General features: G+C 66.0%; 46 protein-coding genes and 1 pseudogene (2 of these 47 cut by a window edge). 21 read left to right on the top strand and 26 right to left on the bottom strand.

Annotated elements, in window-relative coordinates; translation table 11 throughout:
• From AC1RL5_RS03475 to AC1RL5_RS03465, 3 genes and pseudogenes are all read right to left on the bottom strand, one after another.
• Window positions 1-430 carry the beginning of a TonB-dependent receptor gene (locus AC1RL5_RS03475; RefSeq protein ID WP_015635717.1) on the bottom strand. The gene continues 2,048 nt to the left of window position 1, outside the view, so only the first 430 of its 2,478 coding nucleotides appear in the window; the start codon lies at window positions 428-430; its stop codon lies off the left edge, out of view.
• Window positions 431-552: 122 nt separating this feature from the next.
• Entirely contained in the window at window positions 553-1,512 is a 960-nt protein-coding gene (locus tag AC1RL5_RS03470) for a FecR family protein (protein ID WP_041118335.1), read from the bottom strand.
• A gap of 7 nt (window positions 1,513-1,519) precedes the next feature.
• Window positions 1,520-2,017, bottom strand: a pseudogene (locus tag AC1RL5_RS03465) (RNA polymerase sigma factor); the annotation flags it as partial.
• A 258-nt stretch (window positions 2,018-2,275) separates the two neighbouring features.
• Between AC1RL5_RS03465 and AC1RL5_RS03460 the strand changes: the two are divergent.
• Together AC1RL5_RS03460 and AC1RL5_RS03455 are read left to right on the top strand one after the other, a co-directional pair.
• Window positions 2,276-3,715 carry a nucleobase:cation symporter-2 family protein gene (locus AC1RL5_RS03460; RefSeq protein ID WP_011061444.1) on the top strand — a complete coding sequence of 480 codons (1,440 nt, stop codon included), beginning with the start codon at window positions 2,276-2,278 and terminating at the stop codon, window positions 3,713-3,715.
• A gap of 167 nt (window positions 3,716-3,882) precedes the next feature.
• A complete protein-coding gene (locus tag AC1RL5_RS03455) occupies window positions 3,883-4,344 on the top strand; it encodes an LEA/WHy family protein (protein ID WP_011061445.1) in 462 nt (153 codons plus the stop codon).
• On the opposite strand, the gene glsB is transcribed toward AC1RL5_RS03455, so the two are convergent.
• The 8 genes from glsB to AC1RL5_RS03415 form a co-directional block, all read right to left on the bottom strand.
• A complete protein-coding gene (gene glsB, locus AC1RL5_RS03450) occupies window positions 4,345-5,253 on the bottom strand; it encodes a glutaminase B (protein WP_011061446.1) in 909 nt (302 codons plus the stop codon).
• Between the two features lie 152 nt (window positions 5,254-5,405).
• Window positions 5,406-7,196: a dipeptide ABC transporter ATP-binding protein gene (locus AC1RL5_RS03445; protein ID WP_072450259.1), complete on the bottom strand. Its 1,791-nt coding sequence runs from the start codon at window positions 7,194-7,196 to the stop codon at window positions 5,406-5,408.
• Window positions 7,193-8,038, bottom strand: coding sequence for an ABC transporter permease (locus AC1RL5_RS03440; protein WP_072450258.1), 846 nt, complete (start codon window positions 8,036-8,038; stop codon window positions 7,193-7,195). Before AC1RL5_RS03440 ends, AC1RL5_RS03445 begins: the two co-directional genes overlap by 4 nt.
• 23 nt (window positions 8,039-8,061) lie before the next feature.
• The gene (locus AC1RL5_RS03435; protein ID WP_015635723.1) at window positions 8,062-9,123 is read right to left on the bottom strand and encodes an ABC transporter permease; all 1,062 of its coding nucleotides are present in this window, start codon (window positions 9,121-9,123) and stop codon (window positions 8,062-8,064) included.
• On the bottom strand, window positions 9,116-10,687 hold the full coding sequence (locus AC1RL5_RS03430) for an ABC transporter substrate-binding protein (RefSeq protein WP_072450256.1): 1,572 nt from the start codon (window positions 10,685-10,687) through the stop codon (window positions 9,116-9,118). The genes AC1RL5_RS03435 and AC1RL5_RS03430 overlap by 8 nt, the downstream gene beginning before the upstream one ends.
• Window positions 10,688-10,697: 10 nt before the next feature.
• Window positions 10,698-11,897 (bottom strand): LLM class flavin-dependent oxidoreductase, encoded by a 1,200-nt coding sequence (locus tag AC1RL5_RS03425; RefSeq protein ID WP_011061451.1) that lies wholly within the window; start codon window positions 11,895-11,897, stop codon window positions 10,698-10,700.
• 187 nt (window positions 11,898-12,084) lie between these two features.
• Entirely contained in the window at window positions 12,085-12,816 is a 732-nt protein-coding gene (locus AC1RL5_RS03420; RefSeq protein ID WP_103407265.1) for a class II aldolase/adducin family protein, read from the bottom strand.
• 15 nt (window positions 12,817-12,831) lie between these two features.
• Complete coding sequence (locus AC1RL5_RS03415) at window positions 12,832-13,887, bottom strand: ABC transporter substrate-binding protein (RefSeq protein ID WP_072450254.1); 1,056 nt, start codon at window positions 13,885-13,887, stop codon at window positions 12,832-12,834.
• Between the two features lie 572 nt (window positions 13,888-14,459).
• Here AC1RL5_RS03415 and AC1RL5_RS03410 point away from each other — a divergent pair.
• From AC1RL5_RS03410 to AC1RL5_RS03360, 11 genes are all read left to right on the top strand, one after another.
• A complete protein-coding gene (locus AC1RL5_RS03410; RefSeq protein ID WP_103291222.1) occupies window positions 14,460-15,707 on the top strand; it encodes an acyl-CoA dehydrogenase family protein in 1,248 nt (415 codons plus the stop codon).
• Between the two features lie 171 nt (window positions 15,708-15,878).
• Complete coding sequence (locus tag AC1RL5_RS03405; RefSeq protein WP_492588940.1) at window positions 15,879-17,660, top strand: ABC transporter ATP-binding protein; 1,782 nt, start codon at window positions 15,879-15,881, stop codon at window positions 17,658-17,660.
• Entirely contained in the window at window positions 17,653-19,560 is a 1,908-nt protein-coding gene (locus AC1RL5_RS03400) for an ABC transporter ATP-binding protein (RefSeq protein WP_492588941.1), read from the top strand. Before AC1RL5_RS03405 ends, AC1RL5_RS03400 begins: the two co-directional genes overlap by 8 nt.
• Window positions 19,561-19,831: 271 nt before the next feature.
• A complete protein-coding gene (locus AC1RL5_RS03395; RefSeq protein ID WP_041118346.1) occupies window positions 19,832-20,989 on the top strand; it encodes an LLM class flavin-dependent oxidoreductase in 1,158 nt (385 codons plus the stop codon).
• 19 nt (window positions 20,990-21,008) lie between these two features.
• Complete coding sequence (locus AC1RL5_RS03390) at window positions 21,009-22,061, top strand: ABC transporter substrate-binding protein (protein WP_103407269.1); 1,053 nt, start codon at window positions 21,009-21,011, stop codon at window positions 22,059-22,061.
• Window positions 22,062-22,098: 37 nt separating this feature from the next.
• Window positions 22,099-23,157, top strand: coding sequence for an ABC transporter substrate-binding protein (locus AC1RL5_RS03385; protein ID WP_011061460.1), 1,059 nt, complete (start codon window positions 22,099-22,101; stop codon window positions 23,155-23,157).
• A gap of 504 nt (window positions 23,158-23,661) precedes the next feature.
• Window positions 23,662-25,932, top strand: a complete 2,271-nt coding sequence (locus tag AC1RL5_RS03380) for a TonB-dependent receptor (RefSeq protein WP_072450563.1) — start codon at window positions 23,662-23,664, stop codon at window positions 25,930-25,932.
• A gap of 190 nt (window positions 25,933-26,122) precedes the next feature.
• On the top strand, window positions 26,123-28,594 hold the full coding sequence (locus tag AC1RL5_RS03375; protein WP_123577864.1) for a TonB-dependent receptor plug domain-containing protein: 2,472 nt from the start codon (window positions 26,123-26,125) through the stop codon (window positions 28,592-28,594).
• A 250-nt stretch (window positions 28,595-28,844) separates the two neighbouring features.
• Window positions 28,845-29,612, top strand: a complete 768-nt coding sequence (locus tag AC1RL5_RS03370) for an ABC transporter permease (protein ID WP_019094960.1) — start codon at window positions 28,845-28,847, stop codon at window positions 29,610-29,612.
• A gap of 10 nt (window positions 29,613-29,622) precedes the next feature.
• On the top strand, window positions 29,623-30,384 hold the full coding sequence (locus tag AC1RL5_RS03365) for an ABC transporter permease (protein WP_015635737.1): 762 nt from the start codon (window positions 29,623-29,625) through the stop codon (window positions 30,382-30,384).
• A 9-nt stretch (window positions 30,385-30,393) separates the two neighbouring features.
• Window positions 30,394-31,191, top strand: a complete 798-nt coding sequence (locus AC1RL5_RS03360; protein ID WP_011061466.1) for an ABC transporter ATP-binding protein — start codon at window positions 30,394-30,396, stop codon at window positions 31,189-31,191.
• A gap of 184 nt (window positions 31,192-31,375) precedes the next feature.
• Here AC1RL5_RS03360 and AC1RL5_RS03355 read toward each other — a convergent pair whose 3' ends face one another.
• From AC1RL5_RS03355 to AC1RL5_RS03335, 5 genes are read right to left on the bottom strand one after another with little or no spacing between them, the layout of a single operon-like run.
• Complete coding sequence (locus tag AC1RL5_RS03355; RefSeq protein WP_011061467.1) at window positions 31,376-32,140, bottom strand: ABC transporter permease; 765 nt, start codon at window positions 32,138-32,140, stop codon at window positions 31,376-31,378.
• Window positions 32,140-33,339 carry an ABC transporter substrate-binding protein gene (locus AC1RL5_RS03350; protein WP_072450248.1) on the bottom strand — a complete coding sequence of 400 codons (1,200 nt, stop codon included), beginning with the start codon at window positions 33,337-33,339 and terminating at the stop codon, window positions 32,140-32,142. Before AC1RL5_RS03350 ends, AC1RL5_RS03355 begins: the two co-directional genes overlap by 1 nt.
• Window positions 33,305-34,144 (bottom strand): ABC transporter ATP-binding protein, encoded by an 840-nt coding sequence (locus AC1RL5_RS03345; protein ID WP_258610798.1) that lies wholly within the window; start codon window positions 34,142-34,144, stop codon window positions 33,305-33,307. The genes AC1RL5_RS03350 and AC1RL5_RS03345 overlap by 35 nt, the downstream gene beginning before the upstream one ends.
• Window positions 34,141-35,211 (bottom strand): acyl-CoA dehydrogenase family protein, encoded by a 1,071-nt coding sequence (locus AC1RL5_RS03340; protein WP_011061470.1) that lies wholly within the window; start codon window positions 35,209-35,211, stop codon window positions 34,141-34,143. Before AC1RL5_RS03340 ends, AC1RL5_RS03345 begins: the two co-directional genes overlap by 4 nt.
• 49 nt (window positions 35,212-35,260) lie before the next feature.
• Complete coding sequence (locus AC1RL5_RS03335) at window positions 35,261-35,821, bottom strand: carboxymuconolactone decarboxylase family protein (RefSeq protein ID WP_015635738.1); 561 nt, start codon at window positions 35,819-35,821, stop codon at window positions 35,261-35,263.
• Between the two features lie 104 nt (window positions 35,822-35,925).
• On the opposite strand from AC1RL5_RS03335, the gene AC1RL5_RS03330 reads away from it, so the two are divergent.
• The gene (locus AC1RL5_RS03330) at window positions 35,926-36,837 is read left to right on the top strand and encodes an AraC family transcriptional regulator (protein ID WP_053151810.1); all 912 of its coding nucleotides are present in this window, start codon (window positions 35,926-35,928) and stop codon (window positions 36,835-36,837) included.
• Between the two features lie 18 nt (window positions 36,838-36,855).
• Here AC1RL5_RS03330 and AC1RL5_RS03325 read toward each other — a convergent pair whose 3' ends face one another.
• The 5 genes from AC1RL5_RS03325 to AC1RL5_RS03305 form a co-directional block, all read right to left on the bottom strand.
• The gene (locus AC1RL5_RS03325) at window positions 36,856-37,458 is read right to left on the bottom strand and encodes a methionine ABC transporter permease (RefSeq protein ID WP_169891845.1); all 603 of its coding nucleotides are present in this window, start codon (window positions 37,456-37,458) and stop codon (window positions 36,856-36,858) included.
• 65 nt (window positions 37,459-37,523) lie between these two features.
• A complete protein-coding gene (locus AC1RL5_RS03320) occupies window positions 37,524-38,501 on the bottom strand; it encodes a methionine ABC transporter ATP-binding protein (protein ID WP_011061473.1) in 978 nt (325 codons plus the stop codon).
• The gene (locus AC1RL5_RS03315; protein WP_072450244.1) at window positions 38,498-39,307 is read right to left on the bottom strand and encodes a MetQ/NlpA family ABC transporter substrate-binding protein; all 810 of its coding nucleotides are present in this window, start codon (window positions 39,305-39,307) and stop codon (window positions 38,498-38,500) included. Before AC1RL5_RS03315 ends, AC1RL5_RS03320 begins: the two co-directional genes overlap by 4 nt.
• 28 nt (window positions 39,308-39,335) lie before the next feature.
• Entirely contained in the window at window positions 39,336-40,373 is a 1,038-nt protein-coding gene (locus AC1RL5_RS03310; RefSeq protein WP_145711981.1) for an isopenicillin N synthase family dioxygenase, read from the bottom strand.
• A gap of 41 nt (window positions 40,374-40,414) precedes the next feature.
• Complete coding sequence (locus AC1RL5_RS03305) at window positions 40,415-40,630, bottom strand: TOBE domain-containing protein (RefSeq protein ID WP_011061476.1); 216 nt, start codon at window positions 40,628-40,630, stop codon at window positions 40,415-40,417.
• A gap of 222 nt (window positions 40,631-40,852) precedes the next feature.
• Here AC1RL5_RS03305 and AC1RL5_RS03300 point away from each other — a divergent pair, with 222 nt between their 5' ends.
• The 6 genes from AC1RL5_RS03300 (at window position 40,853) to AC1RL5_RS03275 (ending at window position 50,339) form a co-directional block, all read left to right on the top strand.
• Window positions 40,853-41,674 (top strand): aldo/keto reductase, encoded by an 822-nt coding sequence (locus AC1RL5_RS03300; RefSeq protein ID WP_011061477.1) that lies wholly within the window; start codon window positions 40,853-40,855, stop codon window positions 41,672-41,674.
• A gap of 202 nt (window positions 41,675-41,876) precedes the next feature.
• Window positions 41,877-44,714, top strand: a complete 2,838-nt coding sequence (locus AC1RL5_RS03295; RefSeq protein ID WP_103407272.1) for an ATP-binding protein — start codon at window positions 41,877-41,879, stop codon at window positions 44,712-44,714.
• Complete coding sequence (pvrR, locus tag AC1RL5_RS03290) at window positions 44,701-45,891, top strand: response regulator cyclic di-GMP phosphodiesterase PvrR (protein WP_072450241.1); 1,191 nt, start codon at window positions 44,701-44,703, stop codon at window positions 45,889-45,891. Before AC1RL5_RS03295 ends, pvrR begins: the two co-directional genes overlap by 14 nt.
• A gap of 106 nt (window positions 45,892-45,997) precedes the next feature.
• Window positions 45,998-49,183, top strand: a complete 3,186-nt coding sequence (locus tag AC1RL5_RS03285; RefSeq protein WP_492588942.1) for a hybrid sensor histidine kinase/response regulator — start codon at window positions 45,998-46,000, stop codon at window positions 49,181-49,183.
• Between the two features lie 74 nt (window positions 49,184-49,257).
• A complete protein-coding gene (locus tag AC1RL5_RS03280) occupies window positions 49,258-49,905 on the top strand; it encodes a response regulator (RefSeq protein WP_072450239.1) in 648 nt (215 codons plus the stop codon).
• A 26-nt stretch (window positions 49,906-49,931) separates the two neighbouring features.
• Window positions 49,932-50,339 carry a TIGR03067 domain-containing protein gene (locus tag AC1RL5_RS03275; RefSeq protein WP_072450238.1) on the top strand — a complete coding sequence of 136 codons (408 nt, stop codon included), beginning with the start codon at window positions 49,932-49,934 and terminating at the stop codon, window positions 50,337-50,339.
• A gap of 24 nt (window positions 50,340-50,363) precedes the next feature.
• On the opposite strand, the gene AC1RL5_RS03270 is transcribed toward AC1RL5_RS03275, so the two are convergent.
• Window positions 50,364-52,640, bottom strand: a complete 2,277-nt coding sequence (locus AC1RL5_RS03270) for an ATP-dependent DNA helicase (RefSeq protein ID WP_072450237.1) — start codon at window positions 52,638-52,640, stop codon at window positions 50,364-50,366.
• Complete coding sequence (locus AC1RL5_RS03265; RefSeq protein WP_093403371.1) at window positions 52,637-54,283, bottom strand: VRR-NUC domain-containing protein; 1,647 nt, start codon at window positions 54,281-54,283, stop codon at window positions 52,637-52,639. Before AC1RL5_RS03265 ends, AC1RL5_RS03270 begins: the two co-directional genes overlap by 4 nt.
• 206 nt (window positions 54,284-54,489) lie before the next feature.
• On the opposite strand from AC1RL5_RS03265, the gene AC1RL5_RS03260 reads away from it, so the two are divergent.
• Entirely contained in the window at window positions 54,490-54,714 is a 225-nt protein-coding gene (locus AC1RL5_RS03260) for a YgdI/YgdR family lipoprotein (protein ID WP_072450236.1), read from the top strand.
• A 16-nt stretch (window positions 54,715-54,730) separates the two neighbouring features.
• On the opposite strand, the gene AC1RL5_RS03255 is transcribed toward AC1RL5_RS03260, so the two are convergent.
• The 3 genes from AC1RL5_RS03255 to AC1RL5_RS03245 all read right to left on the bottom strand — a co-directional run.
• Window positions 54,731-55,111, bottom strand: a complete 381-nt coding sequence (locus tag AC1RL5_RS03255) for a hypothetical protein (protein ID WP_041118378.1) — start codon at window positions 55,109-55,111, stop codon at window positions 54,731-54,733.
• 163 nt (window positions 55,112-55,274) lie between these two features.
• Entirely contained in the window at window positions 55,275-57,128 is a 1,854-nt protein-coding gene (gene pueA, locus AC1RL5_RS03250) for a polyurethane esterase A (protein WP_041118380.1), read from the bottom strand.
• 113 nt (window positions 57,129-57,241) lie between these two features.
• On the bottom strand, window positions 57,242-57,469 hold the final stretch of the coding sequence (locus AC1RL5_RS03245) for an autotransporter domain-containing protein (protein WP_492588943.1). 2,889 nt of this gene lie beyond the right edge of the window; the window shows 228 of its 3,117 coding nt (coding positions 2,890-3,117); its start codon lies beyond the right edge, outside the window — the gene reads right to left on this strand; its stop codon occupies window positions 57,242-57,244.

Here is a 57,469-nt window from a genome sequence, read left to right as displayed (position 1 = left end):
GTGACGCCACGGTGACCTGGGTCGGCTTGAGGTTGAGGCTGGCGGCCGGCACGCCAGCCCGACGCAGGATCACCGTGTGCCCGTCGCTGAACGACCAGCTCATGCCACTGCCGGCCAGCAGGCTTTGCAGGGCCTGGGCCACCGTGACCTCGCCGTTGAGGGCGGTGGATTGCAGGCCCTCAACATCGCTGGTGGTGTACAGCAGGCGCAGGTCGGCCTGATCGGCGAAGCGGGTCAGCGCCTGGTCCAGGGGCTGGGCCGGCAGGTTCAACGAGACCCGGCGCTCCTGGGCGCTGCCGGCCTGGCTGACCGTGGCGGCCTCCTGGGCCTGGGCCAGGACCGGGCTCAAGGCCCCGGCGAACAGGGCCTGGGCCAGTAATGTGCGGCGCATGATGTGGTGACCGCGCCCCAGTGTCGACAGCTTGAACATTGCTTTCACGTGTTCCTTCCCAGCCGGTTGAAATGACGTCAATGAGAATGATTGTCTTCTCAGTCTCACTACGACGATTTCCCCCAGGGGAACTTGCAGTGCCCAGGCAAAAAAAATTCGACTCAGTGCAGGACCGCCAGCCATGGCAGATAGGTGACGTGCAGCGGGTAGCGCTGCTGCAGGGCCTTGAGCGAGCCTTGCGGATCATGCAGGTCGAACACGCCGCTGATGGCCAGGGCCGCCAACTGACCGTCGGAAATCAGGATGCGCCCGTGCTGGTAGCGCTCCAGTTCACCTATCACCTCCCCCAGCGGGCGGCCGTTGAAGATCAGCTTGCCGCGCTGCCAGGCGGTCAGGCTGGCGGCGTCCACGGTCTGCTGGGCCAGCAGCGGCTGGCCGGGCTGGTATTGCAGGCGCTGGTCGGCCTGGAGCAGCACTGGTGCGTGGTCACCGCTGAACTGCACCTGCCCTTCGCGCACCACCACCGTCAGTTGGTGGCCGTCGCGGCGCACGCTGAAGGCACTGGCAGCGCTTTGCAGTTGCTGGGCCTGGGCCTGGACCACGAAAGGCCGCTGCGGGTCGGCCAGCGGTTCGAACAGTGCTTCGCCGCTGCGCAGGATCACCCGGCGCTCATCCGCCGAGTAGGCCACCGACAGCGCACTGGCGCTGTTGAGGGTGACCCGCGAGCCGTCCGCCAGGGTGATGCTCTGTTGCTGGCCGACCCCGGTGTGGTAGTCCGAGGTCAAGGCCGGCCACTGCTGCCAGCCCAGGCCAGCCCCCAGCGCCAGCAGCAGCGAAGCAGCCAGCGCCGGCCAGAAGCGCCGTGGCCGGCGCACCATGACGGGCGGCGCCTGGTGTTGCCGCGCGGTCTCGGTCTGCCCCAGGTCCCCCCACAGTTGCTGGGCCTCGGCGGCCGCTGCGGCATGGGCCGGGCTGCGCTGGCGCCATTGCTGGAAGGCCATGCGCTGGGCCGGCGTGGCGTTGCCGGAGTGCAGCAGCACCAGCCAGTCGATGGCGGCGTCTTCGAGGCTTTCGGGGTGGTCGGTCATGGCATCGGCGGCAGGCAAGAAGGAATCATTCATGGTGGACTTTCAGCCAGTCGCGACAATGGCGCAGGGCCTGGCCGATGTATTTTGCCACCATGCTTTCGGAAACGCCCAGGCGCAATGCGATCTGTGCCTGGGTCAGGCCTTCCAGGCGATTGAGCAGCAAGGCCTGGCGGGCGTTGTCCGAGAGTTGCGCCAGGGCCTCGTCGAGCACCGCCAGGCGCTCCTTGGCCAGCAGCACGGCTTCCGGTGCCGGGGCCGGGTCCACCGCTTCGGTGTGCTCCTGGCCGTCGCTGAGGTTGGCCGCCAGGCGCTGCTCGCGGCGCAGGGTGTCGATGGCCAGGTTGCCGGCCACACGGAAAATGAAACCGCGGTCGTTGTGCACCTCTACCGTCTGCGGATCGACCTTGAGCAACTTGAGGTAGGTCTCCTGGGCCACGTCCGCCGCCCGTTGGCGATCGCTCATGCGCCGGGTGAGAAACTTCAGCAGGTCGTCGTAATGCTCTTGAAAGCTGCGCAGCAGGCTGGGGGTCGGCAGCATCGGGGGGCGGTCCGCAGATCGGGGAGGCGGATTATTCCATAAAGGCAAATGAGAAACAGTATCTTTCGTATCCTTTCCAACTTGGCTTTTTCCGCCTGTTTGCCCTTCTGGCTGCGGCGCCTTTCTGGCATCCTGCGCCTCCTTTTTTCTGACCGGGTGCGCACGTCTTGTCCATGACATGGCGTTGCGGCCCAAGTCCCGTCCACTTTCCGACGTGTGCCCCCGTAGTTTTCACACGTCACTGGCAGGCCTTTTCCCATGACCGCACCCGACCGCTCCCCTCCCCGCTACAAGTCAGACCTGATCTATGGCCTCAACGACCGTCCGCATTTCAGCGCGGCGATCTTCGCCGCCCTGCAGCATGTGCTGGCCAGTTTCGTCGGCATCATCAGCCCGACCCTGATCTTCGGCGGGGTCCTGGGGCTGGAAAGCGAGCTGCCGTACCTGATCAGCATGGCGCTGTTCGTCTCCGGCCTGGGCACCTTCGTCCAGGCCCGGCGCCTGGGGCCCATCGGTTCCGGCCTGCTGTGCGTGCAAGGCACCAGCTTTTCCTTTATCAGCGTGCTGCTCAGTGCCGGCTTCATGGTCAAGGGCCGGGGTGGCGACACCAACGAAATCCTCTCCACCATCTTCGGCATCTGCTTTGTCGCAGCCTTTATCGAGATGTTCCTCAGCCAGTTCATCGGCAAGTTGCGCAAGCTGATCACCCCGGTGGTGACCGGCACCATCATCACCCTGATGGGCCTGTCGCTGATCAAGGTGGCGGTCACCGACATGGCCGGCGGCTACGGTGCCAGTGACCTGGGCGCGGCGAGCAACCTGGGGCTGGCGGCGCTGGTGCTGCTGACCATCGTGGTACTCAACCGCTTCAACCACCCGATGCTGCGCCTGGGCTCCATCGTCATCGGCCTGACCCTGGGTTTCGTGGTGGCCTGGATGCTCGGCCGGGTGGACATGGCGGCCATGCCCGAGGTGCCCCTGGTGAGCGTGCCGGTGCCGTTCAAGTACGGTTTCTCCTTCGACCTGATCGCCTTCATTCCCCTGGCGGTGATCTTCCTGATTTCCCCCCTGGAAGCAGCCGGCGACCTGACCGCCAATTCGATGATTTCCCAGCAGCCGGTGAAAGGCCCGCTGTACATCAAGCGCATCAAGTCCGGGCTGCTGGCGGACGGTTTCAACTCGGCGGTGGCAGCGGTGTTCAACAGCCTGCCGATGGTCACCTTTGCCCAGAACAATGGGGTCATCCAACTGACCGGCGTGGCCAGCCGCTACGTGGCCTACTTCATTGCCGGGCTGCTGGTGCTGCTGGGCCTGTTCCCGGTGATCGGCGCGGTGCTGCAACTGATGCCCAAGCCGGTACTGGGCGGCGCCACCCTGATCATGTTCGGTACCGTGGCCGTGGCCGGGATCAAGATCCTCGCCGAGGCCGGGCTGCACCGGCGCAACGTGCTGATCGTGGCCATCTCCCTGGGCATGGGCCTGGGCGTGGCGGCGGTGCCGGAAGTGCTGCGCGAGCTGCCCAAGGCGCTGCACAACATCTTCGAGTCGCCGATTACCGTGGGCGCCTTCTGCGCGATCTTCCTGAACATCTTCCTGCCGGAGGAATTCCTTGAGCTGGAAGAAGACGAGTTCGATCCGGAAGCGGCGACCCTCAAGGTCATGCAAGACCCGGACATGAGCGGCAAAGCGAACTCCTGAGGCTCGCAGGCGTCTATGCTGCGAGCGCTGGTGATGGGCCCTCGGCCGTGGAAGGCTGGCCGGGGGTTTGCCAGGCAAGGCCCTGCTGGCCTTGTCGCAGCCTCGCGGGTCGGCAGCGGCTACAAGGTGCCGGCCAGCCATTCATTTCCATTGCCGACAGGTATTCCATGCGTAGATTGATCGCCTTGACCCTGGTACTGCTCAGCCTGAGCGCTTGTGCGCTGTTGCCCAATCGCGATCCACTGGCGATCAATGTGGTGGGCATCGAGCCACTGCCGAGCCAGGATCTGGAAATGCGTTTCGCGGTGAAACTGCGTCTGCAGAACCCCAACGAAAGCCCCATCGACTACAACGGCGTGGCCCTGGACCTGGAAGTCAACGGCCGCCCCCTGGCCTCCGGGGTCAGCGACCAGCAGGGGCATATCGGCCGCTACTCGGAAGACATCCTGGTGATCCCGGTCAGCGTCTCGGCCTTCTCGGTGCTGCGCCAGACCCTGGGCCTGAGCCAGACCCAGAGCCTGGACAACCTGCCCTACGTGCTGCGCGGCAAGCTTGCCGGCGGGCTGTTCGGCACCCAGCGCTTCATCGATCGCGGGCAGCTCAGCCTGAGCAACCCCGGCGCCTGGTAACTAGAACACCGACCAGCCGATACGCTGGCTGAGCAGTTCCAGGGCCGCCATGCCCACCAGCGAGTTGCCGGCGCTGTTGAGCTCCGGCGACCAGACGCAGACCGTGAACTGCCCCGGCACCACCGCCACAATTCCCCCGCCCACCCCGCTCTTGCCCGGCAGGCCGACCCGATAGGCGAAGTTGCCGGCCTCGTCGTACAGGCCGCTGGTGGCCATGATCGAGTTGACCTGCTGGGTCTGGCGCCGGGTGAGAATCTGCTCCCCGCTGTGCTTGCAGAAGCCGTCGTTGGCCAGGAAGCAGAAGGCCCGGGCCAGATCCACGCAGCTCATGCGCAAGGCGCAGTGGCTGAAGTAACTGCGCAGCACCGCCTCCACATCATTGTGAAAGTTGCCGAAGGACTGCATCAGGTAGGCCATGGCCGCGTTGCGGGCGCGGTGCTGGTACTCCGACTCGGCCACCCGACCGTCCACCATCACCTGCAGGTTGCCCGACAGGCGCCGGACAAAGTCGCGCATGGACAAGGCCGGCGCGGCAAAGCGCGACTGGTTGATGTCGCAGATCACCAGGGCCCCGGCATTGATGAAGGGGTTGCGCGGCCGGCCACGCTCGAATTCCAGTTGCACCAGGGAATTGAACGGCTGCCCCGAGGGCTCGTGGCCCAGGCGCTCCCAGATCGCCTCGCCGGAATGACCGATGGCCTGCACCAGGCTGAAGACCTTGGAAATGCTCTGCACCGAGAACGGCGTATCGGCGTCACCGGCGCTGAACACCTGGCCGTCGTTGCCATACACGGCAATGCCCAACTGATTGGCCGGCACATCCGCCAGGGCCGGAATGTAATTGGCCACCTGGCCTTGGCCGATCAGGGGGCGGACTTCATCGAGAATCTGGTTCAACAGGTCTTGCATGTTCTGGCTCATTACCGATACGACTGCGGGGCTATGGCAGCTAGACGCACGCCAGGGCCGGCGCAGCACAGTCCACCGGCAAATGCCCCACCACCCCAGCCCCTGCAGGAGCTGGCTTGCCAGCGAAGGCGGTGCAAGGGTTTCTGAAGATGTCACCCAAGCCGTGGCGAATTCTCCAGCAGGGTCCGGGTGTAGATGTGCTCGGGTCGGTCCAGCACGGCGTCCACTGCGCCCTGCTCCACCACCCGTCCCTGCTTGAGCACCAGCACCCGGTCGGCAATGGCCCGTACCACGCCCAGGTCATGGGTGACGAACAGCAGGGTCAGGCCTTCGTCTTGCAACTGGCGCAGGAGCGCGAGGATCGAGGCCTGTACCGAGACGTCCAGGGCCGAGGTGACTTCATCGCAGATCAGCAGTTTGGGTTCGCACACCAGGGCCCGGGCAATCGCCACCCGCTGTCGTTCGCCCCCGGACAGGCTGTGGGGATAGTGGTCCGCCAGGGCCGGCGACAGCGACACCCGTTGCAGCACCGCATGGACCCGCGCCCTGGCCTCGGCCCCCCGGATGCCGAAAAAGTGCTCCAGGGGTGCGCTCAGGGTCTGGTACAGGGTGTGCCGCGGGTTCAGCGCCCGATAGGGGTTCTGGAAAATGTACTGGATCTGGTGCCGCAGCCCTTTGCTCCGCTGCCGGGCAGACAGGCTCAGAGGCTGGCCGGCATACCGCACCCGGCCTTCGGCGTGCTCGCCAAGCCCGGCCAGGGCCCGGGCCAGGCTGGTCTTGCCGGAGCCGGACTCGCCCACCAGCGCCAGGCACTCCCCCGCCACCACTTGCAGGCTGACGTCGAACAGCACCTGGCGGTCATAGGCCAGGTTCAGGCCCTGGACCTCCAGCAGCGGCCGTCGTTCGCTGCCGGACACAGCCGCCTGCACCGCCACCACGGGCGCCGGCATGGGCAACGCCTGCCGATAAGGGTCGATACAGGCCACCTGGACATCAGCTGCAAGCCCTTGCAGCAACGGCTCGCCCGCTGTGCATTGGGCACGCTGGCGCGGGCACCGGGGCGCGAAGGCACACCCCGCCGGCCGCTGCCCCGGCGCCGGGGCCTGCCCAGGTATCGCCAGCAGGGGCCGGCGCTGGCCGACATCGGGAATCGCCGCCAGCAGGCCCCGGGTATAGGGGTGGGCCGGCTGGCGAAACAGCGCCTCGCGGGAGGCGCTTTCGACGATCCGCCCGGCGTACATCACCAGCACCCGGTCCACCAGGTCCTTGATCACGGCCAGGTCGTGGGACACATAGATCGCCGCCACACCCAGGCTTTTGCACAGGTGGCGCAAGGTGCCGAGGATGTGCGCCTGGGTGGTCACATCCAGGGCCGTGGTGGGCTCATCGAGCACGATCAGCCGGGGCCGCAGGACAAAGGCCAGGGCCAGCATCACCCGCTGCTGCTGGCCGCCGGACAGCTGATGGGGAAAGCGCCGCAGGAACTCGCGATCCGCCGGCAAGCCCACATCCTTGAGGGTGTCGCGGATCCGCTGCTGCCGCCCCTGGCGGTCCAGGTGCGATGGATGCACCGCCAGGGTTTCCTCCAGCAGGTCGGCAATGCGCAGCGCCGGGTTCAGGGCGGTGGCCGGGTCCTGGGCCACATAGCCGATCAGGCCGCCCCGGGCCCGGCGCAGGTCCTGCGCCGAGAGGTCCAGCAACGACTGCCCGGCCACCTCGACCCGCCCTTCGACAATCCGCGCGCCCCGCCGGGCATGGGCCAGCAGGGCCGTGGCCAGGGTGGTCTTGCCCGAGCCCGACTCCCCCACCAGGCCAAGAATTTCCCCCGCGGCCAGGCTGAAGCCGACCCCGGACAACACCTCCACGCCACCCGCCAGTTCCACCCGCAACCCCTCAACCTGCAGCACCCGGGCCTCTCGGGTCACTTCCACCACGGCGTTCATGGGCCTTTCTCCCCGATCCGCGCCTGACTGCGGCCGATGCCCTCGGCGAGGATGTTGGTGCCGTAGGCGAACACCCCGATCAGCAGCGCCGGGGCCAGCACCGCCCAGGGCTGGACCAGCAGCCCGGCCTGGTTCTCGTTGATCATCAGCCCCCAGTCGGCGGCCGGCGGCGCCACCCCATAGCCGAGGAAACCCAGCCCCGACAGCATGCCCACGCCCCAGGTCAGCATGTTGCCGAAGTGCACCAGCAGCGGCGTGAGGATGTTCGGCAGGATTTCCCCAGAGAGGATCCGCCAGCGCGAATAGCCCATCATCTGCGCCGCCTCGACGAACTCCTGCCCCGCCACCGCCACCGCGCTGCCCCGGGCCAGGCGCACCACCCCGGGGGTGAAGGCGATGGCCACGGTGAGCACGATCAACCAAGGCGCGCGCCCCAGCATCGAAACGATCAGCAGCACCAGGATCAGGTCGGGAAAGGCCAGGGAAACATCTGCCAGCCAACTGATCAACGTGTCCAGCCGGCGCCGCGAAAGGCCGGCCAACAACCCCAGGGCGCTGCCCACCAGCAGGGCGATGGAGGCCGCCGCCAGGGACATCCACAACACCGACAGGCCCCCGCTGAGCAACCGCGAAAGCACGTCGTGGCCAAGAAAGTCATGGCCGAGCCAGGCGCCGGCAGCGGGCGCGCCGTACACCGGGCCCAGCATGTCGGTGCTGCCATGGGGCGCCAGCCAGGGCCCGAACAGCGCCAGCAGGACCACCAGCAAGGTGATGAATGCACCCTTGCGGGTTTGCGGTTCGCCCAGCCACAGGCGCCAGCGGGAAATGCGTAAGTCGTTCATGGATAGGTTCTCATGCCGCAGGTTCAGGGAGCCTTGGGCGCCGAGCGGCGCCACCAGGGCTGGAGGCCTCGTCGGTTGCGGCGGATCAGGCCGGCCCGCCGCGCCGTACGCAACTTGGGGGTCAGCAGCACCGTGGCCAGGTCTGCCAACAGGTTGATCAGCACCACCCCCAGGGTGATCACCAGCACGATGGCCTGGATCATCGGCAGATCGCGCATCTGGATCGCCGAGTTGAGGGCGGTGCCGATCCCCGGATAGCTGAACACCACTTCCGCCAGCAGGGCCCCGCCGATCAGGGTGCGCAGGGTCAGGGCCAGCCCCTGCACCGCCGGCACCAGGGCATTGGCCAGGGTGTGGCGCCAGACGATGCGCCACTCAGGGATGCCCCGCAGCCTCGCGGCGATCACGTAGTCCGATTCCAGGGCCTCGATCATTGCCGCGCGCACCATGCGCGTCAGGTAGGGCAAGGCCGACAGGCTCAAGGCCAGCACCGGCAGTACCAGGAATTGCAGCTGGCGCCACAGTGCCAGCTGGGGGTCGAGGATCGACACCGCCGGCAGCAGGTCCATGTGGGGCATGGAAAACAGCAGCACCAGGCCAATGGCCAGGAGAAAACCCGGGGTAGCCTTGAGGAAGATCAGCAACGACAGGCTCCAGCGGTCCAGGCGGCTGTCACGACGCAGGGCCAGGGTCACCCCCAGCAGCAGCGCCGCGGGCACCACCAGCGCGATGACCCCGGCCAGCAACGCCAGGGTGTAGCCCAGGCGCGCGAAGAGGACGTCGGCCACAGGCGCGCTGGAATCCAGGGACTGCCCCAGATCGCCTTCCAGCGTCTGGCCCAGCCAGTGCAGGTATTGCTCGAGCAGTGGCCGGTCCAGCCCCAGTTGCCGTTGCAGGGTGAGGATGCTTTCCAGGGGCGCGTCGGGGCCAAGGATCACCCGCGCCGGGTCCGAGGGCAGCGCCTGGGTGGCGATGAACACCACCAGGCTGATGACCCAGGCCGTGAGCAGGCCGTAGCCCAGGCGGCCGACGAACCAGGACAGCCAGGCCGGGGTACGGGGCGTGTTGCGGCAGGTGTCAGGCATGGTTCAACCACATTTCGTCAAAGCGCCAGGAGGCGAAGGTCGTCTGTTCCGGCACCAGCCCGCCAACCCGCACCGAGGCCGCGTCCAGCACATCGTTGAAGCCCCAGATCAGCAGCCCGCCGCGCTGGTGCTGGATGGCCTGGGCTTCGTGCACCCATTGCCGGCGCAGTTGCAGATCGGGCTGGGCCAGGGCCTGCTGGTATAGCTGGGTGAATCGCGGGTCGTGAAAGTTGCTGCGGTTGTAGATGGCCTGGGGGGCGTCGTTGTGCAGCGCCGAGGCAAGAAAGCCCCGGGCCGGCGTGGCCCCGGGCGACAGCAGCCACTGTTCGCGCTGGGGGCCGTTGAACACCGAAGCGTCAACCTGGGTCACCTTGACCTCGACCCCGGCCCTCTTCGCCTGCTGGGCGAACACCAGCGCCGCGTTCACCCCCGGGCCCGGGGTGGTGGTCAGCTCCACCCGCAGGTCGCTCTGCCCGGCCTGACGCAACAGCGAACGGGCCTGTTCCAGGTCATGGGGCCGCTGGGCAATGCCGTGGTTGTAGGTGGGGTCGTGGGGCGAATACAGGTCATTGGCGACTCGGCCGAAACCATTGAGCCCACGGTCCACCAGCTCCTGGCGGTCGGCCAGCAGGCGGAACGCCTGGCGCACCCGCACATCCTGGAACGGCGCCTTGGCCAGATTGAGGTTGAAGCCGGTGAAAGAAGTACTCGGCGAGGCGTAGAAGCGCAGCCGCGGATCGGCCTTGAGCAGCGCGCTGTGCTCGGCCTGTACGCCGCTGGCCACGTCGATCTGCCCGGCCCGCAGCGCCGCCGCCCGCGACACCTGGTCCTTGAACTCGATGATCTCCAGTTCGTCGGCGTAGGGCTGGCCGGGCTTGTAGTAGTTCTCGAAACGGCTGTACAGCGAGCGCTGGCCGGGAATGAAGCGCTTGAGCCGGTAGGGGCCGGCGCCCACCGGGTTGGTCTGCGGGTGGTAGTCGGTGGGCACTATGGCACCGAAGCTGATCAGGGTTTCGTCCAGGGGAAAGAAGCTCTGGCCCTGTTTGAAGCGTATTTCGATGGTGCGCTGATCGAGCTTGCGCAGGGCCTGGCGATCGATGGCCCCCACCAGCCCGGCAAAGGGCGAAGCCAGTTGCGGGTCGGTCAGGCGCAGGATGGAAAACAGCATGTCGTCGGCGCCGATGCTCTTGCCGTGGTGGAACTCCAGCCCCGGCTTGATGCGGATGGTCCAGACGCTGGCGTCGGCATTGGGCTCGGCGAACTCCGCCAGGGCCAGCCGGGTGCTGACGTCCGGGTTCCATTCCCAGAACTTGCTGTACAGCGCCCAGCCGCGAATGATCCCGCCGCCCACCGGCTTGTGGGCGTCGAGATTGCCGGACTGGTCGCCATCGATGATCCCCACCCGCAGGCGCCCGCCGCGCACCGGGGTGCCGGGCAGCAGCGGTGCGGCACCGGGCGCCGCACCGTTGTCACAGCCGCTGAGCAGGCTGCTGCCCAGCAACAGGCCGCCACCGGCGGCCAGGGAATGGCCGAGGAATACCCGGCGGGAAAATGCCTCGCTCATCGCTCGCTCCTCAGGCCTGCTCGGTGGCCTTGGCCGGTTGCCTGGCCGCCAGCGTGGCGCCCAGGCGCGGCACCTCGAAACCGTGATCCAGCTCCAGCAGCGGGAACAGCAGGTCGGCCACCCGGTGGGCCTCGTCGATCAGCGGAAAGCCCGAAAGGATGAAGGCCGAGGTGCCCTGCTCTTCGTATTCACGAATGCGCTCGGCCACTTGCCGCGCGCTGCCCACCAGGTAGGTGCCGGCGGCGGGCCCGAGAATGTTGAAACCGAACAGGCTCGGGCCGAGCCAGACATTGGGGTAGATCTCCAGGTCCCGGGCCTTGGGCAGGCGGCCGGCGCGGATCGCCTCGACATTGCGCTGGATCTGCGGGTCGTCGCTGTGGAAGCTGTCCAGGGTTTCCCCCGGCGGCAACTGGCGTTCGATGGAAGCCCGGGCGGTCTGCAGCGAGGTGCGCTGCAGCAGTTTCTCGGCGTGGGCCCAGGCCTCCTCCTCGGTTTCCCGGACGATGATCTGCAGGCGCGTACCGAAGCTCAGCTCACGGCCGATCTTCGCCGCCTCGGCGGCCACCTTGCGGAATTTCTCGCCGAGTTTCGGCGGCGTGTCGGCAAAGCTCAGGTACACATCCAGCAACTGCACCGAATGGGCCACTCCCGGGCCGGAGGTGCCGGCGCCCCACAGCGGGATGCCGGGGCGTTGCCTCGGCGCGTGCCAGCCGCCCAGGGGATGGCCGGCCGCGGCCGGCGAGCGCGGCGCCAGCTTGACGTAGCGGCCGTCGTAGCCGTCGGTGTCCCCGGCATAGAAGCCCTGGAACGCCCGCCAGTACTCCAGGCTGAAGTCATAGCGCTCATCGTGGGGATAGTGCACCCCCAGGGTGGCCAGCCCGGCGTCACTGCCGTTGACCACGTTGAACAGCAGGCGGCCGTTGGAGAACTGATCGAAGGTCAGCGCCCATTTGGCCAGCACCGCCGGCGACAACTCCCCCGGGTGCTGTGCCACCAAAAAGCGCAAGCGCTGGGTGGCATCGATCAGCGCCGCCGAGACCGCCAGGCTTTCATTGGGGCTCGAACCCAGCAGCGAACCGTAGTAGCCCAGGCGATCGCTGGCCACCGCCAGTTGCTTGAGGTGCTGGAAATCGGTGTTCCAGCGCCCTTCCGGCTCCCAGGGATAGGGGCCGTCGGGGGTGGTGAGGTACCAGAGAATCTTGACTGCCATGTAGCTGTTCCTTGAATGATTGAAGCCTGTGCAGCCATCGCTGCCCCGCCCACCGCCGACCCCCACCGCGTAGGAGCCGGCTTGCCGGCGAAGAGGCCCTCAAGCCTTGTATCGCCCTTGCGGGCGCTTTCGCTGGCAAGCCAGCTCCTACAACAGCTCCGATAGCCGCTGCCCGGGGGGCGGCAGGTCAGCTGCGGCGGTCGATGGCGGGCACCAGGCCCAGTTCCGTGGCGCGCTCGTACAGGCCGCTCATCTTCCATTGCTGGGTCAGTACGCCTGGGCCATAAGGGCGGGAGCCACCCAGGGCGTCGGCCAGCAGTTGCAGTTGCGCGCCCTCTTCCAGCAACAGGATGAATTCCGCCGTGGCCCGCAGGCCCTGCTTGCCCCATACCGTGGAGCCGCCGTTGGCTTCGAGAATCGCCAGGTTGAAGGGGTTCTGGGCAATGCTGTCGAGGATGAAGTCCACCTCGGGCTGGCGCCGGTCGATGTACACCGGCAGCTCCCGGGCCAGCTGGTAGCGCTGCACCGGCACATAGTGGAACGGCAGCGTGCGGTGGGTCTGGGCCCAGGCTCCCAGGTACGGCGAATGCACGTGGGACACGGTGGTGATGTCGGCATGCTGCTGGAACAGCTTGGTATAGCGTCCCAGGCCGCCCTTGCCCTGGCCCAGGATCACCTTGCCGGCAAAGTCGGTGACCGTGGCCTGCAATGGCTTGTGGTAGTTCCACGGGCCGCCGTAGTTCACCGAGACCAGCAGTTCCTGGCCCGGTACCCGCTCGATGAAGCCCACGGTGCCGTTGGCGGTGATGGTCCGGGTTTCGCGGAACACGGTGAACGCCTGTTCGGCCTCCAGCAGCACCTGATCGATGAAGGCCTGCAGTTCCTGGGTAATGGGTTGTTCGTTGATCAATACGGTCATGGCGATTCTCCGGGTTCAGGCGCGGCGCTGGGCCAGCAGTTCATGGGCGGCGTGCAAGGGACGTGGGTCGACCCAGTCGGCAATGGCGAAATCCCGTTCCAGGAAGCCATGGCGATAGAGGAAGTTTTTCTGGATATCGAGAAACTCCAGGCGCTGCGGCGACAGGTCGGGCGCCAGGGTGGTGTGGAAATCGCCGCGGTAGGCCTCATTCACCCCGGCACTGCCGGCCCGGGTTTCCTCTTCCAGGAAGGCGTTCAGGGCCGGCCGGTTGTGGGCCGCCCAGTCGGCGGCGCGCAGGGTCTGGGCGAGAAAGCGCACCACCAGGTCGAAGTGGTTGTCCAAGAGGCTCTGGTGCACGGTGATCGGCCGTGGCGTGCCGTTGTTGATGCGGTAGCGCGGCTCGGCGACCAGGTCCAGGTCGATGCCCACCACCAGCCCCAGGCGCCGCGCGGCATCGGCGGCGGCAGCCCCCTTGACGTAGACCGCGTCCACCTCGCCGCGCACCAGGTAGTCCAGGCCCGACCACAGGCGCTGCAAACCTTCCTGGGGCGTCGCCGCACGCTCCTGGTCCTGCAGCGCCACTTCCACCAGTTGCACGTCGTCGAAACCCAGGCCCGCCAGGCTCAACGCGCCTTTGTAGCCGTGCAGGCTCATGGCCCGGGCGATGCTGCCCGGGCGGTTTTCGCCCCAGGCCGGCAGCGCCAGGCGCTTGCCCTTGAGGTGCTCGGGGCGGCTGATGCCGGAATCCGGGCGCACCAGCAAGGTTTGCCATTCCTCGATCCAGGTCAGGCCGATCAGCCGGCTGGGGGAACCGGCGGCGCGGGCGGCCAGGGCCGGCACGTTGCCGCCCTCGCGAAACAGCCCGGGCAACTGGTGATCGTAGTGGTGATGGCCCAGTTGCCGGGCTTCCTGCAGGGTCGCGACCGGCAGGCCGTCGGCGGCAAACTCCTCGCTGAGCCAGCCCAGCTTGTAGGCGATCCCGGAAGCCGTGGGCACCGGGCAGCGGGTGAACCAGATCTGCTCCAGTTCAGGCTGGGCAGCGGACGTGGGCAATGTGGCGGCAAGCGTCATGAACGAGTTCCTGTGCAATGGCTGTTGCCAGGGCTATTGCAGCGCCCGTGCCAACCGGGCAAGGCCCCGGATTACGGGGCCTGGGCCGCTGCCCGCAAAACCGGCACCTCGCCGACTGCTGCCCGACCAGCAGCATTGCGCAGCGACTGCTGCTGTCGGAGCAACGGGCCGACGAGCATTGCTGCTGGAGCAGCAGCAGGCGTTTTAGAAGCCATTGCGCACCCGCCCGCCAGCCTTGTCGCACAAGGCCTGCAACGGATTTTCAGCACACTGAAAAGGCCCTGGCGCAGAACTTGCTCAAGCCTCCTCAAACCCAGCCCTTTTTCGTAGGAGCTGGCTTGCCAGCGAAGGCGTCGCCAAGACCGGCGCAAGGTTCAAGGGCCCTTTCGCCGGCAAGCCGGCTCCTACGGATCAGGTCGATACACACGCCCCTGTAGGAGCTGGCTTGCCAGCGAAGGCGTTGCCAAGACTGGCGCCAGGCTCAAGGACCTCTTCGCCGGCAAGCCGGCTCCTACGGATCAGGTCGATACACACGCCCCTGGGGGCAGATTTCTTCAGATAGAGGTACCAGCATGAGTAGCGTTCAAGCCCTTCCTGTCACTCCGGTCCGTGTCCTGGGCAGCGAGGCCGAAGCCATCGCCGTGGCCCGGGAAATCGCCACGGAAATCGCCGCCATCGCCGCCGACAGCCAGGCCAACGGCCAGTTGCCGCGGCGCCAGGCGCAGTTGCTGTCCGACAGCGGCCTGACCGCCATCGGTGTGCCCAAGGCCTTCGGTGGCCTGGGGGCGTCGGTGGCCACCATCGTCGAAACGGTGCGCCTGATCTCGGTGGCCGATGGCGGTGTCGGCCAGTTGCTGCAGATCCACAACGTGATGCTGCGGGGCATCTTCAACGGTTACCCGGATGCCGTGCGCGACCGCGTGGTCAGCGACGTGCTGGCCGGCAAGCGCCTGGGCAATGCCCTGGCGGAGGTCGGTGGCAAGAACAAGTTCGCCCTCAAGACCCGTATCGAGCGCCGCGCCGACGGCAAACTGATCCTTAACGGCAGCAAGTTCTACTCCACCGGTTCCTACCTGGCCGAATGGATTTCCCTGACCGCCGCCAGCGAAGAAGGCGGCGCCGGGGTGCTGCTCAACCGCAACGCCCCGGGCCTGACCCTGGTGGACGACTGGCATGCCTTCGGCCAGCAGAATTCGGTCAGCGGCACGGTGCTGTTCGACAACATCGAACTGGACGAAGACTTTGTCTCGCCGCGCAAGGGCCCGATGAAACGCACCGGCCTGACCTTCCCGCAGATCCTCCATGCGGCCATCGACACCGGGATCGCCGCCGGAGCCCTGGGGGCCGCGGTGGACTACCTCAAGCAGCACGCCCGGCCCTGGGTGGAAAGCGGCGTCGACCACGCCAGCGAAGAGCCGCACATCATCAAGCAGATCGGTGAATACGCCGTAGCCCTGCGTGCTGCCGAATCCTTGCTGCGCGATGCCGCGCGGGTGTTCGACGAACACGAGCAGGACCCGGACAACAAGGAACTGCAGGACCAGCTGATCCTGTCCGTGGCCACCGCCCGGGCCCATTCCGACAGCGCCTCGCTGAAGATCTCCAGCGACATCTTCTCGCTGTTGGGGGCCAGTTCCTCCCTGAGCAAATGGAACCTCGACCGCTTCTGGCGCAATGCCCGGGTGCACACCACCCACGACCCGATCCGCTGGCGCCTGCACCACGTGGGCAACTACTACCTCAACGGCGTCGACCCGGGCGAATACACCGCGATCCTCAACGCCAAGGAGCAACAGGGCGCGACCCGCCCCGCACCCTGACGCCGCCGTAGGCGCTGGCTTGCCAGCGAAAGCGCCCTCAAGCCCGGCACAAGGCTTGCGGACCTCTTCGACGGCAAGCCGGCGCCTACCCACAACCACGGCATCACGCACACCCTAGGTGCTGGCAAGTCTGCCCCTACGGGGGTGGCCGATTTTTTGAACGAGCCCTGCATGATCGAAAAACACCCTCTTTTGCGCGCGCTGGCGATCTACCGGGAAGTGCCGTGGCGCTTCACCCTGGTGGCGCTGCTCTATGTCGCCGTCAACCTCGGACTGTTCTGGCAGCAGTGGCTGATCGGCCATGCGGTCAACGATGTCAGCAGCGGGCAGGCGGTAAAGCACCTGGCCGACGGCAGCCTGGATGCCAGCCTGGGCTGGTACTGGCTGTGGCTGCTGCTGGCGGTGGCCCTGGGCCGCGGCCTGCTGCAGTACGCCGCCACGGTGTTGTCCCTGGTGCTCAGCCAGGAACTGCTGACCCGCCTGCGCGAGCGCATCCTGCAGCAGGTCCAGGGCCTGCACCTGGGCTACCACTGGCAGCACGGCATGGGTGAAATGATCACCCGCACCACCCGCGATGCAGACAAGGTCCGCGATGCCCTGATCAGCTTCTGGCGCCAGGTGGTGGAAACGCCCCTGGTGGTGCTGGCCACGGTCGGCCTGCTGGCCTGGTACAGCCCCTGGCTGGCGGTGGTGCCGCTGCTGCTCACCGCCTGCGGACTGTGGATCTTCGTGCGCCAGACCGAGCACCTGGTGAGCCTCGACCGCGCAGTGGGCGCTGCCTACGACCGGGTCAACCAGGACCTCAGCGAGGGCATCGGTGGGGTGCGGGTGATCAAGTCCTTCGCCCTGGAGCACAGCCGCATCCAGGGTTTTGCCGCCCAGGTCGGGCTGTTCGCCGAGCATGCGCGCCGGGCCCTGGCCTATTCCAGTTCGCGTATCCCCCTGCCCCAGGCCGTGGTCGCCCTCAGCCACGTGTGGATCCTGGTCTACGGCGCTCATCAGGTGGCGGCCGGGCAGCTGGGGATCGGCGAGCTGGTCAGCGCCCTGCTGATCGTCACCACCCTGGTGTTTCGCATCGAAGGCATCGGCCGGGTGATGCAGACCTTTGCCGACGCCCGCTCCAGTGCCGAGCGCATCTGGCAGTTGCTGGACGAGCCGCTGCACATCCGCAGTGGCAACGCCCGACTGCCCCAGGCGCCCCTGGGGTTGCGCCTGGAGGGGGTCAGCGTCAGCGCCCCCGGCGGTGGCCGGAAGATTCTCGATGACTGCTCCCTGAGCCTTGAGCCCGGCGAGGTGGTGGCCCTGGTAGGCGCCACCGGCACCGGCAAGAGCCTGTTGGCCAGCCTCCTGCCGCGCCTCACCGAGGCCGGTGCCGGCCGGGTGCTGCTGGGCTCGGAACTCAGCGGTTGGCAGGACGTGCGCGACCTGGACCTGCAACAGCTGCGGCGCCGGGTGCATGTGGTGCCCCAGGAAAGCTTCCTGTTTTCCGACACCCTGGCGGCCAACCTGCGCCTCACGGCCCCCGACGCCAGCCACCGGCAGCTGCGCCAGGGCCTGGCCCTGGCAGCCGCCGAAGACGTACTGGAACGCTTGCCCCAAGGGCTGGACAGCCGCCTCGGCGATCGCGGGGTCACCCTCTCCGGTGGCCAGCGCCAGCGCCTGAGCCTGGCCCGGGCGCTGCTGGGGGAGCCGGACATTCTCTGCCTCGACGACGCCACCAGCGCCCTGGACGCCATCAGCGAACGCCAGGTGCTGGACAACATCCGCCAGTTGCGCCGAGACCAGGGCCGGGCCACCACCTTGCTGGTGATCTCCAGCAAGCTCTCGACCATTCTCCTGGCGGACCGGGTGTTGCTGCTGCAGGACGGGCGAATCCGCGCCAGCGGCCGCCACGCCGAGCTGCTCAAGACCAACGCCCACTACCGCGACCTGCTGGGAGTCGACCATGGCTAATCCAATCGCCGGCAAGGCCCTGAGCGATATCGAAATCGAGGAAATGCTTGCCCGCCAGGCCCTGGACCGCAGCATGCTGTCGCGCCTGCTGCCCCTGCTGCGGCCGATCCGCGGCCCGATCCTGACGGTGATCGGCATCGAGTTGCTGCTGGTGTTCACGGTGTTCCTGCGGCCCTGGTTCGTGCGCGAACTGCTGGACCGCGGGCTGGTCCCGGACCAGGGTCACTGGCTGCTGGACGAGTCCCTGGTGCTGTGGCTGGGCCTGGGGCTGGCGGCCAGCTGGCTGGGGCGCTTCGTCCTGGCCGGGCTGTCGCAGTTCGTCGCCGGCAGCGCGGCGATCCGGGTGCTCAACGACCTGCGGGTCAAGGTCTTCGCCCATATCCAGGCCCTGAGCGTCAGCTACTTCGACCAGACCCGCGCCGGGCGCATCATTTCCCGCGCCGACCGCGACGTCGACAGCCTGGAACCACTGCTGATCCAGGGTCCGCCGGAGCTGCTGGGGGCCCTGCTGCGCTGCGCCCTGGCGGCGCTGATGCTGTGGCGCATCGACCCGCGCTTCTTCCTCAGCCTGGCGGCCACGGTGCCGCTGCTGGCGCTGGCGACCTGGGGCTTCAAGCGCATCTCCCAGCGCAACTGGGCCAGGGTCGCGGAGAACCGCAGCCGCTTCACCGCGCACCTGGTGGAAAGCGTCAGCGGCGCGCGCATGCTCCAGCAATGCGGGCAGCAGGAACCCAACCTGCAGCGCTATCGCGGCCTGCTGGATGACTTCAACCAGGCGCTGATCCGCGGCAGCCTGCGCTCCAGCTGGTTCGCCCCATTCACCGCGCTGCTCAGCACCGCCGGCATGGCCGCGCTGCTGCTGGTGGGCGGCTATGGGCTGGCCGATAACCAGATCAGCGTTGGCCAGATGGCGGAAAGCCTGTTCTACGTGTTTCTGTTTCTGGGCCCGTTGCAGGAGCTCTCTGACCTGTTCGAACGCTACGCCACCGGCTCGGCCTCGGCGCAGCGGATCTTTCTGCTGCTGGACACCCGGCCCCAGGTCCTCGACCCGGCCCAGCCCCAGCGCATGCAGCGGGCCCGGGGCGATGTCGGTTTCGAACAGGTGCGGTTCGCCTACGACCCCAGGAGCAAAAGCGCGGTGATCCAGAACCTGGACCTGCAGATCAAGGCCGGCGAAGTGCTGGCGATTGTCGGCCCCTCGGGCCATGGCAAAAGTACCCTGGTGCAGTTGCTGACCCGTTTCTACGACGTTCAGGGCGGCGCCGTGACGCTCGACGGCGTGGACATCCGGCACCTGGCCCAGCACGACCTGCGCCGGGCCGTGGGCGTGGTGCTGCAGGACAATGTGCTGTTCAGCGGCAGTATCCTCGACAACCTGCGCCTGGCAGCCCCCGGCGCCGATGATGCAACGCTGATTGCCGCGGCCCGGGAGCTGGGGGCCGACGAGGTGCTGGAACGCCTGCCCCACCAGTACCACAGCGAGGTCGGCCCCCTGGGTGGACACCTGAGCCATGGCCAGCGGCAACTGGTGTGCCTGGTACGGGCCTACCTGGCCAACCCGGCGGTGCTGGTACTGGACGAAGCCACCTCGGCGGTGGACATCCACACCGAGCGGCGCATCCAGCGCGCCCTGCGCCGGCTGTGCCAGGGGCGCACGGCGATCATCATCGCCCACCGCCTGGCGACCATCCGCGACGCCGACCGGATCGCGGTGATCCGCCACGGCCAACTGGTGGAACAGGGACCGCATCAGCAGTTGATCCGGCAGAACGGCGCCTATGCGGCGTTGTACCAGGCCTATCTGCGTAGCGCCGACCAACCCGGCGGCGCAAACCCCGCGGCCCCTTTCGCCGGCAAGCCGGCTCCTGCAAAAGCACCGCCGATATCGCGCCAGCTGTAGGCGCTGGCTTGCCAGCGAAGGCGCCCGCAAGGACAGCACAATGTTCAAGGGCCTGTTCGCCGGCAAGGAGGCGCTGGGTTGTTGCGCGCTCAGCAGCGGTTGCTGCCGGGGTGCTGCTACAGCAGCACCAGGGCCCTGCGCTAGGCCGGCTGAAGCCCCCGAACCCCCGCCATGGTGGGCTGCGACGGCCATGGCATGGCCGTTGCAATTACTCCCTGACAGGCGTCTTCGCACCCGCGCGGCGCAACGGGTTACTGAATCAGGAGCACCCATGAGCACTGAATTTTTCTGGCGCCTGCCGCTGGGCACCGACGGCCCGCAGTTGAGCACCGACAAGCACAATCGCGGCAACCCCCACCCCCGTGCCGGGCATATCGCCCCCGGGCGCCTGGCCAACGGCGAGCCCGACGGTTTCACCTACATCGACTACATCGCCCAGGTGGCCAAGGCCGCCGAGCTGGCGGGCTTCGAAGGCGCCCTGCTGCCTACCGGCCCCGAGCCCTGGGTGGTGGCCGCGGCCCTGGCCCGGGAAACCCGGCGCATCCGCTTTCTGATCGCCTTCCAGGCCACCTGGACCCTGCCGGCCTACGCCGCCCAACAGGCGGCGATCCTGCAGAACCTCAGCCACGGCCGCCTGGACTGGAACATCATCACCGGCGGCAACCCGGTCAGCCAGCGAGCCAATGGCGATTACCTGGACCACGACCGGCGTTACCAGCGCACCGGCGAGTTCCTCGACATCATCCAGGGCCTGTGGCAGAACGAACGCTTCTCCTATGACGGCGATATCTACCAGCTGGAGAACGGCGCCCTGCCCCCGGGCCTGCAGCAGGAACGCAAGCCGGGGGTGTATTTTTCCGGTTTCTCCGATGCGGCCCTGGACGTGGCGGCGCGGCACGCCGACGTCTACCTCAACTGGGCCGAGCCCATCGACCAGCTCAAGCCCCACATCGAGCGAGTTCGCGAGCTGGCGGACAAACAGGGGCGCACGGTGCGCTTCGGCCTGCGGGTCGATCTGTTCGCCCGGGAAACCGAAGAGCAGGCCTGGGCCGACCTGCGCCGCCAGTTCGACAAGCTCGAAGGCAAGGGCAGCCTGATCGCCAAGAACTTCACCAGCGGCTCGGATTCGGTGGGCGCTGCGCGGCAGACCGCCTACCACCAGAACGTCGACCGCTTCGACGACCTGATCCTCGGCCCCAACCTCTGGGCCGGCTTCGCCAAGGCCAAGCCGGGGCCCACCGTGGGCCTGGTGGGCAGCCACCAGAACGTTGCCGAGCGCCTGGCGGAGTACCGCGATGCCGGTTTCTCCACCTTCATCCTGGCGGGCAACCCGCACCTGGAAGAAGCCCTGCGCATCGGCCAGGAAGTCCTGCCCCTGGTGCAGCAACGCCCCGTCGCCCAGGCGACGCCGCTACAGGCCCGCGCCTGAGCCTATAAGGAGCCCGTTCATGTCCCATCCTCTGGATACCCTCTGGTACACCCGCTGCCCGGTCCCCACGGGCCTGGGCATTGCCGTGCAGAAAGGCTGGCTGCAAGACAGCCTCGGCGCCCTCGGCACCCAGGTGCAGTCGCTGCGCGAGTCCAGCGACCAGGCCGTGCGCGAGTCGCACTTCGATCACAGCCTGCGCAACTCGGTGCGCCACGGCGGCAGCATCCCGGCCCTCTGGGCCCGGGCCCAGGGCCGGGAAACCCGGCTGATCGGCCTGTCCTGGGCCGATGAGGTGCAACTGATCCTGACCCGTGCCGACAGCGGCATCCACCGCATCAAGGACCTCAAGGGCCGACGCTTCGGCCTGCCGGACTGGGCCGGCGCACAGATCGACTTCACCCGCGCCCAGGCCCTGCGCGGCCTGGAAAACGCCCTGGGCCTGGACGGCCTGCAAGTGGGCGACCTGCAATTGGTGAACTACCGCTACGGCGGCACCTTCAGCGACCCCCAGGTGCAGACCCTGGCCGACACCCCGGTCAGCGCCCAGCCCAGCAGCGGACGCAACCTGGAACTGCAGGGCCTGCTGCGAGGCGAAGTCGACGCGATCTTCCTCAAGGGCGCCAGCGCCGCCCGCCATGCCCATGAGTTCGGCCTGCGTACCCTGATCGACACCGGCGCCCACCCCGACCCGCTGATCCGCTGCAACAACGGCACACCGCGCACCCTGACGGTGGACAGTCATCTGCTGGAGCAGCACTTGGACGTCGCCACCGGGATTCTCGGCGCGGTGCTGCGGGCCGAAGACTGGGCCCGCCACCACCCGGAAGACACCCGCCGCTACCTGGCCCGGGAAACCAACAGCAGCGAGTACTGGATCAGCGCCGCCTATGGCGAGGATGCCCACCTGCGCCTGCGCACCGGCCTGGAAGAACAGGCCATCGACGCGCTGCAGGATTTCAGCGCCTTCCTGCGGCGCTGGCGCTTCATCCCGCAGCAGGTGGATGTGCGCCAATGGATCGACCGCCGGCCGCTGGATGCGCTGCTGGCTACCCCTACCGCTCTGGCCGGCTGACCGCGCCAGGTTTCATGGATTCGAACTGAAGACCCTTATGAGCAAATCACTCGATACCCTCTGGTACACCCACAGCCCGGTGCCCACCGGGCTCGGCATCGCGGTACAGTCCGGACGCCTGGCAGAGGCCTTCCTGCCGTTCGGCACCAATATCCAGTCCCTGCGCGAATCCAGCGAACGCGAAGTGCGCGAGGCCCACTACGACCACCACCTGCAGAACTCGGTGCGCCACGGCGGCAACATCCCGGCCATCTGGGCCTACTCCAGCGGCGTGCAGACCCGGGTCCTGGGCTTGTCCTGGAGCGACGAGGTGCAGTTGATCCTGACCACCGCCGAAAGCGGCGTGAAGAGCATCCGCGACCTGAAGAACCGGCGCTTCGGCCTGCCCAAGTGGGCCAACGTGCAGATCGACTTCACCCGGGCCCAGGCCCTGCGCGGCCTGGAGAACGCCCTCAGGCTCGAAGGCCTGGAAGTGGCCGATGTGGAACTGGTGGACTACCCCTACGGCGGCACCTACAGCGACGAGCAGAAGCAGCACCTGTACGGTTCCGAAGTGAGCCTTGGGGTGACCCGCTTCAGCCGGCGCAACAACGAACTGATCGGCCTGCTGCGGGGCGATATCGACGCAATCTTCCTCAAGGGCGCCCACGCCGTGCACCTGGCCAACGAGTTCGGCCTGCAAGTGGTGGTGGACACCGGTTCCCACCCCGACCCGCTGATCCGCTCCAACAACGGCACCCCGCGTACCCTGACCGTGGACACCCACCTGCTGCGCGAGCACTTCGACGCCAGCGTGAAGATCGTCGACACCGTATTGCGCACCGAACAATGGGCCTGGGCCAACCCCGAGGAAACCCGGCGCTTCCTGGCCCGGGAACTGAACACCAGCGAGTACTGGGTGGCGGCCGCCTATGGCGAGGATGCCCACCGACGCCTGCGCACCACCCTGGATGCGCGATCCATCGAGGCCTTGCAGGACTTCACCGATTTCCTGCATCGCTGGCAGTTCATTCCAAGGCGTTTCGACGTGCGCGAGTGGATCGACTTCAGTGTGCTGGAGACGGTCATCGGCTCCACCTCCCGCGTGGCGGTATAACCCGACGAACTGACGGTGGAACCCGTAGGAGCTGGCTTGCCAGCGAAGACATCAGCCCAGGCGATGCATGCCTCACGGGCCTCTTCGCCGGCAAGCCGGCTCCTACATAAGCAGGTACACCGCATCCCTGCGTAGGAGCTGGCTCGCCAGCGAAGGCGCCAGCCCAGGCGATGCATGTCTCGCGGGCCTCTTCGCCGGCAAGCCGGCTCCTACGGGCTTGGGGGGCCGGTGCTGGCGCAGCAACAGTCCAGCGGGCAATCGGTGCTGCTCCAGCAGCACCAGCCAAGCAACTTCTGCTGAATCCTGCGCAGGATGTTTTAAACCTCTGGCCCGCAACTTTTCACGCCTGCCAAACCCCTCTCTAAAACACTCAAACGAATTTAAATTAATCCTTGTTTTTCAATGGCTTGATCAAACTAACGCTTACCCATAAAACCCACTAAGCCTCTTGGCACGTTCTCTGCTCTAGCCCTCTTAGCGAAACTTTAAATGGGGGAGTTCAACATGCATAAGCTTAATCCGATCACCAAGAGTCTATGGCTGGCACTGGCGCTCACCGGGGGCACATTCAGCCAGGACCTGCTGGCCGCTGAAACCACAGGCACCGACACCACCGGGAACAGCAGCGAACCCGCCCTGAAGACCGTCACCGTCACCGCCCAGCACCGGGAGGAAACCCTGCAAGAGGTTCCGGTGGCGGTGTCCGCCGTACAGGGCACCAGCCTGGTGACCGACGGGGTGCGCAACATGGGCGACATCACCACCTTCATCCCCAACGCCTCGGCCAAGAACCCCGACGGCGACGGCCGCCCACGCTGGTACATCCGCGGCCTGGGCACGGGCGACACCGGGGCGGCCACGGTGTTCCCGGTGGGCATCTACGCCGATGATGTCTACCTCAACGCGCCCATCGCCGGCGGCGGGCCGCTGTTCGACCTGGAGCGCATCGAGATCCTGCGCGGGCCTCAGGGCACCCTGTACGGCAAGAACACCACTGCCGGTGCGGTCAACGTGATTTCCAAGAAGCCGACCTTCGACACCGACGGCTACGGCACCCTGGGCATCGGCAGCAAGAGCGAGCGCATCCTCAATGGCGCCATCGGCGGTGCCCTGGTGGATGACAGGCTGGCGGCGCGGCTTTCGCTGTATTCGGAAGAACGCGACGGCTTCCAGAAGAACCTCACCGACGACCATACCTACGGCGACGTCGACAAGAAGGCCGTGCGCCTGCAGTTCCTGGCCAGGCTCAACCCGGACCTGGACGCCCTGCTGAAGATCCACGCCCGGGAATACAAGGGCGACGGCAGCAACGGCTCGCTGCCGGTGGGCCGTTACTACAACGTCGGCTACCAGCGGCCCGACGGACGCAACATCGCCCTCAACGTCAACGAGGATGCCAAGCTCGATCACGACGGTACGTCCCTGACCCTGAACTGGCACCTGGGGGACTACACCCTGACCTCCATCAGCGCCTACGACTACATTCGCGGGCAGTCCACCAGCGACGCCGACTACACCCCCTACGAAGTCAACGGCGCGGCCATCAGCGACAACCGCTACAACCAGTACTCCCAGGAACTGCGCCTGGCCTCGCCGCAGCAGGAAACCCTGCGCTGGCTGGCGGGGGTGCACTACTTCCATGAGGACCTGGACAGCTCGGCCAAGCGCCTCATCACCCCGGGCCCCACGCCCAACGGCACCGGCTCCAACCAGACCGGCGGCGCCACCGACTTTCGCGACCTCAACTACCAGCACACCACCGACAGCTACGCGCTGTTCGGCAACCTGACCTACGACTTCACCGACAACTTCACCGTGACCGGCGGCCTGCGCTGGACCCAGGAAAAGAAAGACATCGACCTGGACCTGACCCAGCTCACCCGGGCCACGGCCAACGGCCCGCTGATCCCCCTGGGCGCCGCCGGCAGCAATGGCAGCCGCGACGAGAGCAAGACCTGGGAAGCCTGGACCTACGATCTGACCCCGGAATACCGGATCAACGACAACGTCCGGGTGTTCTTGCGCTACGCCCACGGTTTCCGCTCCGGGGGCTTCAATACCGGGCTGTCCACCAGCCTGGCGCAGTTGACCACGGTGGACCCGGAGAAACTCGACGCCTACGAGATCGGCCTCAAGTCGGAATGGTTCAACCACCGCCTGACGGCCAACGCCAACGTCTTCTACTACGACTACTCGGACATCCAGGTGAACCTGCTGACGGTCAACAACGGCGTGCTCACCACGGCCCTGACCAATGGCGCCAAGGGCAAGGTCAAGGGCGCGGAACTGGAGCTCGAAGGCCAGCCCACCGACTATCTGCACCTGCGGGCGGCGATCTCGTTCCTGGATACCGAGTACACCGACTTCAAGAACACCAACCCCAACACCGGCGCGGTCACCGGCGACTACAGCGGCAACAGTTTCGTGCGCTCGCCGCGCAACGTGGTGTCCCTGGGGGCCGACTACACCATTCCCCTGGAGATCGGCGGCAAGCTGGTGGCCGGCGGCGACGTGAGTTTCCGCGACAAGGAGTACTTCCTCGCCGACCGCCAGAGCAGCGCCGACAAGACCCTGAGCCAGCCCCACTACACCCTGGCCAACACCCGCCTGACCTGGTTCAGCCCGGATGAAAAGCTCAGCGTCACCGGCTTCGTCAACAACCTCACCGACCGCCGCTACCAGGTCCATGGCCGGCCCAACGGCACCCTGGGGCAATACGTCATCACCTACGGCGACCCGCGCACCGTGGGCCTGAGCGTCACCAGCCGCTTCTGACGCCCGCGGCAGGCCACCCGAACCCTGATTTCCGGGCCGCCGGTATCGCCCACCACCGCACCCACCCTGTAGGGGCCGGCTTGCCGGCGAAGAGGCCCGCAAGCCTTGCGCCGTCCATGACGACGCCTTCGCTGGCAAGCCAGCGCCTACAGGGGCGGTTGGGGTCATTCATTTCACAAGGAATCCAAAGATGTTCCATCGCAATCCGTTGGCCGGCGCCGTGGCGCTGGTCGTCGGCAGCCTTGCCGTGCCCGCGTTCGCTGCCCAGACCTCAAGCAATGCCCCCGGCGCAAGCGCCGATCACCTGGACACGGTGGTGGTGCTGGGCACCCGGCGCAGTGATGTAACGGCCCTGGAAAGCGCCGCACCGGTGGACGTGCTGTCCGCCCAGCAGTTGCAGCAGACCGGGGCCAGCGACCTGTCCGGCGCCCTCACCGCCCTCTCGCCTTCGTTCAGCTACCCGCAGTCGCCCCAGGGCGCCTTCGCCGGTTCCATCGCCCAGGGTGCTTCCCTGCGTGGCCTGGCGTCAGACCAGGTGCTGGTGCTGGTCAACGGCAAGCGCCGCCACACCAGCGCCAACGTCACCCGCCAGAGCCTGGTCAACGGCCGCGGCGCCGCCGCGGTGGACCTGAGCCTGATCCCCCTGAGCGCCATCGAGCGAGTGGAGATCCTGCGCGACGGCGCCGCCGCCCAGTACGGCTCCGACGCCATCGCCGGGGTGATCAATATCGTGCTCAAGGAAAAGGACGACGGCGGCAATCTCGGCTACCGTTTCGGCGGCTACGACAAGGGCGACGGCCTGCAGCGCAAGCTCAGCGGCTGGAAGGGCTTGAGCCTGCCCAACGACGGCTTTTTGACCCTGAGCTTCGATGCCGGCAGCCAGGACCCGGCCAGTGACACCAACCCCGACAACCGGATCTTCTACCCCGGCTCCACCAGCACCAACACCCCCCGGGAACAGAACAACCGCTACCGCACCTGGCGCTGGGGCTCGGGCAATGTCTCGGACCAGTACAACTTCGCCGCCAACAGCGAGTTCGGCCTGGGCGAGGGGCTGACCGCCTACGGTTTTGCCACCTACTCCCACAAGAACACCGACGCCGAAGGCTTCTTCGACCCGCCCACCACCTTGCGCAACAACTACGGCAGCGACGCCCTGCAACGCTACCCCGACGGCCGCCTGCCGATCACCCGTTACTCGCTGGAGGACTATGCCCTGACCGGTGGCCTGCGCTACGAGGACGAACGCCTGGGCAAGTTCGACCTGGCGCTGAACCACGGTGACAACAGCCTGAAATCCGCCGACCGCAACGCCATCAACCCCAGCTGGGGCGAGGCCAGCCCGGCGAAGATCTACACCGGCAAGCGCGAGGCCGACCAGACCAACCTGACCCTGGACTGGGTGCGGGACTTCCCCACCGACCTGCTGTTCAAGCCCCTGACCCTGTCGGCGGGCCTGGCCTGGCGCCAGGAGAACTACGAACTGAGCGCCGGCGAAGCGGCGGGCTGGCAGAACGGGCCGCTGTTCAATACCGTGGACCCGGTCACCGGGCGGCGCATTCCCGGCTACTACTCGGGCATTACCCAGGTCGACGCCGCATCCCTTGAGCGCAAGGTCTGGGGCGCCTATATCGACGTCGAAGGCCAGATCACCGAGAAATTCCAGGCCGGGGTGGCGGTGCGCACCGAGCACTACTCGGATTTTGGCGACACCACCAACGGCAAGCTGTCGCTGCGTTACGACTTCACCCCGCAGCTCGCCGCCCGGGCCACCGCCAGCACCGGCTACCGGGCGCCGTCCCTGGTGCAGAGCGGGTTGTCCTCGTTCAGCGTGCAAGTGGTGGAGCAACCGCCGGGCAGCGGCAACTACGTCGAGGTGCAGCAACGCACCCTGCGCGCCGACAGCCCGGAAGCCAAGCTGCTGGGGGGCAAGGCGCTGAAGCCCGAGGAGTCCACCAACTACTCCCTGGGCCTGGTCTGGCGGCCGCTGGCCAACGCCTCGGTGACCCTGGATGCGTACCGGATCAACATCGACAACCGCATCACCCTGTCCGACCAGTTGCCGGCCTCGGTGGTCACGCCGATCTTTGCCGGCACCCCTTACGCCAACATCCAGAGCGCGGCGTTCTACACCAACGTCGCCGACACCCGCACCGATGGCGTCGAGCTGACCGGCAACTACCAACTGGACCTGCAGCAATGGGGGCGCCTGAACCTGTCCAGCGGCTACAGCCAGAACAACACCAGGATCACCGCCCTGCGGGACGTGGGCAACATCGCCGGTTCGCAGATCGTCGGCCGCACCACCCAGGGCCTGATCGAGGACGGCACCCCGAAGAACAAGCTGACCCTGAGCGCCAACTGGCTGTACGACAGCTGGGGCCTGACCCTGGCGCAGCGCCGGTACGGGCAATGGAAGAGCCTCAACGCCAGCAACCCGACCCTGGACCAGACCTTCAGCGCGCAATGGGTCACTGACCTGGACATTTCCTATAGCTTCGACAAGGCGCTGAAGCTGTCGGTGGGGGCCATCAACCTGTTCGACACCCACCCGGACAAGGCATCCGGGGCACAGTTGTATGGCGTGCCGAAATACTCCATCACCAGCCCCGAGGGCGCCCAGGGCGCGTTCTACTACACCAGCCTCAGCTACGACTTCTGAGGCCGGACTGCTGCCGGGGTGTTGCCCTGGCAGCAGTGGCTGCTGCCCAGGCATCAATTTCGCTGACAAGCCAGCGCCCACAACCCACCCACCCGCCGCTGCTCCCGTAGAAGCCGGCTTGCCGGCGAACAGGCCCGTAAGCCTTGCACCGCCCCGACCGACGCTTTCGCTGGCAAGCCAGCTCCTACGAGCGCGCGATGGCACAGGTCTTGCGATAGGCATCGGGTACTTCGCCGATATAAGAACCGCCATGGCTCATTCCTTGCGCTGCACGCTCACCTCCCTGACCTGGCTGGTCTCGCCCCTGGCCCTGTTGCTGCTCTGGACCCTGGTGGCCCAGGCCGGGATCTTCCCGCGCAACCTGCTGGTACCGCCGGCCCAGGTGCTGCACACCTTCGAAACCCTGCTGGCCAGCGGCGAGTTGCTGGAGCACTTGCACAACAGCCTGTCGCGCCTGGGCCTGGGCTTTGCCCTGGGGGCCCTTGGCGGCCTGGTGTTCGGGGTGCTGATGGCCCTGTCCAAGACCGTCGAGGCGTACTGCGCGCCGCTGTTCCATACCCTGCGGCAGATTCCCAGCATCGCCCTGATCCCGATGTTCGTGCTGCTGTTGGGCATCGATGAAACCTTCAAGATCGTCATCGTCGCCAAGACTGCGTTCTTCCCCGTGGCCCTGGCCGCCAGCGAGGGGGTCAAGGCCATTCCCCGCAGTTACTTCGAGGTGGCCGACGTCTACCGCCTGCGCTGGCCGACCCTGGTGCGCCAGATCGCCCTGCCCGCCGCGGCACCACCGATCATCACCGGCCTGCGCATCGGCCTGACCCGCTGCTGGGTGGTGCTGGTGGCCACCGAGCTGCTGGCCGCCGACAGCGGCCTGGGGCAGATGATCGAGATGGCCCGGCAGATGCTGCGCATCGATGTGGTGATGGTGGGGATAGTGGTCACCGGCGTGATCGGCTTTGCCCTGGACTTCTCCTTCCGCCGCCTGGAACAGCGCGTGCTGCGCTGGCAAACCCGCTAGGAGCCCTTGCATGACGACTCTACTGGCCAAGTTTCGCGGCCTGCTGCTGCCCCTGCTGCTGATCGGCGGCTGGGAATACCTGTCCCGCCAGGACGCCGCCGGGGCCTACGCCTTCGTGCCGCTCTCCACCATCGCCAGCGCCTTGCTGGAGCTGCTGGGCAACGGCGAGTTGCCGGTCAACCTGCTGGCCAGCCTGGGCCGAGCCAGCGGCGGCCTGCTGCTGGGGACCCTGGCCGGGGTCATGCTGGGAGCCCTGATGGCCCTCTCGACCCTGGCCAACCGCCTGATCGGCCCGCTGTTCCATTCGATCCGCCAGGTGCCGATGCTCGGCTGGATTCCGCTGATTGCCATGTGGTTCGGCAACGGTGAGTTTTCCAAGATGCTGATCGTCAGCCTCGCGGCCTTCTACCCCATGGTGCTCAACACCTACCAGGGCTTTTGCCAGGTGGAACGGCGCTACCGCGAGGTCGGCCAGGTGCTGGTGCTAAACCCGGCGCAGCGGCTGCGGCACATCCTGCTGCCGGCGGCGCTGCCGAGCATTGCCACCGGCCTGTTGCAGGCCCTGGCCTTTGCCTGGGTGACGGCGGTGGGCAGCGAGCTGTTCCTGTCCTCCGGGGCCGGCCTGGGCAACCTGATGATGAACGCCGAAGCCGGCTCACGCATGGAAGTGATAGTGCTCTGCGTGCTGTGCATCGGCCTGTGCGGCTACCTGATGACATTGCTGCTGACCCTTCTGAGCCGCCGCCTGCTGCGCTGGCGCCCTACCCGTTAAGGCCTCCCCATGAATGCGATCGCCCAACACGCCCCGCTCCCCACTCATCTCCACGCCCGGACCGGGGCCCTACAGATCCGCGGCCTGAACAAGAGCTACCGGATCCAGGGCCAGGCCCTGCCGGTACTGCAAGGCATCGACCTGGACGTCCAGCCCGGGGAGTTCGTCAGCATTGTCGGTGCCAGCGGCTGCGGCAAATCCACCCTGCTGCGGCTGATCGTCGGCCTGGAGGGTGACTATCAGGGGCAGATGCTGCTGGACGGCAAGCCAGTGACCGGCACCAGCCTGGAGCGGGGCATCGTGTTCCAGGACCATCGGCTGTTTCCCTGGATGACCCTGGCCCAGAACATCGCCCTGGCACTGAAGAACCACCCCTTGTCCGAAGCCGAGAAACAGCGCCGGGTGGCCGAGCACATCGCCCTGGTCAACCTGCAAGGCTTCGAGCAGGCCTACCCCCATCAGCTCTCCGGCGGCATGGCCCAGCGCGGCGCCATTGCCCGGGCGCTGATCAACCAGCCCAAGGTGCTGTTGCTGGACGAACCCCTGGGGGCGCTGGATGCCCTGACCCGGGTGCGCCTGCAGCACGAACTGCAACGTATCTGGGTGCAGCAGCGCTGCACGGTGATCATGGTCACCCATGACATTGAAGAAGCCCTGTACCTGGGGGACCGGGTAATCGTCATGGACGCGCATCCGGGGCGGATCAAGCATGAGATCCGCGTCGACCTGCCCCATCCCCGGGACCGCTCTTCACCCGTGTTGCAAGGCTACAAAGAGCAGTTGCTGGAGGAACTGGTGGGGCATTGATCGTCCAGGCACCCCGGCGCTGCGCCGGCTCCTACGCAGGTAGCACCGCGATTACGCTGGGCCGTAGGAGCTGGCTTGCCAGCGAAGGTGCCCGCTGGAGCGGTGCAAGGCTTGAGGGCCCATTCGCCGGCAAGCCGGCTCCTACGGGGCGCCGCCGGTGTCGCGCCGGGCCCACCGGCGGGCCTCAGGCGTGGGACCAGCGGCGATGCAGGCCACGGGCCAGGGCGTCGAGGGCAAAACCCAGCACGCCGATCAGCAGCACCATGGCCATCAGTTCCGAATAGGCCAGGCGGTCCCGGGTGTCGAGGATGAAGTAGCCCAGGCCGGCGCTGACCCCGAGCATTTCGCAGGGCACCAGGACGATCCACAAGATGCCGATGGACAGCCGTACCCCGGTCAGCACATGCCCCAGCACCCCGGGCAGGATCACCTTGCGCAGGGTCTCCCAGCGGGTGGCGCTGAGGCTGCGGCTCAGTTGCAGCCAGCGCGGGTCCAGCTGGCGCACGCCGGCCGCGGTGTTGAGCAGGATCGGCCACAGCGCGGCGAACGCCAGGAGGAAGTAGATCGGCTGGTCCCCTACCCCCATCAGCATCACCACCACCGGCATCCAGGACAGCGGCGAGATCATCCGCAGAAACTGGAACGCCGGGGTGGTGGCTGCCTCCAGGTGCCGGTAGCTGCCCACCAGCAGGCCCAGGGGCACGCCGATCAGCAAGGCCAGGAGCAAACCCACCAGGATCCGCTTGAGGCTCACCAGCACATGCTCGTACAGCTCGCCACGCCCCAGCAGTTCCAGCAGGCTGGCGAAGGTCGCCTCGGGGGAGAAACGCGCAGCCAGGCCGTTGCCATCGCCCAGCAGGTGCACCCCCAGCCACCAGCCCAGCAGCAGGCTCGACAGCCCGGCAAGCCCCAGGAGCCAATGGCTCAGGGAAGAAGGTTGCTTGCCCATCAAAGACCGAACTCCTCGCTGCGCTCGAAGCTGTCCGCCAGGCCGAAGGCCTTCAGCCCGCCCACCGAGGCGATGGCGTTGCGCACAAAGCGATCGTCCACCAGGTCCTTGGCGGTGTGTGCCGGGTCAAGGCCGGCCAGAAAGCCCTTGTCGCCCTCGATCAGGGTGTCCTTGAGGCGCTTGACCAACTCTTCGGTGTAGCTGGGGAACGGATACGGCTGGAAGTCGATGCGCTGCTCGTCCCAGTGGCTGTGCTGGATCGCGCCGCTGGCCAGGTAGGCCTCGCGGTCGGCCGCCTCCGGCGCCAGCACCCGGTTGAGCACCTGGGGCGCATGGGGCGTGTAGCGGTTGGCGCCGTCCTTGGACAGCAGTTGCGCGGCCTCGGCGCGGTGGTCGCGGGTCCACAGCTGGGCCTTGACGATGGCGTTGACCACCTTCTGCGACCATTCGGGACGGTTGTCCAGGTCATGCTCGTGCATGAACACCACGCAGCAGGCGTGGTTGCGCCACACATCCCCGGTAAAGCGCTGCACCCGGCCCACCTTGAGTTCCTCGGCCAGGGCATTGAACGGCTCGGCGACGATGTAGCCGGCAATCCGCTTGCTGGCCAGGGCTGGCGGCATGTCCGAAGGCGGCAGCACCACCAGGTTGACCTCGTTGGCCCCCAGGGCACTGCCGGCGGCCTTGCTCACCGGCACCAGGCCGTTGTCGCGAAACAGTTGCTGCACCACCACGTTATGAATCGAATACCAGAACGGGATCGCCACCGACTGCCCCGCCAGTTGCTTGACCTCGGTAATGCCCGGGGCCACGGTCAGGCCGGAACCGCCGACGTGGTTCCAGGCCACCACCTTGGCCGGCACCCGGCTGCCGTAGCGGGCCCAGACGGTCATCGGCGACAGCAGGTGAATCACGTTGACCTGCCCGGAAATGAACGCCTCGATCACCTGGGCCCAACTGCGCAGCAGCACCGGGCGCTCGGCCTTGATGCCCTCGGCCTCGAACAGGCCGTTGTTGTGGGCCACCAGCAAGGGCGTGGCGTCGGTGATCGGCAGGTAGCCGATGCGCACCGGCGCGTCCGGTTCCTGGGCGGCGCGGGCCTGCAGGCTGTTGAGCAGCGGCAAGGCGCCGCCGGCAGTCAGCAGCGCGCTGAGCTTGAGAAAATCACGACGGGTATGAGTGAAGTCGTCCAGGCACATGGTCAATCTCCGACGGTGCAGGCAAAGGGGAAGTGTGGGGGGTGCGGCTCGCCCGCCGAAGGGTCTTGAGAATCTCGATGCGCAGCGCGCCCAGTTCCTCGATCCGCTCGGCGCGCGGCGCCGGCAGCTCGATGTGCCACTGGCCGAGGGTGCGCGCCGGGCTGTTACCCAGTAGCAGCACCCGATCGGACAGCAGCAGGGCTTCGTCGATGTCGTGGGTGATCAGCAGCGCCGCGGTGCGGTGCTGGCCGATCACCTTGAGCAGCAGTTGCTGCATGTCGGCGCGGGTCACCTCGTCCAGCGCGCCGAAGGGTTCATCCAGCAGCAGCACCTGGGGCTGGCGCGCCAGGCAGCGGGCCAGTGCGGTGCGCTGGGCCATGCCGCCGGACAGTTGGGCCGGATAGCGCTGGCGGGCGTGTTCCAGGCCCACTGCGGCAATCGCCTGGTCGATGCGCTCCTTGCGCTGGCGCGGGCTCAGGCGCGGCTGACGGGCAAAATCCAGGCCGAAGGCGACGTTGTGCTCCAGGTTCAGCCAGGGCAGCAGGCTGGGGTCCTGGAATGCCACCGCGACCCGCGGATGAGGGCCGTCGAGGGGCTCGCCCAACAGGCTGACCTGCCCGGCGTGGGGCTTCTGCAGGCCGGCCAGGACCCGCAGCAGGCTGGACTTGCCGACCCCGCTGGGGCCGAGAATGGACACCACCTCGCCGGCCTGCAGGTGCAGGTCGAAATCCTCCAGCACCGTGTGCCAGCCTTGCGCCGCGGGGTAGCCGAGGCTGATCGCCTGTGCGTTCAACAGGCCGCTCATGCTGCCGCATTCCGCGCCTGGCGTTGCAGTTCGGCGCGCAGTTGCACCAGGCTCGGGGTGACGATGGGCACGAAGGCCGACTCGCGCCAGCGCCGGGCAAAGCCGCTGCCGAACTCGCTGAGGTAGGCCTTGCCGCCGCTGGCCTGCAGCTCCAGTTGCACGGCGTTGGCGGTGGCTTCCGCCAGGGCGATGCGCACCCGGAACAGCGCCCCGGGCTGGCTCAGGAAGCGCCCGTCGAGCAGGCCGCTCTTGAGTTCGCCGACGGTCTGCTCCAGGTGCTGGCGTTGTTCCAGCAAGGGTTCGTGGAGGATCGAACGGGCGCCCTCGACATGCTTTTCCACCTCGCTCAGGGCCCGGCGCGCCAGGCCGATGGCCAGGGCGCATTGCAGGCCGAGAAAGGCCGGGCGCACCGCCGGCAGGAACACTCGGGCATCCTCGTGCAGCAGCCAGTCACGGGCCACCGCCACCTGGTTCAGTTCCAGGGCAGCGGTGTTGCTCGATTGCAGGGCCATCAGCTGCAGGTCATCGGAGCGCTGCAACCCGGGCAAGGCATCGGGGATCGCCAGGATGAACGGCGCGCCGCCCTCCTCGCGCTCGATGGCCGCCGCCACCACGAACCCGCTCTTGCGCAGGTTGGTGACCCAGTGCAAACGACCGTTGAGGCTCCAGCCCTGCTCCTGTTCCCGGGCCCGGACCTGCAAGGCCTCGATCCCCGAGAGAAACTTCATGGCATTGGACAGCCCGGTGGCACCGGCCAGCTCGCCGCTGAGCAACGAGGGCAGCAGGCGCTGGCGCAAACCGGCATTGGGGCTGTGCAGCAGGTATTCGATAAAGGCTCGCTGGCCCCAGCAGACAAAGGCCGCCGCCAGGGAATGGCTGGCCACGCTGGCCATGACTTCCAGAGCATCGGTCAGGTCGCCGCCGCTGCCGCCCTGAGCCGGGTCAATACCGACCCGCAGTACCTCGGCGCCCGCCAGCCGGGCGAGGACCTGCTGCGGGTCGCACTGGCCCTGGTCGAGTGCCTGGGCCTGGGCATCCAGCCATTCACTCAATTGCGCATCGAGCATGTGGTTTTCTCCTTGAAAGGGGGCGCCGCGCAACCGCCGGCGCCCTGGCTCATTGACCTTGCACTGACCAGCGATACTTGGCCAGCTCGGGGTTCAGTTCAGTGCCGGCGAACACGTTGGCAAAGTTGCACAGGGTGGCCAGGCTGATGCCCAGGATCACTTCCAGGGCATTGCCTTCGCTGTATCCTGCCGCCTTGAACTGGGCATAGCCGGCGTCGCTGACCTTGCCCCGGGTGGCGATCACTTCCCGGGCAAATGCCGCCAGGGCTTCCAGCCGGGCTTCGGGCAAGGTGCTCTGCTCGCGCAGGGCGCTGACCACCGGGTCCGCAAGTTTGGCCTTGTTCAGGGCCACCGAGGTATGACCTGCGACACAGAAATCGCAGCCATGGGTGGTGGCGGCCACCAATTGCACCACTTCACGCTCCGCCAGGCTCAACTCGGCCTTGCCGTTGAGGGCGGACACCGTGACGTAGGTTTCCAGGGCCGCCGGGGCATTGGCCAGGATGCCCAGCAGATTGGGGATAAAGCCCGAGTTCTTCAGCGCGTTCTCAAGAAAGGGCCGAGCGGCTTCTGGAGCCGTGTGCAAGGTGTGTAGAGTGACGCGGGACATGGAGTGGACTCCTGCTGTGTAGGTGTGCGTCAAGTCTGTTGGTTATAAGAATTCCGATCCATATTCTAAAGTAGCGATTACTTGCTTCTGAGTGTTTCCCTTAGATGATTTCGTCAAGCCCACTGGTTGATTGGTTATTAGAAGGCCTGGAACTCGATGCCAGCCTGTTTCACGTCGGACGCTACTGCGGAGGCTGGCACGCCAGCACCCAGGGCCTGGCCCGGGCCAGCTTCCACCTGATCGTCCAGGGCCATTGCTGGCTGCATATCGACGGCGCGCCCCAGGCCCTGCGCCTGGATGCCGGGGACGCGGTATTCCTGCTGCAGGACCTGGGCTACCGGCTGTCCAGTGCCCAGCAGGCTGAAGCGGCGCAGCAACTGCCGCGCACGCCCATGGCGCCCCTGGAGCCGGGAGCCCAGGACGGTGTGGGGCTGGTCTGCGGCTTTTTCCATTTCAAGCCCGGGCTGTCCTCGCTGATCATCGACAGCCTGCCGGGCTGGCTCATCCTGCGGGCCGGCGACCCATCCCTGAGCGCCGCCCGGGCGCTGTTCCAGCTGATTCTCGAAGAATGCCAGCGCACCCCGGCGCCCTCCTCGGCGCTGCTGGAACGCCTGAGCCATCTGCTGTTTTTGTATGTGCTGCGCCAACAGGTCAACGCCAACCAGGACCTCGGCGGCCTGGTGGCCCTGGCCCGCCACCCGGGGTTTGCACCGCTGCTGGAGCAGTTGATCCAGCGCCCCGGAGAAGCCTGGCCCCTGGAAAGCATGGCGGCCCTGACCGGGCTTTCGCGCTCGGCGTTCTTCAAGCGGTTCAATGAACTGGCCGGGCAATCCCCGGGGCAGGTACTGCTGGCCCTGCGCATGCGCCACGCCTGCCAGTTGCTCAAGGCCAACCAGACAGTGGAGCAAGTGGGCGCCGCCGTGGGCTATCAGTCGATCGCCGCCTTCACCCGGGCCTTCACCAAGGCCGTGGGCCTGCAGCCCGGGGCCTATCGCAAGCAGCACGAAGGGCGCTGAAACGCGCCCCGAATGTACTCAGCGGCGATGGGCCAGGGCCCGCACCAGGCGGTCGCCGCAGCTCTGTACCCCCTGTACCAGCAGCACCAGGACCAGCACCGTGGCCACCATGATCTGGTTGTTGAACCGCTGATAGCCGTAGCGGATCGCCAGGTCCCCCAGGCCGCCACCGCCGATGACGCCGGCCATGGAGGAAAAACCGATCAGCATCACCAGGGTCAGGGTCAGCCCCGCCAGCAGGGCCGGCAAGGCTTCCGGCAGCAGCGCCTTGAAGATCACATGGCCGATGTGCCCGCCCATGGCCAGGATCGCCTCGACCCGACCGCGGTCCACTTCATCCAGGGCGTTCTCGACGATCCGCGCAAAAAACGGAAAGGCGCCGATGGTGATGGGCACCACCGCGGCAGTGCTGCCCAGGGTGGTGCCCACCACCAGCCGGGTCAGGGGGATCAGCGCAATCAGCAGCACCACGAAGGGCAGCGAGCGCCCCAGATTGACCAGCCCGCCCAATAGCCGGTTGAGCCTTGGCATGGGGTACAGGCCGCCCTTGCGGCTGATGAACAGCAGCACCCCCAGGGGCAGGCCGATCAACAGGGTGAACAGCGAGGCCAGCAGCACCATGTACAGGGTTTCACCCGTGGCGGTCAGCAGCAGCTGCGCCAGTTCCTGCCAATCGAGGCTGCGGTTCACAGGCGTTCACTCCGAATTCCTCGCTGGGCCAGGGCCGTCAGCAGTTGTTGGAATTTGCCGGCGTCGGCGGGGGCGGCGGCGATGCGCAGGCGCCCTACCCGCCGGCCGCCTACCGCTTCGACACCACCGGCCAGGACCTTGAGCTCCAGCGCCTGCTGGCGGCTCAGTTGCTCCAGCAGCGGCGCCGCGCGCTGGTTGTCGAAAAAGGTCAGTTCGGCCTGGGGCTGGCTGCCGTTGAACGGCAGGTTGTAGCCCGGCAACAGCGCCCGGCCCAGGGCCGACTGCGGGTTGCCCAGCAGTTCGGCCACCGCCCCGCTCTCCATCAGCCGGCCGCCCGCCAGGGACGCGGCGTGGCTGCAAATGGCCTTGACCACTTCCAGCTCGTGGGTGATCAGCACAATGGTCAGCCCCAGCTCGCGGTTGATCTGCGCCAGCAATTGCAGGATCGACGCCGTGGTTTCCGGGTCCAGGGCGCTGGTGGCCTCATCCGACAGCAGGTAACGCGGCCCGGCGGCCAGGGCCCGGGCGATGCCCACCCGCTGCTTCTGGCCACCGGACAGTTGCGAAGGATAGGCCTGGGCCTTGTCGCCAAGACCCACCAGTTCCAGCAGTTCCAGAACCCGCGCACGGCGCTGGCTTTTGCCCAGGCCGGCAATTTCCAGAGGCACCGCGACGTTGTCCTCAACCGTGCGCGAATGCAGCAGGTTGAAGCCCTGGAAGATCATGCCGATGCCCTGGCGCTGCCGGCGCAGCTCGCTCGCGGACAAGGCGCCAAGGTCCTGGCCGTCCATCAGGATGCGCCCGCTGCTGGGCCGCTCCAGCAGGTTCAGGCAGCGCAACAGGGTCGACTTGCCGGCGCCGCTGCGCCCGAGAATGCCGTACACCGCCCTGTCGGGAACCGTCAGCGAAACCCGATCCAGTGCCGCGGGCTGGCCTTCGCCGTAGACCTTGCAAAGCTGCTGGACCTCGATCATGGCTGGCGGTCCGTGACGGGAATCACCGAGCCCGAGTAGGTGCGGGTAATGAACGCCGCTACTTCCGGCGAGTTGAGGTCCTTGGCCAACTGACGGATGCGCGGGTCATCCTGCAGCTTGGGGGTGGTCACCAGGATGTTGGCGTAGGGATTGTGCTCGGCCTTTTCCAGGCCCAGGGCATCCTTGGCCGGCACCAGCCCGGCCTCCAGGGCGTAGTTGCCATTGATCACCGCCAGGTCCACGTCGTCCAGGGCCCGGGGGATCTGCGGCGATTCGATCTCCAGGATCTTCAGCTGTTTCGGGTTGTCGGCGATGTCCCTGGGGGTTGCCTGATCCCGGGCCGGGTCGGTGAAACCGGGCTTGAGGCGGATCAACTGGTAGCTCTGCAACAGGTACAGCGCGCGGCTGAGGTTGGTGACATTGTTGGGCACCGCGACGCTGGCGCCCTGGGGCAACTGCTCGAAGCGCTGGTGACGCTTGGAATAGATCCCCAGGGGCTCGATGTGCACGCTGGCAGCCACGGCGAAGGGCTGGCCCAGGGCCTGTTCCTGAGACTTGAGGTACGGCAGGTGCTGGAAGTAGTTGGCGTCCACATCGCCGTGGGCCAGCAGTTCGTTGGAGTTCACGCCATTGGGAATCTCGATGATCTTGAGCTGCAATTGCGGGTCGAGTTTTTGTACGTAGGCGAGGATCTCGGCATGGGGCACCGGGTCGGCGGCTACCCGCAACGGCTGCGCCGCAGTGGTCGGCAGGGCCGCCCCCAGGCTGGCCAGCAACGCCAGGGTCCAGACGGTGTTCTTCAGCATGGCAGTGTCCTTGAGCAGCGGATGAAGGTCAGGCACTCAGTGCCTTGGGCACCAGGGCATCGGGGTAGAAACGCCGGGCCACGTCCGGATGCGAACGCAGGCGGCCCTTGAGGTAGTTCCAGCCCACTTCGCGAAACAGCGGGTTGTCGGGGTCGCTGGCCGGGCCCCGGGCTTCGCGCAACAAGGCTTCGGGCAAGGGATACAGCGGCACCCGGGCATCGAGTTGGGCACCGAGGAAAAACGCGATGGACAGCCGCTGGCGATCCGCGGGCGGCGACTGCACCCGGTGCACGGTGGCGCGCAGATAGCCGTGGGTGGCCAGTTCCAGCAGCTCGCCGATGTTCACCACCAGGGTGTTGTCCCGGGGCGGCGCGTCGATCCAGCGGCCCTCCTCCACTTCCACCTGCAGGCCGGCCTGCTGGTCCTGCAGCAGAAAGCTGAGGAACCCGGAATCCTTGTGGGCCCCCACGCCCTGGTTGCTCTGCCCCGGCGCGCGGCCAGGGTAGCGGATCAGCTTGATGTGCTCGTTGGGCCGTTCGCCGTACAGCCCATCGAAGGCATGTTCCGGCAGTGACAATGCCTGGGCAAAGCCGCGCAACAGGCGCAGGGACATGCCGGTCATTGCCTGCTGCCACTCCAGCAGCACGGGCTTGAACGCCGGCAGTTGCGCCGGCCATTGGTTGGGGCCCTGCAAGCGGGTCCACAGCGGGCTGTGGGGATCCAGGGGCAAGGCCTGGCGCTCGGCCCCCAGGTCGAACTGTTCCCGCAGGTCCGGCTGGCCCCGGGTGATCTCCGAAGCCGCCTGGTTATAGCCGCGAAAGTGCGGCGAGTGGATCATGCCCACGGCCGCCTTGTCGGCCTCGGGCAAGGCAAAGAACGCCCGCGCCTGGTCCTGCACCCGGCGCAGCAGGGCGCTGTCGACTCCGTGCCCGGTCAGGTAGAAGAAACCCACGTCCCGCGCCGCCTGGCGCAAGCCGTCGAGAAAGATCCGACGCTGCTCCGGGTGGCCCTGCAATTGGCTCAGGTCCAGGACCGGCAGCGCGGTGATATCCAGCGAGTGCGGCATGCTTCACTCCCCTGTGAATGGACGATGTCCGCAGGTGCGGCTCAGAGCTTGGCGATGGAGACTTCGGTGGACTTGACGAAGGCGATCACTTCGCTGCCGACCTTGAGTTCCAGGTCGCGCACCGAGCGGGTGGTGATCACCGAAGTGACAATGCCCGAGGCGGTCTGCACGTCGATTTCCGAAACCACCTGGCCTTCGTGGATCTCCTTGATCACGCCCTTGAACTGGTTGCGTACGTTGATCGCTTGAATGGTCATGCTGAAAAGTCCTTTGCTGGCACCGGGCTCAGGAGTTGAGCGGCTGGGGCTAAACATGCGCCTTTGGCAAAAGCCTTAAAAGGAATAAATAATTAGATAATTATTTCCTTTTGGAATATCAAAGACCCAGCCTCACGCCCTCGCGCAGCCTTGACCCTGCCCGCCGGCTTTGCTTCCCTGTGCCCTGCACTGATCACTCTCGACAGATACCAGGAGGTAAGCATGCGCACGTTGATGCTGGCAGACACGCAGGTTCCGGTGATTGGCCAGGGCACTTGGCGGATGGGCGAGGACCGCCACCTGCGGGATCAGGAAGTCGCTGCCCTGCGCACCGGCATCGACCTGGGCCTGACCCTGATCGACACCGCGGAGATGTACGGCGAAGGCGGTGCCGAGGAAGTGGTCGGCCAGGCCATTGCCGGGCGTCGCGACCAGGTGTTCCTAGTGAGCAAGGTCTACCCCCACAACGCCAGTCGCAAAGGCCTGCCCCTGGCCTGCGAGCGCAGCCTGAAACGCCTGGGCAGCGACTTCATCGACCTGTACCTGCTGCACTGGCGCGGCCAGTATCCCTTGGCGGAAACCGTCGACGCCCTGGAGCGCCTGCGCGAAGCCGGCAAGATCCGCCGCTGGGGAGTCTCCAACTTCGATGTGGCCGACCTGGACGAACTCGACTCCCCGGCCTGCGCTACCAACCAGGTGCTGTACAACCTGGAGTCCCGGGGTATCGAGTTCGACCTGCTGCCCGCCTGCCAGCAACGGCGGATGCCGCTCATGGCCTATTGCCCGATCGGCCAGGGTGGCGCTTTGCTGGCCGAACCGGTGCTGCTGCAGGTCGCCCAGCGCCATGGGGTCACCGCGGCCCAGGTGGCCCTGGCCTGGCTGCTACGCCAGGACGGCGTGCTGGTGATTCCCAAGGCGGTGCGCCCGGCACACATCCGTCAGAATGCCCAGGCCGGCCAATTGCAATTGCCCGACGAGGACCTGCAGGCCCTGGATCAGGTGTTTGCTCCGCCACGGCGCAAGCAGCGCCTGGAAATGGTCTAGGCACAACACCGACGCAACGAGCATTTTTCAAACCGCGAAGGCTGCACGATAGCCATTGAAAAATTGAACAGGCGAGGAAAGTTGCGAGGTTCGACGGATAAGGAAGTGCCTGAACACTGTAAGTGCCACAAACCTACTGTGTACCGGGCGATTTAAGAATTGTCTGATCCCTGCTTGGCATGCCCCCAATTACAGTTGGCGCATGAGATTAAAAAGCTACCTGCATCAGATCAATCCCCTATTTTCCAGTCCTGAAGCAGCCCGCCGGCTGCTTCGTGTCGTGGCGCTTATTTTTCTGGTCGGCCTGTTCGGCGCGGTCTACAACTTTCTTCGCTCCAGCCTGCACAACGAACTCTCACAACGGCAAAGCTACATGAGTAGTGCCATTGCCGAGGCCCAGGCATTCTTCACCAGCCGCACGGCCCTGTTGGAAAGCCTGAGCCTGGCGGCGGTCCACGACCCTGGGGAACATATCGGCCCGTCAGGAGCCAGCGGCATGTCCAAAGAACAGATGTACCTGCAGCTGGGTGAGCCGCAAGGCAACCAGTGGGGGATCTGGCTGACCCTGCGCATGCGCAACTACCTGCAAAACAAGCAACTGAACCTGCTCTACATTCCCGGCACCCGCGACCTGCAGGTGCAACGCCTGTTCAGCACCCGGCCGCAAAGCGACGACTTGCCCGGCGGGCTGCTGGACAAGCTGGCCACCCTCAAGCCCGAGCAGATCCCTGCCGGCGAAGAACTGTGGCTGATGGACACCTCCGCGGCGGGCGCCCGCCTGTACATCTTCATTCGCCTCGACGAACGCTTCGCCCACTCCGGCTGGCTTGGCCTGGAGATGGATGGCAAGAGCGTCTGCGCCGCCCTCAGCGACCAGAGCGCCGGGGACTTCATGATGTTCAATTCCCAGGGCGGGCTGATTTTCAGCAGCGTGCCCAGCGCCCAGCTGAGTGCCGAAGTGCAGCAGATCCAGGGCGGCAGTTTCTTCGGTTTTCTCGGCGGCCGCTGGTGGCCCGACCATCTGGTGATCCGCAAACAGTTAGGGGACACCGACTGGCAACTGGTGTACTCCTTCGACCTGCAGAACCTGCTCAAGAGTCTCTGGCCGCAGTTGCTGGCGGCGCTGCTCATCAGCCTGACCGGCATGGCTCTGATCGGCCTGCTGACCCACTGGGTCGAAGTGCGCCTGATCGCCCCCGCCCTGCACCGGATCCAGGCCCTGGTCGAAAGCGAGGCCTTCAGCCGCGACGTGATCCAGATCGCTCCGGTGGCACTCTGTGTATTGCGCCGCAGCGATGGCCGGGTGGTGCTGGAAAACACCCTGTCCCAGCAATGGCTGGGCAACGGCAGCGAACGCGACCAGCTGTGTTCCGGGTGGATCGAGCAGGCCTTCGACCCGGCCCGCCCCAACAGCTCGGACTACTTTGAAACCGCCGACGGGCGCCATCTGTACCTCAGCTCCGCCCCCACTCGCTACAACGGTGAAGACGTGCTGTTCTGCGCCTTCAGCGATATCAGCGCTCGCAAGCAGATCGAGGCGGCGCTGGAAGAAGCCAAGCGCCTGGCCGATACCGCCAACGAAGCCAAGACCCTGTTCCTGGCCACCATGAGCCACGAGATCCGCACGCCACTGTATGGCGTGCTCGGCACCCTGGAGCTGCTGTCGCGGACCCAGCTGGACAACCAGCAGAAGGATTACCTGCAAGCCATAGAAGGCTCTTCCGGTACGCTGCTGCAGTTGATCTGCGACGTGCTCGACGTGTCCAAGATCGAAGCCGGGCAACTGGCCCTGGAGCTCAGCGAATTCTCCTCCCTGGATCTGGTGCACGAGATCATCCAGGGCTACGCGGCGGCCGCCCAGGCCAAGGGCCTGCAATTCTATGCCTGTGTCGACCCGCAGTTGCCGGAGATCCTGCTCGGCGATGTCACCCGGATCCGCCAGATCCTCAGTAACCTGCTGAACAACGCGGTCAAGTTCACCGATACCGGGCGCATTGTCCTGCGGGTCCGCACCGAAAGCCGCGATGGCGAGCGCAGCAACATCCTCTGGCAGGTTTCCGACACCGGCCGGGGCATTGCCCAGGACGACCAGACACTGATCTTCGAGCCCTTCTACCAGACCGAAGGCAACACCAACGTGATCGCCGGCACCGGCCTGGGCTTGCCGATCTGCCAGCGCCTGACCCAATTGATGAACGGCAATATCCGCATGGTCAGCGAGCTCGGCCTGGGTAGCAGTTTCACCCTGACTCTGCCGCTGGAGGCCTCGGCCGTGCAGGGCGACACCCCGCCGATCAGCCCATTGCTGCCGGAGATGGTCTATGTGGTGTCCCCGGTGCGTGAACTGGCCGAATCGGTGGCGGGCTGGCTGCGCCGCTGGGGTGCCCGGGCCCAGTTCAGCCTGCCGAGCCCGTCCGACCGGGCCCGAGGCAACGTACTGATCGAACTACACCCCGGCAGCGTGGAGCAGCGCCTGGAACCCGACTGGCAGGGCCCTCTGGTGCTCGCCAGCGGCGATGGCCATAACGAACCGCGGATCGACGGCGGCAGTTGGCAGATCAACACCAACAACCTGCGGGCGATCCATCAGGCCGTCAGCCAGGCCCAGGGGGTCTGGGTGGCCCAGAGCGAGGATCACTCCGATCACCGCGAGCTGAAAAAGCTCAGCCTGCATGTCCTGGTGGCCGAAGACAACGTGATCAACCAGTTGATCCTCAAGGACCAACTGGAAGAACTGGGGTGCAGCGTGGAGCTGGCCTCGAACGGTGAAGAGGCCCTCTGCATCTGGAAGGCCGGTCGTTTCAACGTTGTGCTGACCGATGTGAACATGCCGAAACTCAACGGTTATGAACTGGCCCAGGAGCTTCGGCGTCAAGGCTGTTCGATCCCCATCATCGGGGCAACGGCCAATGCAATGCGCGGAGAAGAAGAGCTCTGTCTTGCAGCCGGGATGAACCACTGCCTGGTGAAGCCCTTTGCATTAAGAGCGTTGTTCAACTATCTGGCGCCCTATGAAAGAGCCTCCCATGAAGTCCTGTAGCATTTTGATCGTCGAAGATCAGCCGTTTCAGTACATGTACCTGCAACACTTGTTCAACGAGCTGGGGCCCTACCAGCTGGAGGTGGCAAGCAGCGGCAAAGAAGCACTGGAACGCCTCAAGCAGCGGCACTTCGACCTGGTACTGACAGACCTGCTGATGCCCGGCATGGATGGCGTGCAGTTCATCCAGAGCCTGGCCACCCATCGCGTGCGCCCGGCCCTGGCCATCATGAGTGCGTCATCCCGGCGCATGCTGATGGGCGCCAGCCTGGTGGCCCGCAACCTGGGGCTGAAGGTCATCGGGTTGATTTCCAAACCCGTGAACCTGGCTGCACTGCGTGCACTCACCGCTCAGTTGCCAGGGCTCGCCAATGACAGCAGCCCCCCACAGATCGGGGTCGAATGCAGCCCAGAGACCCTGCGTGAAGCCCTGCGCAACGGGCAGATCCAGGCCTGGTTCCAACCCAAGAAAGCCTTGAACAACGGTCGCATCGTCGCCGCTGAAGCCCTGGTGCGCTGGATCCACCCACAACATGGCATGCTCCTGCCTTGCGACTTCCTGCCGGCACTCACCGAGGCCCGCCTCGAAGAAGAACTGCTGTGGCTGATCCTGGAGCAGGCCCTTGAGGCCCAGGTGCACTGGCGCGAAGACGGCTATGACATCCCGGTGTCCATCAACCTGCCGACCCACCTGCTCAACAGCCCCGACCTGGCCGATCGCCTGTACGACTTCGTGATCCAGCACAACGGTGTGCCGGCCAGGATCTGCTTCGAACTCATGGAATGTTCGACCCCGGAGCACATCAGCAACTTCTACGCCGGAGCCTGCCGCCTGCGCATCAAGGGCTTCGGCCTGTCCCAGGACGACTTCGGCAAGGGCTACAGCTCCTACATGAACCTGGTGTCGACACCCTTCACCGAATTGAAGATCGACCGGGGGCTGGTCCAGGGCTGCCACAACAATGAAGAAATAGCCCAGGCCCTGACCTGCATCATCGCCCTGGGCCGGCAACTGGGCCTGACAGTCGTCGCCGAAGGCGTGGAAAGCGCCCACGAACTGGCTCTGTTGCGCAAGATCGACTGCACGCAGGTGCAGGGCTTCCTGATTTCCCATGCGGTCTCCTCGCAACAGTTTCAGCAACTGCTGGCCCAAGACGGGCCGGCCACGGTGTATTAACCGATGAACCCATTGCCTGCCCGCGCAACAGTCACTCATCGCTGACGGTCCTGCCCCAGAGATAGGAATCTCGGCAGGGCCCTTATATGTGTTTGGAAAATCAGTGATGAAAGAAAGCAGCACCTTGCTGCAGAACCTGGCTCGCAGCTTGCCCCGATTGAACATGGGCATACTGTTGGGCCTGGCGCTGCTGCTGTTCGCCACCCTGTACTGGACCCTCGAGCGTCTGTTCGATGAACAGAACAGCAACGTGCGCTTACATTTCGCCCAACTGATGGAGAACATCCAGGAGCAGGAGCGGTTTCTCAAACGCCTGGTCGCGCGCCATTCGATCGACGCCCTGAGCCTCGACGCCCCTCATCACCTGAACCTGCAAGCCTTCCCGCCCACCGCAGGCCAGCAATCCCCCTTCGCAACGCCCTTCAGCCTGAGCTTGTACCCCCAACAGCCGGCGGCCGGCGAGCTGCCCAGGGTGTTCGCCCTGGGGCTACAGCTGTCGAGCTTCTACAGCGCCTTCTGGTCAGGCTCGCACCATGTCGCTCCGCGAACCTTTGTGTTCAACACCTTCGGCCATTTCGACATCAGCCCCCCCGGGGGAAACACCGCGCCCGACACCAAGGTGGCAGACCAGGTGCTGTACCAGCAGATCGTGAAGAGCGCCGGCTTTGCCGACCACCAGATCCATTGGCAACAGTACAGGCCGCCCGCGTCGGAAGCTCTACCGGCCAGGTTCCTGGCGTACATCAACCTGCATGAGCCGGCTCCACCGCTGGATGTCCAGGGAGGCAACGACTGGAGCGTGGTCGCGTCACTGCTGAGCCTGGATGACCTCGATTACCTCGAGCACACCAGTCACTGGTCGATCTACGACGACTTCACCCTCATCGAACCTTCCGGCACCGCCCTCACCGGCGACCCGGCGCCTGCCGACGTGCTGCGTGAAGGCCTCAACTTCGGCCTACAGGGGATGATCGTCAAGGTGACCAGCCAGACTCCACAGCTGTGGACCGGGCTCTATGCCATCAGCTACAGGAACTACCTCGACTACGCGCTGTGGGCCATGCTGAGCCTGCTGGCCCTCGGGGTAGGCAGCATCGCCTGCGGCTGGGCCACCAGCCGCTGGTACCGCAACAAGGTGGTGGTCCCGGCACAACGGGCGCAGCAATGCCTCAATGAAAGCGAAGACTTCAACCGTGTGGTCATCGACACCGTTCCCTCGGGGCTATGCGTGGTGAGCCGCGACAACCTCCAGGTAATCCTGCAGAACCGTCAGGCCGAGCAGTGGGAAGGCATGGCGCAACTGCTGTCTCGGCTGGCACAGGACCGCAGCCTGATCGACGGCGGCGAAACCAGCCTCGACATCGACGGGCGCTACCTGCAGGTAGAGTTCGTCTCGACCCGCTACCAACGCCAGGATGTGCTGGTGTGTACCTTCAACGATGTCACCCGGCATGTGGAAGATGCCCGGGCGCTGGAGCGGGCCAAGCGCTCGGCGGACGCCGCCAATGCCGCCAAGACCCTGTTCCTGGCCACCATGAGCCATGAAATCCGCACCCCGCTGTACGGCGTGCTCGGCACCCTGGAACTGCTCGGCCTGACCCGCCTGGACAGCCGCCAGAGCGACTACCTGCAGACCATCCAGCGCTCCTCCAGCACCCTGTTCCAGTTGATCAGCGATGTGCTCGACGTCTCCAGGATCGAGGCCGGGCAAATGAGCATCGATCCGCGGGAGTTCTGCCCGCTGGACATGCTGGAGGACGTCTTGCACGCTCACGCTGCCTCTGCCCAGCGACGCGGCCTGCTGTTCTATGCCTGCATCGATCCCAACCTGCCGGATCTGCTGCTAGGGGACGCCGCGCGAATCAGCCAGATTCTCAACAACCTGCTGAGCAATGCGATCAAGTTCACCGAAAGCGGCCGGGTGGTGTTGCGGGTCCGGTTGCTGGAGTTACGCGACCAGCAAGCCCGTATCGAATGGCAGGTCACCGATACCGGGATCGGCATTTCACCCCAGCAGCAACCCCAGCTGTTCGTCCCCTTCTTCCAGGTACGCGACGCCTCCAACGAAGCCGGGGCCGGCCTCGGGCTGGCGATCTGCGAGCGCCTGTGCCAGATGATGGGTGGGCAGATGCAGGTGACCAGCGAGCCGGGGCTGGGCAGTAGTTTCTCTTTGCGCCTGACGCTGCGCTGCCTGCCAGGAGGGCTGCCGCCATTGCTGCCATGGCCCGAAGGTGCGCCAGTGTATGTCCGGGCTCCGGTGCCGGAGTTGCTGAAAAACACCTGTGACTGGCTCGGCCGCCTGGGAGTCCCGGCCAATCCGGCCCCCCCTGGCTGGAGCGACGAGCCTCAGACTGGCGTGCTCATCGACATGCTGCCCAGGGATGGCCTGGCCTCCTGGCCTGGCCCATGCGTCAGTGCCGTCTCTGGGGGCGGTAGTGGCCGCCTGTCGCAGGCCACCTCCTGGCAGGTCGACGCCCACGATATTCGAGCCATCGCCCAGGCCGCGGTGCTGGCCCACCAGGGCCTGCCCCTGTGCCAGGCACAGACACAGCACAGAGCCGGCCGCGTGGGCCAACTGAACCTGCGTATCCTGGTGGCCAAACATAGCCCGATCAACCAGGCAATCATCAAGGAGCAACTGCAGGCCCTGGGCTGCCAGGTGACCCTGTCGGCCAATGGCAAGCAGGCCCTGGAACACTGGCAGCCACAGCACTTCGACATCGTGATCACCGACGTCAATATGCCACTCATGAACGGCTACGAGTTGGCACGGGAGCTGCGTCGCCGCGACCCGCAACTGCCGATCATCGGTGTCACCGCCAATGCATTGCGCGAGGAAGGCATCCGCTGCCTCGCCGCCGGCATGAACACCTGGATAGTCAAACCCATGAACCTGCAGACCCTGCGGGGGCATCTGTCGAAGTTGTGCCCGACCAGCACCGCGATCGCACCACCCAGCATTCCGCCGGCCGCACCGTCCCGGCCTCCCCCCGACACAGCACAAGGCGACTGGATTCAAGTCACCGAGAAAATGCGCCCGCTGTTTCTCAGTACCATGCACGAGGACCTGCGGCGGCTGGCCGAGGCGCTGGACAGCGGCGCCGGCAAGACTGCCGCCGCCCGCCTGCACAGCATCGCCGGTGCCATGGGGGCGGTGCAGGCAGCCCCACTGGCCAAGGCGTGCGCCGAACTGGAGTGCCGATTGCTGGACGGTGCTCTGACTGCGGATTTGCAAGCCCAGGCCAGGCAACTGATGCAACGCTTGTCCAGACTCCTGTTGCCCCTTGAATAATGGCCCGCTGGGTTTAATGTACCGACGTTCCCTAGCTCCTTTACTAAATTGCCTATTACACGGGTGTGTTTGCCATGGAAAAACTGAAAGTAATCATCGCTGACGATCACCCTATCGTGTTGCTCGGTGTACGTGAGCTGATGGAGCGTGATGAGCGCTTCGAGATCGTCGGCGAAACCCTGTCTTCCCAAGGCCTGATCCAGAAGCTGGAAAGCTGCCAGGTGGATGTGGTCATCACCGACTACAACATGCCCGGGGACTCGCCCTACGGTGATGGCCTGAAGCTGGTGGAATACCTCAAGCGCAACTTCCCGCACGTGCAGATCCTGATCCTGACCATGATTTCCAATCAGTTGATCCTCACCCGCCTGCGGGAGCTGGGTGTGGTCGGCGTGATCCAGAAGAGCCAGTTGCACGAGGAAATCCAGGTCGCCCTCAAGGCCATTGCCCAGAAAGCCGTGTATCGCAGCCTGGAGCCGGCCCCCAATTCGGTGCTGGAATCCAATGTCGCCATCGACGAGCGCATCTCCACCCTGTCGCCCAAGGAATTCGAGATTCTGCGCCTGTTCGTTTCCGGCAAGAGTGTCAGCGAGATCGCCCGCAGCCAGAACCGCAGCGCCAAGACCATCAGCGCGCAGAAGATCTCCGCCATGCGTAAACTGGAGGTGCAGAGCGACCAGGACCTACTGACCTACTGCATTGGCCGCAATATATTCAACTGATTTCCAGCCCAAGGAACTGCCTGAAAATGGATTTGATTTCACCCGAAACCGCCGACCTGCTGGAGCTGCAACGCTTGCAAGGGGCCTGGGAACAGATCGCGATGGAAGACAGCGGCGTGCTCAACCCACCGGACGAACACAGCGCCCCCGGCGCCCTGACCTTTATCGAAGGGCAGGATTTTCGCGTGGTGACCCCGGCCGGTGAACTGCTGCTGGCCGGCACCTTTACCCTCGACAGCAGCACCCATCCCAAGTCGATCACCTGGACTGACTCCATGGGCGCAGACGCCGGCCAGGCGCTGCCGGCCAGCTACCAGCTGAGCGACGATGAGTTCGTATTCATCGCCGCCGATGCCGGCCAACCCCGGCCAAGCCATTTCCGCACGGGCCCGGGCCAGACCCTGCGCCGCTTTGTCCGCGCTCGCCAGGCCTGAACCGGCACACCCCTCCTGCCCGGCCTAGCCGCCAGCCGGCGGCGCGTCCAGGGCCCACCAGCTCGGCAGCAGCTGGCGGACCCTGGGTTCGGCAAAGCGATCATCGATCAGCACCAGCACCCCACGGTCGGACTGGCCACGGATCACCCGCCCTGCCGCCTGCACCACTTTCTGCAGGCCCGGGTACAGGTAGGTGTAGTCATAGCCGGAGCCGAACAGCGCCGCCATGCGCTGCTTCATCTGCTCGTTCAGCGGGTTGAGCTGGGGCAGGCCGAGAGTGGCGACAAAGGCCCCGATGAGTTTCGACCCCGGCAGGTCGATGCCCTCGCCGAAAGCACCGCCGAGTACGGCGAAACCGATACCCTGCCCCTCTGGGCGAAACTGCTGGAGAAAGTCCTGCCGCGAAGCCTCGTCCATGCCTCGGGACTGGCACCAGAGCGCAATGTCCGGGTGCTCGCGCGCCAGTAACCCGGCCACCTGTTGCAGGTAGTCGAAGCTGCTGAAGAACGCCAGGTAGTTGCCCGGACGCGCCGCGAACTGCCGGGCCATCAGCTCGACAATCGGCGCCAGGGAGGCCTGCCGGTGGGCATAGCGGGTAGAAATGCGGCTGACAATCTGCACCTCCAACTGCCCGGCGTCGAACGGCGATTCCACATCCAGCCACACGGTGTTGTCCGGCAGCCCCAGCAGGTCAGCGTAGTAACCTCGGGGATTGAGGGTGGCGGAGAACAGCACCGTGCTGCGAGCCGCCGCCAACCGTGGCCCCAGCAGCGCCGCCGGCACCACATTACGCAGGCTCAGGCGCGACAGGCTGCGCTTGGCGCCCAGGGCGCGCTTGCTGATGTCGAAGATGAACTGCTGCTCATCGAACAGCTCCGCCACCCGGGCAAACTGCAGCAGTTCGAAATACAGGCCCTGCAAACCGCTGTCCAGGCCCCGGGGCTGTTCGTTGAAATAGTCCCCCAGGGCCGCTACGCACAGGGCCAGGGCCTTGAGCAGCGCGGCAGGTAGCTGGGCATAGGCCTGATACTCGGCCACCTGCTCCTTGTGCAAAGCATTCCACTCACGATTGAGCCGCTGCAACGGGCTCTTCAAGGCCTGGGGCGCGCTGCTGCGCACGCTCGCCAATTGCTGCTGGTCCAGGCTCGCGCTGTACATGCCACGCCCGCGCTCCACCAGGTTGTGGGCCTCGTCCACCAGCACCGCCACCTGCCACTGGTTGGCCTGGGCCAGGCCGAAGAGCAAGGCGCTGAAGTCGAAGTAGTAGTTGTAGTCGGCCACCACCAGGTCACTCCAGCGAGCCATTTCCTGGCTCAGGTAGTAGGGGCAGACCTGATGCTCCAGGGCCACCTCGCGCAGCGCCTGACGATCCAGCAATGGCACCTGGCTGGCGGCCTGGCGTGCCGCCGGCAGGCGGTCGTAAAAGCCCTTGGCCAGCGGGCAGGACTCACCGTGACAGGCCTTGTCCAGGTGTTCGCAGGCCTTGTCCCGGGCCACCAGCTCCAGCACCCGCAACGCCAGCCCCGGCACCCCGGAGAACAGCACCCGGGCGGCATCCAGGGCCAGTTGCCGGCCCGGGGTCTTGGCGGTGAGAAACAGCAGTGTGTCCAACTGCTGCGCAGCCATGGCCTTGAGCATGGGAAAGATCGTGCCCAGGGTCTTGCCGATGCCGGTGGGGGCCTGGGCCAGCAGGCAGCGCCCGGTGCTCACCGCCTTGTACACCGACTCGGCGAGCGGGCGCTGGCCGCGACGAAACTCGGCGTGGGGAAAGCGCAGGTCCCGGGTGGCCTGGTCCCGGGTCGCGCGATGGTGCATTTGCTGTTGCGCCCAGTGCAGGAACAGCGCGCACTGGCGATTGAAGAATTCTTCCAGCGCCTCGGCGCTGTGCTCTTGCACCAGCGCGGTTTCGCCTTCGCTGAGCACATCGAAATACACCAGCGAGACACGGATACTCGGCAGTTGCAGGCTCTGGCACAGCAGCCAGCCATAGACCTTGGCCTGGGCCCAGTGCAATTGCCGATGGTTGTCGGGCATGCGCTCAAGGTCGCCACGGTAGGTCTTGATCTCCTCCAGCAGGTTCTGCGCCGGGTCGTAGCCGTCCGCCCTGCCCTTGACCAAGAGCTCGGCGTATTGCCCCTCCAGGGCCACTTCACTCTGGTAGCCGGGGTTGCGTCGCGAAGCCACGGTACGGTGCCCGACAATGCCCTCCAGCGCCGTGGGCGATGGGGTGAAGCGCAGGTCCAGATCGCCGGCCTTGGCGCTGAATTCGCACAGGGCGCGCACCGCGATGCGGTAACTCACGCGCTGGGGTCCTGCCACTGCACGTAGCACACCGCCACCGGCATCCGGTGTTCCTGGCAGAAATCCAGCCAGCGCAGCTGGTTGTCCTGCAAGCGATCCCCCGGGCCCTTGACCTCGATCATCCGGTAGCGCTTCTCCTCGGGCCAGAACTGGATCAGATCCGGCATGCCGGCGCGGTTGGCCTTGATGTCCAGCAGCAGGCGCTGGAACCAGTGCTTCAAGTGCTCGGCGGGCAGGCAGTCAAGGGCCTGATCGAGCAACTCTTCGCTCAGCGCGCCCCAGAACACGAAAGGCGACTGCAACCCCCACTTGGCCACGAAGCGCTGGCGGATGCTCTGCCGGTAACGGCCATCGTCGAGTTCTGCCAGGCAGGCCTGGAACAGTTCGCTGCGCCGCTGATGGAAGTCCTCGCTGAACAGGTCCACCGGCCCGCGCTGGAACGGGTGGAAAAACGCACCGGGCAAGGGGGCAAAGATCGCCGGCCAGCACAGCAGGCCAAACAGCGAATTGACCAGGCTGTTCTCCACGTAGTGCACCGGCGCCTGGGGCTGGTGCAGATGGGCCTGGACATGCAGCTCCACCGCCAGGCCGTCGGCGTCACGCGCCAGGCACAGGTCCAGGCGCTGCACCTCGCGGTTGGCCGCCCGGGGCGCCGGCGGCCCGCCCAGCTTGCGCCGCAGCCGGGGCATGATCCGCAGCAGATGCTGGGCCTCGGCGGCGCTCTCGGGCGCGGCAGCGGCCTGCTCGGCCAGCGCCAGGGCGGCCTGGTATTCGGCGCTGCGCTCCAGCACCCGGATCAATCGCGATCGCGCCCCCGGGTAGGCGCACTCCTGGTAGATCTGCCGGGCCAGCGCCCAATGCGCCAGGCGCTCGCACTGCTGGCCGAGCTGAAACAGCAGCTTGGCCCGGCGTTTTTCCAGCCAGGGGTTGAGGGTCTGGAAGCGGGCAATGTGCGCCAGCACCTCGGGCAATTCGGCACCGGCCTCGAATGCTTCCTGGCACTCATGCAGATAGAGGAAGCCGTCCACGTCTTCGCGGCTGCGCAGGCCACGGGCATCGGCACTGATCTCGACCTTCTCGTAGCTGTAGATGCCCAGGTCCGCGAGGACGAACTCCGACCAGTCCTGATACAGGTTGCCAAAGAACATCAGGCGCAGGCGATCGCACAGCGGCATCAGCGTCAGGCTCAGGAGCCGGTCGGGCAGCGCCGGGCACCACTGGGCGAATGCCTGGGGCGCCAGGCCCTGCTGGGTTAGCTCTTGCAGCCACTGGTCTTTCCTGGCCTTGGCCGCAAGCCCGTTGAAGCACTGCAGGATCTCGGCCTTTTGCAGCAGGCCGAACAGCTCTTCCAGGCAGAGCGGCGCCTGCTCATCGACCCAGCCCAGCGCCAGCAACGGCTCCAGGGCCACGGCGCTGTCGCCGATCTCCGGGTAGCTGAGCTTGCTCAGGCGAAAGTGCCGACCCTTGCGCATCACCATGCGCACCAGCAGGGCCTGGGAAGGCTCGGCCAGTTGCGCGAAATCAAGGATGAAGCGCTGTTCGTCGGCGCTCAGCACATCGGCATAGCGCAGCTGCAGCCAGTTCAATACCTGGCGGAAGTTGTGCAGGTAATAGAGGGGGTTTTCGAGGGGATTGGAAGTCACTGAACGCAAGCGCCACGGCTGATCGGATACTGGTTATGCATACAGATAACAGCCGGCGACCGGGTCTGGCAAACACTATTGGATAAATGGCACAGCGAAGTTTTTTACAATTCCCTGGCGAACTTTCGTCGTCTTCACTACACCAAGGGCCCATGGCTATAGTGTCCGGCGCCAATGCGCGTACGCATCATTGATGAGAGGTCTGTATGAAAGTGAAGAACCTGGGATTGTTTCTGGCCGCTTGCGGCGCCATGGCCTTGGCCGGTTGCGCCTCGCCCACTGTGGTGACCCTGCAGAACGGCACCCAATACCTGACCCGGGACCAGCCCAAGACCAAGACCGCCGACGGCTTCTATGAATTCCAGGACATTTCCGGCAAGACCATCCGGGTCAAGGCGGACGATGTGGCCACCGTCCGCCAGGAAAACTGATCCGCTGCGGTTGAAGTCAGTGCGACCAGGGAAAGGGCCCCTGCCCTGGCTCGCAGAAAATCCCCAGGGGCTTGCCGCGCCTGGACAATTCGTTACGCACCTGCTGGCAACGCTCGCGCTCCCGGGCCTCGGCGTTGTCGATGCTGATGTTGCCGGTGGTATCCGGCCTCTTGTCGTCCCCCAGACGCACCTGGGCCCAGGGTTGTTCGGGTTGCACATGGAAGCGGCTCGGGGCCGGCTCCTCCTTCACTTCAGGCGCCGGCTGGCCGGCCGGCAACTGGTCCGGGGTCACCCCATAGCGCTTCAAAATCGAGCTGTGAGGCAATTCCTCGGCGGATGCCATGACCACCCACAGGGCCAGCACCACACCGCTCGCATACCTCTTGCTGTTACTCACCGTCAAAACTCTCCTGTCATTGCCGTAGCGTGAATGCCTGCCTGTACTAACGAGCTGATACGTTTCAGCTTTACCGCTATTGGAGTCGCAAATCGACTGACAGGTCACTTTCCCCGGCAATGAACGGTGCGAGGCCCATTGCAGGCCCCGCGCCGCGCCGGCATCAGGCGAGAACGATGCCGGAACCGTTGAGGTGCTCCAGGCTGACCCCCACCAGGGTCACCGAGTCCTGGCCGAAGGTCAGCACCGTGTCGTTACCACTGCTGCTGGCATGAGCCCGATAGTCCTGGTCCGGCAGCACGCCGCTCACCCCCATGAACACCAGCTTGTCGCCACCCTGGTAGCCGAGGATGCGGTCCTGGCCAAAATGCCCGGTGAACAGAAAGGTATTGTTGCCGCCTCCGGCTTCCATCAGGTCGTTGCCGGCACCGCCAACGAACACGTCGTTGCCCTGGCCGCCGATCAGGTGGTCGTTGCCGTCCAGGCCGAACAGCCAGTCGCCGCCGGCATGGGCCTTGAGCACGTTGTCGCCCGCATCGCCCCTGACCGACGAGGCGTACTGGGTAACCTGCCCGCCGGCCTTGAGGCCCTGGTCGGTGACCTGGTGGATCACATCATCCTTGAACAGGCCCCAGAGAAAGCCCGGCTCCTTGCTCTGGATCGCGCCAATGTCGCGGGTCATGCTGATACCGCCATTGGCGTCGCGCAGGTACAGGGTCCCGGCGCCGTCGCTGGCAAAGCTGTAGTTCTTGACCGACTGCTGCAGGTCCAGGGTGTTGCTGCCCTGGCCGCCGAGGATGATGTTGTAGCCGCCGCTGTCGCGGAACGTATCGTTGCCGGCCCGGCCTTCCAGGTAGTCGTTGCCGCTGCCGCCCTGGATCAGGTCGTTGCCGTCGCTGCCGATGATGAAGGTGCTGCCCTTGTGGGTCTCGGCATTGCGGTTGAGGTCCTGGACCCAGGTACTGGCCCGGGCCGGGTCCGACAGGTTGGCTACCACGATGGTGGAGTCCTTGCTGGTGAAGTCGTAGAACTTCGACTCCAGCACCCGGGACAGGCCGTCGCCGTAGCCGGTGGGCAGGTGGGAGAGCCAGGTGGGAATGTTGAGGATCGAGAACGGCAGCACATTCCACAGGGTCGAGGCGTAATGGTCGTTGAAGTTGACGATGTTGTTGGTCGCCGAGTCCTGGTGGGCGTCATGCACCCCGAGGGACGACAGGTTGAAGGTTGAGCCGTCCAGGGCGCGGAACACCGGGTCGTTCTCGTAGCCGATGTTCAGCACCTTGTCGCTGGCGCTCTGGGTCGGCGAGGCGTAGGCGATGTAGTTGGAGTCCTTGTAGAACCCCGACCAGCGTTCGCTGCTCAGGTCCGCCAGGCTGTTGACCCCCAGCCCGCCCAGGCTGTGGCCGCTGACCAGGACATCCTTGCCCGACAGGCCATTGGCCTGGGCGAAAGCCGCCACATCTCCCAGCAGCTTGCCGAACGCCTCGCCGGCATAGTTCTTCGCATAGTCCTTGGGCCCCAGGGCCGCCAGCAGGTCGTTGATCACATCACCGATGGTGTCACTGATCACCGATTCCCGTGGCCCGCTGGTGCCGCGAAAGGCAATGCCGATGGATTCCAGGTGGCCCTGGGCATCGTACTTGCCGAGGATTTCCACCTGGGCCGTGCCGTAGCCGGCCTTCTCGCCAAAGAAGGTTCCCCGGCCATCGACCTTGCCGTCGTAGCCCAGTTGCTGGGCGCTGATGGTGGACCAGCCGGCCTGGTGCAGGGCATCCAGCGCGGCCTTCTCGGAGTCGGGGTTCCAGGGAATGCCGGGGATTACCCCCTGGGAATTGCCGCTGCCGATCAGCGCCGTGACCAGGGTCGCCGGCAGGCCCAGGCCGAAGCCGTTGTGCTGGTAGCCCTCGGCAAAGCCGTTGTCGATGTTGTGGTAGGAGTACAGGGTGATCGCCAGCGCATCGGAAAACAGCGCCTTGGAGTCACTTGCAGTGAAGTTCTTGTAGTCAAACACACCCATGGTATTGCCTCTTCTGTTGTTGGAATTGTCAGAGCAAACGCATGCCGCCCAAGCCCCATGGCGGGACTCGGGCAACTCGGTGAAGGGCCGGGGGACTGCTGGCTACCCGGCCTTCAGAACTGCCAGTCCAGGGTCAAGCCGACCCCGTGACTCTTGTCCCGGGCCCCCAGCAACCCGTTGTAATCCAGGTTGACCCGAGTCCCTCGGCCCACGGCCATGCCGGCCCGGGCGCCAATGACCGCGGCGTCGCGATCCAGGGACAGGCTCTGCACCTTGAAGCCCTGCCCGCCCTCGACGAACCCCAGGTTCATCGTGGCGTCGGTGGGGCTCAGGTGGTGCTG

This window comes from Pseudomonas sp. GW822-FHT06D10, assembly GCF_058799535.1.
Note: the sequence above shows the minus strand (reverse complement) of the source record. Positions and strands in the feature narration are given on the sequence as shown.

Excerpts from the sequence above, each read along its gene's own strand:
- AC1RL5_RS03310 (WP_145711981.1), bottom strand. The coding sequence starts at position 40,373 with ATGCCGCACTCGCTGGATATCACCGCGCTGCCGGTCCTGGACCTGAGC.
- AC1RL5_RS03300 (WP_011061477.1), top strand. The coding sequence starts at position 40,853 with ATGCGCACGTTGATGCTGGCAGACACGCAGGTTCCGGTGATTGGCCAG.
- AC1RL5_RS03345 (WP_258610798.1), bottom strand. The coding sequence starts at position 34,144 with ATGAGCGGCCTGTTGAACGCACAGGCGATCAGCCTCGGCTACCCCGCG.
- AC1RL5_RS03385 (WP_011061460.1), top strand. The coding sequence starts at position 22,099 with ATGAGCAAATCACTCGATACCCTCTGGTACACCCACAGCCCGGTGCCC.
- AC1RL5_RS03425 (WP_011061451.1), bottom strand. The coding sequence starts at position 11,897 with ATGGCAGTCAAGATTCTCTGGTACCTCACCACCCCCGACGGCCCCTAT.
- AC1RL5_RS03420 (WP_103407265.1), bottom strand. The coding sequence starts at position 12,816 with ATGACCGTATTGATCAACGAACAACCCATTACCCAGGAACTGCAGGCC.
- AC1RL5_RS03275 (WP_072450238.1), top strand. The coding sequence starts at position 49,932 with ATGGATTTGATTTCACCCGAAACCGCCGACCTGCTGGAGCTGCAACGC.
- AC1RL5_RS03335 (WP_015635738.1), bottom strand. The coding sequence starts at position 35,821 with ATGTCCCGCGTCACTCTACACACCTTGCACACGGCTCCAGAAGCCGCT.
- AC1RL5_RS03305 (WP_011061476.1), bottom strand. The coding sequence starts at position 40,630 with ATGACCATTCAAGCGATCAACGTACGCAACCAGTTCAAGGGCGTGATC.
- AC1RL5_RS03435 (WP_015635723.1), bottom strand. The coding sequence starts at position 9,123 with ATGCCTGACACCTGCCGCAACACGCCCCGTACCCCGGCCTGGCTGTCC.
- AC1RL5_RS03445 (WP_072450259.1), bottom strand. The coding sequence starts at position 7,196 with ATGAACGCCGTGGTGGAAGTGACCCGAGAGGCCCGGGTGCTGCAGGTT.
- AC1RL5_RS03375 (WP_123577864.1), top strand. The coding sequence starts at position 26,123 with ATGTTCCATCGCAATCCGTTGGCCGGCGCCGTGGCGCTGGTCGTCGGC.
- AC1RL5_RS03415 (WP_072450254.1), bottom strand. The coding sequence starts at position 13,887 with ATGACGCTTGCCGCCACATTGCCCACGTCCGCTGCCCAGCCTGAACTG.
- AC1RL5_RS03470 (WP_041118335.1), bottom strand. The coding sequence starts at position 1,512 with ATGAATGATTCCTTCTTGCCTGCCGCCGATGCCATGACCGACCACCCC.
- AC1RL5_RS03410 (WP_103291222.1), top strand. The coding sequence starts at position 14,460 with ATGAGTAGCGTTCAAGCCCTTCCTGTCACTCCGGTCCGTGTCCTGGGC.
- AC1RL5_RS03340 (WP_011061470.1), bottom strand. The coding sequence starts at position 35,211 with ATGCTCGATGCGCAATTGAGTGAATGGCTGGATGCCCAGGCCCAGGCA.
- AC1RL5_RS03455 (WP_011061445.1), top strand. The coding sequence starts at position 3,883 with ATGCGTAGATTGATCGCCTTGACCCTGGTACTGCTCAGCCTGAGCGCT.
- pvrR (WP_072450241.1), top strand. The coding sequence starts at position 44,701 with ATGAAGTCCTGTAGCATTTTGATCGTCGAAGATCAGCCGTTTCAGTAC.
- AC1RL5_RS03350 (WP_072450248.1), bottom strand. The coding sequence starts at position 33,339 with ATGTGCCTGGACGACTTCACTCATACCCGTCGTGATTTTCTCAAGCTC.
- AC1RL5_RS03285 (WP_492588942.1), top strand. The coding sequence starts at position 45,998 with ATGAAAGAAAGCAGCACCTTGCTGCAGAACCTGGCTCGCAGCTTGCCC.
- AC1RL5_RS03315 (WP_072450244.1), bottom strand. The coding sequence starts at position 39,307 with ATGCTGAAGAACACCGTCTGGACCCTGGCGTTGCTGGCCAGCCTGGGG.
- glsB (WP_011061446.1), bottom strand. The coding sequence starts at position 5,253 with ATGCAAGACCTGTTGAACCAGATTCTCGATGAAGTCCGCCCCCTGATC.
- AC1RL5_RS03330 (WP_053151810.1), top strand. The coding sequence starts at position 35,926 with ATGATTTCGTCAAGCCCACTGGTTGATTGGTTATTAGAAGGCCTGGAA.
- AC1RL5_RS03440 (WP_072450258.1), bottom strand. The coding sequence starts at position 8,038 with ATGAACGACTTACGCATTTCCCGCTGGCGCCTGTGGCTGGGCGAACCG.
- AC1RL5_RS03430 (WP_072450256.1), bottom strand. The coding sequence starts at position 10,687 with ATGAGCGAGGCATTTTCCCGCCGGGTATTCCTCGGCCATTCCCTGGCC.
- AC1RL5_RS03365 (WP_015635737.1), top strand. The coding sequence starts at position 29,623 with ATGACGACTCTACTGGCCAAGTTTCGCGGCCTGCTGCTGCCCCTGCTG.
- AC1RL5_RS03460 (WP_011061444.1), top strand. The coding sequence starts at position 2,276 with ATGACCGCACCCGACCGCTCCCCTCCCCGCTACAAGTCAGACCTGATC.
- AC1RL5_RS03390 (WP_103407269.1), top strand. The coding sequence starts at position 21,009 with ATGTCCCATCCTCTGGATACCCTCTGGTACACCCGCTGCCCGGTCCCC.
- AC1RL5_RS03400 (WP_492588941.1), top strand. The coding sequence starts at position 17,653 with ATGGCTAATCCAATCGCCGGCAAGGCCCTGAGCGATATCGAAATCGAG.
- AC1RL5_RS03360 (WP_011061466.1), top strand. The coding sequence starts at position 30,394 with ATGAATGCGATCGCCCAACACGCCCCGCTCCCCACTCATCTCCACGCC.
- AC1RL5_RS03395 (WP_041118346.1), top strand. The coding sequence starts at position 19,832 with ATGAGCACTGAATTTTTCTGGCGCCTGCCGCTGGGCACCGACGGCCCG.
- pueA (WP_041118380.1), bottom strand. The coding sequence starts at position 57,128 with ATGGGTGTGTTTGACTACAAGAACTTCACTGCAAGTGACTCCAAGGCG.
- AC1RL5_RS03370 (WP_019094960.1), top strand. The coding sequence starts at position 28,845 with ATGGCTCATTCCTTGCGCTGCACGCTCACCTCCCTGACCTGGCTGGTC.
- AC1RL5_RS03320 (WP_011061473.1), bottom strand. The coding sequence starts at position 38,501 with ATGATCGAGGTCCAGCAGCTTTGCAAGGTCTACGGCGAAGGCCAGCCC.
- AC1RL5_RS03260 (WP_072450236.1), top strand. The coding sequence starts at position 54,490 with ATGAAAGTGAAGAACCTGGGATTGTTTCTGGCCGCTTGCGGCGCCATG.
- AC1RL5_RS03295 (WP_103407272.1), top strand. The coding sequence starts at position 41,877 with ATGAGATTAAAAAGCTACCTGCATCAGATCAATCCCCTATTTTCCAGT.
- AC1RL5_RS03380 (WP_072450563.1), top strand. The coding sequence starts at position 23,662 with ATGCATAAGCTTAATCCGATCACCAAGAGTCTATGGCTGGCACTGGCG.
- AC1RL5_RS03280 (WP_072450239.1), top strand. The coding sequence starts at position 49,258 with ATGGAAAAACTGAAAGTAATCATCGCTGACGATCACCCTATCGTGTTG.
- AC1RL5_RS03355 (WP_011061467.1), bottom strand. The coding sequence starts at position 32,140 with ATGGGCAAGCAACCTTCTTCCCTGAGCCATTGGCTCCTGGGGCTTGCC.
- AC1RL5_RS03405 (WP_492588940.1), top strand. The coding sequence starts at position 15,879 with ATGATCGAAAAACACCCTCTTTTGCGCGCGCTGGCGATCTACCGGGAA.
- AC1RL5_RS03325 (WP_169891845.1), bottom strand. The coding sequence starts at position 37,458 with ATGGTGCTGCTGGCCTCGCTGTTCACCCTGTTGATCGGCCTGCCCCTG.